Annotated in this window: 60 protein-coding genes and 1 riboswitch (2 of these 61 running past the window's edge); of the genes, 14 read left to right on the top strand and 46 right to left on the bottom strand. The window is 47.6% G+C overall.

Translation table 11 applies throughout. The features are described 5' to 3' along the window. From ffh to ODZ53_RS01385, 20 genes are all read right to left on the bottom strand, one after another. A protein-coding gene (ffh, locus tag ODZ53_RS01290) for a signal recognition particle protein (protein WP_015891890.1) crosses the window boundary here: on the bottom strand, positions 1 to 911 show its 5' portion. 502 nt of this gene lie to the left of the window's left edge; the window shows 911 of its 1,413 coding nt (coding positions 1-911); it begins with the start codon at positions 909 to 911; its stop codon lies beyond the left edge, outside the window. Between the two features lie 10 nt (positions 912 to 921). Beyond that, positions 922 to 1,260 (bottom strand): putative DNA-binding protein, encoded by a 339-nt coding sequence (locus ODZ53_RS01295; RefSeq protein ID WP_015891891.1) that lies wholly within the window; start codon positions 1,258 to 1,260, stop codon positions 922 to 924. A gap of 143 nt (positions 1,261 to 1,403) precedes the next feature. Continuing rightward, the gene (ftsY, locus tag ODZ53_RS01300; RefSeq protein WP_016743282.1) at positions 1,404 to 2,411 is read right to left on the bottom strand and encodes a signal recognition particle-docking protein FtsY; all 1,008 of its coding nucleotides are present in this window, start codon (positions 2,409 to 2,411) and stop codon (positions 1,404 to 1,406) included. A gap of 45 nt (positions 2,412 to 2,456) precedes the next feature. Then, positions 2,457 to 6,029, bottom strand: a complete 3,573-nt coding sequence (gene smc, locus ODZ53_RS01305; protein ID WP_372675655.1) for a chromosome segregation protein SMC — start codon at positions 6,027 to 6,029, stop codon at positions 2,457 to 2,459. A 260-nt stretch (positions 6,030 to 6,289) separates the two neighbouring features. Then, complete coding sequence (gene rnc, locus ODZ53_RS01310; protein WP_026043146.1) at positions 6,290 to 6,976, bottom strand: ribonuclease III; 687 nt, start codon at positions 6,974 to 6,976, stop codon at positions 6,290 to 6,292. Positions 6,977 to 7,030: 54 nt separating this feature from the next. Beyond that, on the bottom strand, positions 7,031 to 8,272 hold the full coding sequence (gene fabF / locus ODZ53_RS01315; protein ID WP_372675656.1) for a beta-ketoacyl-ACP synthase II: 1,242 nt from the start codon (positions 8,270 to 8,272) through the stop codon (positions 7,031 to 7,033). 136 nt (positions 8,273 to 8,408) lie between these two features. Continuing rightward, entirely contained in the window at positions 8,409 to 8,642 is a 234-nt protein-coding gene (acpP, locus tag ODZ53_RS01320; protein WP_005834336.1) for an acyl carrier protein, read from the bottom strand. 85 nt (positions 8,643 to 8,727) lie between these two features. Then, positions 8,728 to 9,468: a 3-oxoacyl-[acyl-carrier-protein] reductase gene (fabG, locus tag ODZ53_RS01325; protein ID WP_015891896.1), complete on the bottom strand. Its 741-nt coding sequence runs from the start codon at positions 9,466 to 9,468 to the stop codon at positions 8,728 to 8,730. After that, positions 9,462 to 10,412, bottom strand: a complete 951-nt coding sequence (gene fabD, locus ODZ53_RS01330; RefSeq protein ID WP_372675657.1) for an ACP S-malonyltransferase — start codon at positions 10,410 to 10,412, stop codon at positions 9,462 to 9,464. The genes fabG and fabD overlap by 7 nt, the downstream gene beginning before the upstream one ends. 2 nt (positions 10,413 to 10,414) lie before the next feature. Next, a complete protein-coding gene (locus tag ODZ53_RS01335; RefSeq protein WP_173604799.1) occupies positions 10,415 to 11,431 on the bottom strand; it encodes a beta-ketoacyl-ACP synthase III in 1,017 nt (338 codons plus the stop codon). A gap of 5 nt (positions 11,432 to 11,436) precedes the next feature. Further along, positions 11,437 to 12,444 (bottom strand): phosphate acyltransferase PlsX, encoded by a 1,008-nt coding sequence (gene plsX, locus ODZ53_RS01340; protein WP_015891899.1) that lies wholly within the window; start codon positions 12,442 to 12,444, stop codon positions 11,437 to 11,439. A 13-nt stretch (positions 12,445 to 12,457) separates the two neighbouring features. Further along, the gene (gene fapR / locus ODZ53_RS01345) at positions 12,458 to 13,048 is read right to left on the bottom strand and encodes a transcription factor FapR (RefSeq protein ID WP_016743276.1); all 591 of its coding nucleotides are present in this window, start codon (positions 13,046 to 13,048) and stop codon (positions 12,458 to 12,460) included. A gap of 127 nt (positions 13,049 to 13,175) precedes the next feature. Next, positions 13,176 to 14,144 (bottom strand): ABC transporter ATP-binding protein, encoded by a 969-nt coding sequence (locus tag ODZ53_RS01350; protein WP_372675658.1) that lies wholly within the window; start codon positions 14,142 to 14,144, stop codon positions 13,176 to 13,178. Positions 14,145 to 14,155: 11 nt separating this feature from the next. After that, entirely contained in the window at positions 14,156 to 14,944 is a 789-nt protein-coding gene (locus tag ODZ53_RS01355; protein ID WP_372675659.1) for an ABC transporter permease, read from the bottom strand. Between the two features lie 4 nt (positions 14,945 to 14,948). After that, complete coding sequence (locus ODZ53_RS01360; RefSeq protein ID WP_372675660.1) at positions 14,949 to 15,728, bottom strand: ABC transporter permease; 780 nt, start codon at positions 15,726 to 15,728, stop codon at positions 14,949 to 14,951. Between the two features lie 183 nt (positions 15,729 to 15,911). Continuing rightward, entirely contained in the window at positions 15,912 to 16,673 is a 762-nt protein-coding gene (locus ODZ53_RS01365; RefSeq protein ID WP_372675661.1) for a DeoR/GlpR family DNA-binding transcription regulator, read from the bottom strand. A gap of 151 nt (positions 16,674 to 16,824) precedes the next feature. Next, positions 16,825 to 16,995: a 50S ribosomal protein L32 gene (rpmF, locus tag ODZ53_RS01370; RefSeq protein WP_005834357.1), complete on the bottom strand. Its 171-nt coding sequence runs from the start codon at positions 16,993 to 16,995 to the stop codon at positions 16,825 to 16,827. A gap of 140 nt (positions 16,996 to 17,135) precedes the next feature. After that, a complete protein-coding gene (locus ODZ53_RS01375) occupies positions 17,136 to 17,654 on the bottom strand; it encodes a YceD family protein (protein ID WP_087346950.1) in 519 nt (172 codons plus the stop codon). Between the two features lie 84 nt (positions 17,655 to 17,738). After that, positions 17,739 to 18,806, bottom strand: coding sequence for a SepM family pheromone-processing serine protease (locus tag ODZ53_RS01380; protein ID WP_372675662.1), 1,068 nt, complete (start codon positions 18,804 to 18,806; stop codon positions 17,739 to 17,741). Then, entirely contained in the window at positions 18,803 to 19,597 is a 795-nt protein-coding gene (locus tag ODZ53_RS01385) for a patatin-like phospholipase family protein (RefSeq protein ID WP_015891907.1), read from the bottom strand. Before ODZ53_RS01385 ends, ODZ53_RS01380 begins: the two co-directional genes overlap by 4 nt. 147 nt (positions 19,598 to 19,744) lie before the next feature. Between ODZ53_RS01385 and ylbJ the strand changes: the two genes are divergently transcribed. Further along, positions 19,745 to 20,977 carry a sporulation integral membrane protein YlbJ gene (gene ylbJ, locus ODZ53_RS01390; protein WP_372675663.1) on the top strand — a complete coding sequence of 411 codons (1,233 nt, stop codon included), beginning with the start codon at positions 19,745 to 19,747 and terminating at the stop codon, positions 20,975 to 20,977. 1 nt (position 20,978) lies between these two features. Here the strand turns inward: ylbJ and coaD are convergent, their stop codons facing one another. Both coaD and rsmD read right to left on the bottom strand, forming a co-directional pair. Beyond that, positions 20,979 to 21,458, bottom strand: coding sequence for a pantetheine-phosphate adenylyltransferase (gene coaD / locus ODZ53_RS01395; protein ID WP_137028288.1), 480 nt, complete (start codon positions 21,456 to 21,458; stop codon positions 20,979 to 20,981). Between the two features lie 47 nt (positions 21,459 to 21,505). Beyond that, complete coding sequence (gene rsmD / locus ODZ53_RS01400; RefSeq protein WP_372675664.1) at positions 21,506 to 22,072, bottom strand: 16S rRNA (guanine(966)-N(2))-methyltransferase RsmD; 567 nt, start codon at positions 22,070 to 22,072, stop codon at positions 21,506 to 21,508. 444 nt (positions 22,073 to 22,516) lie between these two features. Between rsmD and ODZ53_RS01405 the strand changes: the two genes are divergently transcribed. Together ODZ53_RS01405 and ku are read left to right on the top strand one after the other, a co-directional pair. Then, positions 22,517 to 22,660 carry a hypothetical protein gene (locus ODZ53_RS01405; protein ID WP_016743266.1) on the top strand — a complete coding sequence of 48 codons (144 nt, stop codon included), beginning with the start codon at positions 22,517 to 22,519 and terminating at the stop codon, positions 22,658 to 22,660. A 124-nt stretch (positions 22,661 to 22,784) separates the two neighbouring features. Further along, positions 22,785 to 23,744: a non-homologous end joining protein Ku gene (gene ku / locus ODZ53_RS01410; protein ID WP_372675665.1), complete on the top strand. Its 960-nt coding sequence runs from the start codon at positions 22,785 to 22,787 to the stop codon at positions 23,742 to 23,744. Positions 23,745 to 23,803: 59 nt separating this feature from the next. On the opposite strand, the gene ODZ53_RS01415 is transcribed toward ku, so the two are convergent. Next, positions 23,804 to 24,685 carry a cation diffusion facilitator family transporter gene (locus ODZ53_RS01415; RefSeq protein ID WP_199929856.1) on the bottom strand — a complete coding sequence of 294 codons (882 nt, stop codon included), beginning with the start codon at positions 24,683 to 24,685 and terminating at the stop codon, positions 23,804 to 23,806. Positions 24,686 to 24,931: 246 nt separating this feature from the next. Next, positions 24,932 to 25,044: riboswitch (TPP riboswitch) on the top strand. Positions 25,045 to 25,191: 147 nt separating this feature from the next. Here ODZ53_RS01415 and thiC point away from each other — a divergent pair. Together thiC and ODZ53_RS01425 are read left to right on the top strand one after the other, a co-directional pair. Then, on the top strand, positions 25,192 to 26,946 hold the full coding sequence (gene thiC / locus ODZ53_RS01420; RefSeq protein WP_372675666.1) for a phosphomethylpyrimidine synthase ThiC: 1,755 nt from the start codon (positions 25,192 to 25,194) through the stop codon (positions 26,944 to 26,946). Between the two features lie 15 nt (positions 26,947 to 26,961). Further along, positions 26,962 to 27,132 carry a hypothetical protein gene (locus tag ODZ53_RS01425; RefSeq protein ID WP_173362204.1) on the top strand — a complete coding sequence of 57 codons (171 nt, stop codon included), beginning with the start codon at positions 26,962 to 26,964 and terminating at the stop codon, positions 27,130 to 27,132. 49 nt (positions 27,133 to 27,181) lie between these two features. On the opposite strand, the gene ODZ53_RS01430 is transcribed toward ODZ53_RS01425, so the two are convergent. After that, complete coding sequence (locus ODZ53_RS01430; protein ID WP_064200666.1) at positions 27,182 to 27,511, bottom strand: DUF1904 family protein; 330 nt, start codon at positions 27,509 to 27,511, stop codon at positions 27,182 to 27,184. Between the two features lie 442 nt (positions 27,512 to 27,953). Further along, entirely contained in the window at positions 27,954 to 28,889 is a 936-nt protein-coding gene (locus tag ODZ53_RS01435; RefSeq protein WP_372675667.1) for an ATP-dependent DNA ligase, read from the bottom strand. Positions 28,890 to 29,240: 351 nt separating this feature from the next. Between ODZ53_RS01435 and ODZ53_RS01440 the strand changes: the two genes are divergently transcribed. Continuing rightward, positions 29,241 to 30,125: a carboxylesterase gene (locus ODZ53_RS01440; protein ID WP_372675669.1), complete on the top strand. Its 885-nt coding sequence runs from the start codon at positions 29,241 to 29,243 to the stop codon at positions 30,123 to 30,125. Positions 30,126 to 30,257: 132 nt separating this feature from the next. Here the strand turns inward: ODZ53_RS01440 and ODZ53_RS01445 are convergent, their stop codons facing one another. From ODZ53_RS01445 to ODZ53_RS01460, 4 genes are read right to left on the bottom strand one after another with little or no spacing between them, the layout of a single operon-like run. Further along, positions 30,258 to 31,616, bottom strand: a complete 1,359-nt coding sequence (locus ODZ53_RS01445) for a GerAB/ArcD/ProY family transporter (RefSeq protein WP_015891926.1) — start codon at positions 31,614 to 31,616, stop codon at positions 30,258 to 30,260. A 12-nt stretch (positions 31,617 to 31,628) separates the two neighbouring features. Continuing rightward, on the bottom strand, positions 31,629 to 31,865 hold the full coding sequence (locus ODZ53_RS01450) for a hypothetical protein (RefSeq protein WP_041749510.1): 237 nt from the start codon (positions 31,863 to 31,865) through the stop codon (positions 31,629 to 31,631). After that, positions 31,858 to 33,024, bottom strand: coding sequence for a Ger(x)C family spore germination protein (locus ODZ53_RS01455; RefSeq protein ID WP_372675670.1), 1,167 nt, complete (start codon positions 33,022 to 33,024; stop codon positions 31,858 to 31,860). The genes ODZ53_RS01450 and ODZ53_RS01455 overlap by 8 nt, the downstream gene beginning before the upstream one ends. After that, on the bottom strand, positions 33,021 to 34,601 hold the full coding sequence (locus ODZ53_RS01460) for a spore germination protein (RefSeq protein WP_372675671.1): 1,581 nt from the start codon (positions 34,599 to 34,601) through the stop codon (positions 33,021 to 33,023). The genes ODZ53_RS01455 and ODZ53_RS01460 overlap by 4 nt, the downstream gene beginning before the upstream one ends. Before the next feature lie 169 nt (positions 34,602 to 34,770). On the opposite strand from ODZ53_RS01460, the gene ligD reads away from it, so the two are divergent. The 3 genes from ligD (at position 34,771) to ODZ53_RS01475 (ending at position 36,908) form a co-directional block, all read left to right on the top strand. After that, a complete protein-coding gene (gene ligD, locus ODZ53_RS01465; RefSeq protein ID WP_372675973.1) occupies positions 34,771 to 35,673 on the top strand; it encodes a non-homologous end-joining DNA ligase in 903 nt (300 codons plus the stop codon). 73 nt (positions 35,674 to 35,746) lie between these two features. Beyond that, entirely contained in the window at positions 35,747 to 36,544 is a 798-nt protein-coding gene (gene lgt, locus ODZ53_RS01470) for a prolipoprotein diacylglyceryl transferase (protein WP_199929864.1), read from the top strand. A gap of 124 nt (positions 36,545 to 36,668) precedes the next feature. Then, positions 36,669 to 36,908 (top strand): hypothetical protein, encoded by a 240-nt coding sequence (locus tag ODZ53_RS01475; protein ID WP_015891931.1) that lies wholly within the window; start codon positions 36,669 to 36,671, stop codon positions 36,906 to 36,908. A gap of 70 nt (positions 36,909 to 36,978) precedes the next feature. Here the strand turns inward: ODZ53_RS01475 and ODZ53_RS01480 are convergent, their stop codons facing one another. The 3 genes from ODZ53_RS01480 to ODZ53_RS01490 form a co-directional block, all read right to left on the bottom strand. Next, the gene (locus tag ODZ53_RS01480; protein WP_015891932.1) at positions 36,979 to 37,998 is read right to left on the bottom strand and encodes an inorganic phosphate transporter; all 1,020 of its coding nucleotides are present in this window, start codon (positions 37,996 to 37,998) and stop codon (positions 36,979 to 36,981) included. After that, positions 37,991 to 38,608: a DUF47 domain-containing protein gene (locus ODZ53_RS01485; protein ID WP_007728239.1), complete on the bottom strand. Its 618-nt coding sequence runs from the start codon at positions 38,606 to 38,608 to the stop codon at positions 37,991 to 37,993. The genes ODZ53_RS01480 and ODZ53_RS01485 overlap by 8 nt, the downstream gene beginning before the upstream one ends. Positions 38,609 to 38,767: 159 nt before the next feature. Further along, positions 38,768 to 39,454 (bottom strand): GGDEF domain-containing protein, encoded by a 687-nt coding sequence (locus tag ODZ53_RS01490; protein ID WP_372675672.1) that lies wholly within the window; start codon positions 39,452 to 39,454, stop codon positions 38,768 to 38,770. Positions 39,455 to 39,739: 285 nt separating this feature from the next. Here ODZ53_RS01490 and ODZ53_RS01495 point away from each other — a divergent pair, with 285 nt between their 5' ends. The 3 genes from ODZ53_RS01495 to ODZ53_RS01505 all read left to right on the top strand — a co-directional run bounded on the left by ODZ53_RS01495 (position 39,740) and on the right by ODZ53_RS01505 (position 41,775). After that, the gene (locus tag ODZ53_RS01495; RefSeq protein ID WP_372675673.1) at positions 39,740 to 40,804 is read left to right on the top strand and encodes a type III polyketide synthase; all 1,065 of its coding nucleotides are present in this window, start codon (positions 39,740 to 39,742) and stop codon (positions 40,802 to 40,804) included. Between the two features lie 2 nt (positions 40,805 to 40,806). After that, positions 40,807 to 41,334: an isoprenylcysteine carboxyl methyltransferase family protein gene (locus ODZ53_RS01500; RefSeq protein WP_372675674.1), complete on the top strand. Its 528-nt coding sequence runs from the start codon at positions 40,807 to 40,809 to the stop codon at positions 41,332 to 41,334. Between the two features lie 120 nt (positions 41,335 to 41,454). Next, positions 41,455 to 41,775: a hypothetical protein gene (locus tag ODZ53_RS01505; protein WP_199929868.1), complete on the top strand. Its 321-nt coding sequence runs from the start codon at positions 41,455 to 41,457 to the stop codon at positions 41,773 to 41,775. 16 nt (positions 41,776 to 41,791) lie between these two features. Here ODZ53_RS01505 and ODZ53_RS01510 read toward each other — a convergent pair whose 3' ends face one another. The 4 genes from ODZ53_RS01510 to ODZ53_RS01525 all read right to left on the bottom strand — a co-directional run bounded on the left by ODZ53_RS01510 (position 41,792) and on the right by ODZ53_RS01525 (position 44,332). Next, positions 41,792 to 42,907 (bottom strand): aminopeptidase, encoded by a 1,116-nt coding sequence (locus ODZ53_RS01510; RefSeq protein WP_372675675.1) that lies wholly within the window; start codon positions 42,905 to 42,907, stop codon positions 41,792 to 41,794. A 146-nt stretch (positions 42,908 to 43,053) separates the two neighbouring features. Further along, complete coding sequence (locus tag ODZ53_RS01515) at positions 43,054 to 43,236, bottom strand: YozQ family protein (RefSeq protein ID WP_064200654.1); 183 nt, start codon at positions 43,234 to 43,236, stop codon at positions 43,054 to 43,056. A 119-nt stretch (positions 43,237 to 43,355) separates the two neighbouring features. Next, positions 43,356 to 43,832 carry a hypothetical protein gene (locus ODZ53_RS01520; protein ID WP_372675676.1) on the bottom strand — a complete coding sequence of 159 codons (477 nt, stop codon included), beginning with the start codon at positions 43,830 to 43,832 and terminating at the stop codon, positions 43,356 to 43,358. A 74-nt stretch (positions 43,833 to 43,906) separates the two neighbouring features. Further along, entirely contained in the window at positions 43,907 to 44,332 is a 426-nt protein-coding gene (locus ODZ53_RS01525) for a MarR family winged helix-turn-helix transcriptional regulator (RefSeq protein ID WP_015891940.1), read from the bottom strand. A gap of 387 nt (positions 44,333 to 44,719) precedes the next feature. On the opposite strand from ODZ53_RS01525, the gene lepB reads away from it, so the two are divergent. Further along, positions 44,720 to 45,280 (top strand): signal peptidase I, encoded by a 561-nt coding sequence (gene lepB, locus ODZ53_RS01530; RefSeq protein WP_372675677.1) that lies wholly within the window; start codon positions 44,720 to 44,722, stop codon positions 45,278 to 45,280. A gap of 61 nt (positions 45,281 to 45,341) precedes the next feature. Here the strand turns inward: lepB and ODZ53_RS01535 are convergent, their stop codons facing one another. The 6 genes from ODZ53_RS01535 to ODZ53_RS01560 all read right to left on the bottom strand — a co-directional run bounded on the left by ODZ53_RS01535 (position 45,342) and on the right by ODZ53_RS01560 (position 51,895). Then, complete coding sequence (locus ODZ53_RS01535; protein WP_199929872.1) at positions 45,342 to 46,163, bottom strand: M15 family metallopeptidase; 822 nt, start codon at positions 46,161 to 46,163, stop codon at positions 45,342 to 45,344. Between the two features lie 82 nt (positions 46,164 to 46,245). Beyond that, positions 46,246 to 47,136 carry an NAD-dependent epimerase/dehydratase family protein gene (locus tag ODZ53_RS01540; protein ID WP_372675678.1) on the bottom strand — a complete coding sequence of 297 codons (891 nt, stop codon included), beginning with the start codon at positions 47,134 to 47,136 and terminating at the stop codon, positions 46,246 to 46,248. 5 nt (positions 47,137 to 47,141) lie between these two features. Continuing rightward, entirely contained in the window at positions 47,142 to 49,196 is a 2,055-nt protein-coding gene (ggt, locus tag ODZ53_RS01545; protein WP_372675679.1) for a gamma-glutamyltransferase, read from the bottom strand. 168 nt (positions 49,197 to 49,364) lie between these two features. Next, positions 49,365 to 50,444, bottom strand: a complete 1,080-nt coding sequence (locus ODZ53_RS01550) for a phosphodiester glycosidase family protein (protein ID WP_372675680.1) — start codon at positions 50,442 to 50,444, stop codon at positions 49,365 to 49,367. Next, positions 50,425 to 50,931 carry a hypothetical protein gene (locus ODZ53_RS01555; RefSeq protein WP_015891946.1) on the bottom strand — a complete coding sequence of 169 codons (507 nt, stop codon included), beginning with the start codon at positions 50,929 to 50,931 and terminating at the stop codon, positions 50,425 to 50,427. Before ODZ53_RS01555 ends, ODZ53_RS01550 begins: the two co-directional genes overlap by 20 nt. Before the next feature lie 139 nt (positions 50,932 to 51,070). Beyond that, complete coding sequence (locus tag ODZ53_RS01560) at positions 51,071 to 51,895, bottom strand: RDD family protein (RefSeq protein ID WP_372675681.1); 825 nt, start codon at positions 51,893 to 51,895, stop codon at positions 51,071 to 51,073. A 77-nt stretch (positions 51,896 to 51,972) separates the two neighbouring features. On the opposite strand from ODZ53_RS01560, the gene ODZ53_RS01565 reads away from it, so the two are divergent. Next, complete coding sequence (locus ODZ53_RS01565) at positions 51,973 to 52,953, top strand: stage II sporulation protein M (protein WP_015891948.1); 981 nt, start codon at positions 51,973 to 51,975, stop codon at positions 52,951 to 52,953. Here ODZ53_RS01565 and ODZ53_RS01570 read toward each other — a convergent pair. The 4 genes in view from ODZ53_RS01570 to ODZ53_RS01585 are tightly spaced (at most 8 nt apart) and all read right to left on the bottom strand, a layout consistent with a single transcriptional unit that may run on beyond the window. Continuing rightward, positions 52,920 to 54,290 (bottom strand): DUF58 domain-containing protein, encoded by a 1,371-nt coding sequence (locus ODZ53_RS01570; RefSeq protein ID WP_372675682.1) that lies wholly within the window; start codon positions 54,288 to 54,290, stop codon positions 52,920 to 52,922. The two genes, ODZ53_RS01565 and ODZ53_RS01570, sit on opposite strands and share 34 nt — an antisense overlap. Next, the gene (locus tag ODZ53_RS01575; protein ID WP_064200644.1) at positions 54,241 to 55,161 is read right to left on the bottom strand and encodes an AAA family ATPase; all 921 of its coding nucleotides are present in this window, start codon (positions 55,159 to 55,161) and stop codon (positions 54,241 to 54,243) included. Before ODZ53_RS01575 ends, ODZ53_RS01570 begins: the two co-directional genes overlap by 50 nt. 8 nt (positions 55,162 to 55,169) lie before the next feature. Further along, positions 55,170 to 56,294: a DUF4350 domain-containing protein gene (locus ODZ53_RS01580; protein WP_372675683.1), complete on the bottom strand. Its 1,125-nt coding sequence runs from the start codon at positions 56,292 to 56,294 to the stop codon at positions 55,170 to 55,172. After that, positions 56,287 to 56,586, bottom strand: the end of a protein-coding gene (locus ODZ53_RS01585; protein WP_372675684.1) for a DUF4129 domain-containing protein. Its footprint extends 327 nt past the window's final position; 300 of the gene's 627 nt are visible here — the last part of the coding sequence; the start codon falls outside the window, past its right edge; its stop codon occupies positions 56,287 to 56,289. Before ODZ53_RS01585 ends, ODZ53_RS01580 begins: the two co-directional genes overlap by 8 nt.

Raw genomic sequence — 56,586 nt, forward strand, 5'->3', positions numbered from 1 at the left:
ATCAGGCTGAGTACGTCCCCCATACCCAAAATACGGGAAGCCATACGATCCGGATGGAACGGTTCGAGCGCATCCAGCTTTTCACCCATTGCCGCGAATTTAATCGGCTTGCCAGTGACAGCTTTGACGGACAGTGCCGCACCGCCTCGGGTATCACCGTCGAGCTTTGTGAGAACCACACCAGTCAGTTCGAGCTGGCTATTAAAGCTCTCTGCTACATTGACGGCATCTTGACCTGTCATCGCGTCCACGACGAGCAAAATCTCATCGGGCTTGGTTACCTCGCGAATCTGTTTCAACTCGTCCATCAGCGCTTCGTCAATATGCAGGCGACCTGCCGTATCGATGAGGACTACGTCGAGATGATTCGTCTTCGCGTGTTCAATCGCTTGGCGAGCGATTTCGACAGGACTGACTTGATCACCGAGAGTGAAGACGGGAACATTGAGTTGCTCCCCTAAAACCTGAAGCTGCTTGATCGCAGCAGGACGGTAAATGTCTCCCGCTACCAGAAGCGGCTTGCGGTTTTGCTTTTGCAAATACTTGGCCAGCTTACCGGTTGTGGTTGTTTTACCTGCCCCTTGCAGACCTGCCATCATGATGACGGTCGGCGGGCGGTGCGCCATCGTGAGCTGAGCGACGTTGCCACCCATCAGAGCGACCAGCTCTTCGTTCACGATCTTGATCACCATTTGACCAGGTGTCAGGCTTTTCATAACTTCCTGACCGACTGCGCGCTCCTTGACACGAGCAACGAAGTCTTTTACTACTTTAAAGTTAACGTCTGCTTCCAGCAGAGCCAGACGAACTTCACGCATCGCTTCATTCACGATGGTCTCGTCTATTTTCCCTCTGCCGCGCAGTTTGTCAAACGCGTTTTGCAGCCGATTGGCTAAGCTCTCAAACGCCATGCGAGCCCTCCTAATCCATCTCTGACAGTTGGTGGAGCAAAGTGTTCAGCTCGTCTCTTGTCTCGCTCTCCGAAAGCTCATTTACAAGTTCGTTCATGCGATTCAACACGTCCATGCGGTTTTCATGACGTTCAGCGAGGCGAAGCTTCTGATCATATTCAAACAGTTGCTTCTCTGCCCGCTTGATATGATCATAAACAGCTTGGCGGCTGACCTCATGCATCTCGGCAATTTCTCCGAGCGATAAATCGTCCAGATAATACAGCTCAAGATATTCTCGCTGCTTGCCCTTGAGTAGCGGCGCGTAAAAGTCAAACAAGAGATTGACTTGATTGGTCTTTTCTAACATGAAACCAATCCTTTGCTATGAGGTACTCGTTTCAAACTGTAAAGACTTTTTCTTTACAGCACGTAGATTATAGTACCTAATTCCACACCTAGTGTCAAGGTTTTTTATTGACATCATTTTTTTATCTTTGAAACACTATGTTTTTACGCATTTTCCTGCTCTTCTGTTTCATCTTTTTGAATCAATCCAGCGAATAACGCATGAACAAATTGCTCAGGATCAAACTGCTGCAAGTCATCCATTCTTTCACCCAACCCTACGTATTTCACCGGAATGTTCAGCTCGTTGCGAATCGCAATGACGATACCGCCCTTTGCTGTACCATCCAGCTTGGTCAGGACTAAACCGGTTACTCCAGCAGACTGTCCAAACGTTTTTGCCTGCGAAAGCGCATTTTGCCCTGTGGTAGCGTCCAAAACTAGCAAAACCTCGTGCGGAGCTCCTGGCAATTCGCGTTGCAATACACGGTGTACCTTCGCCAGCTCTTCCATGAGATTGACTTTGTTTTGCAAGCGACCTGCGGTATCGCACAACAGCACATCGACCTGTCGGGATTTCGCTGCCTGAATCGCATCGTAGATCACGGCAGCCGGATCAGAGCCTTGTTGCTGCTTGATTACGTCAACTCCTACACGCTCTCCCCAAACCTCCAGCTGTTCAATCGCTGCTGCACGGAATGTGTCACCTGCTGCCAGCAGCACTTTTTTATTTTGCTGCTTGAACATATGCGCCATTTTACCGATTGTGGTTGTTTTCCCTACTCCATTGACCCCTACGAACAAAATGACGTTCAGACGACCGTCCTCTACGTTCAGAGTCGTATCCGCAGCATCATCATTTTTCAAAAGGGCAACCAATTTTTCTGAGAGAATCGGCTGCAGGTCGATCGCATTCTCGATTTTTTGCTTGCGCACCTCTGTCCGCAGGTCGTCTATGAGCTCCATTACGGTATTGACGCCCACATCAGATGTAATCAAAATTTCTTCTAATTCATCGAAAAAGTCATCGTCGATCTTTTTGTAACGACGTACCAGATCCTCAACTTTTTCTACTAGCAGGTCTCTCGTTTTCGCCAAACCATCCGTAAACTTCTGGGTGACCTCTTCGGATTTTTGGACAATAGCATCACGAAGGCGCTTGAAAAAACTCATGTTCATCTTCCTTTGCGGGTAGTATCAATTGAATGGCAAATTAGTTTAAGAGGCTGATTCGATAAATTTGTCACTGTCCTCCAGTTTCACGGAGACGAGTTTGGACACGCCGCCCTCCTGCATCGTGATACCGTATAGCACATCTGCGCTCTCCATTGTGCCTTTTCTGTGTGTGACGCAAATAAACTGCGTCTGGTTGCTGAAATGGTGCATGTACTCGGCGAAACGATTAACGTTTGCCTCATCCAAAGCGGCTTCTACCTCATCCAATACACAGAATGGCACTGGCTTCACACGCAGGATGGCAAATAGCAAGGCCATCGCAGTCAAAGCACGTTCGCCCCCGGATAAGAGCGCAAGATTTTGCAGCTTCTTGCCAGGTGGCTGCGCCACGATATCGATGCCTGTCTCTAGCAGATTATCTGGATTGGAGAGCACAAGATCTGCACGTCCTCCGCCAAACAGTTGGACAAACACATCGCGGAACTGCTCCGAGATCGCGTCAAATGTTTCTTTGAAGCGGCGCGACATCTCTGCGTCCATTTCTTGGATCACTTGATAGAGCATGTCTTTTGCTTCATTCAAATCAGCTTCCTGCGAGCTTAAGAACTGCTGACGCTCTGACAAGCGCTCATATTCCTCAATCGCCCCAAGATTCACTGTGCCAAGTGCCCCAATCTGCTTTTTCAGACGATTGACCACTTGTGTCTCTTCCTGAATCTCGCCACGTGCCGGATATTTTTGCTTCGCCAGGTCGTAGCTCATTTCGTATTCTTCGGAGAGTTTATTCAACAGATGATCGAGCTCTACCTCGTTACGATTGACTTTTACTTCTTCCTGATGAAGCTTTTCCTCGAGCGATTTGACCTCGCGGCGGATTTCCTTGACCTGCTGTTCCAGTTGCTCCTGTTTGTAAAAGAGGGTGGCCCGCTCACTTCGCCGCTCTTGAATCAAGCCGGCTACACGGTCTTTATCCTGACGCAATTCGCTAATGCGCTGATCCAGCTCAAGCCCGGACGATTCGTTCGTACGCTCCAGTTCATCAAGAGATGCCAAGTTCGCGTTTTGTTCTTCCCATTCGTGCTGCAATTGGGTTTTTTGCTCCAGCAAGCGTTCTGTTTGCTCCAAGCGTGATTGATACTCTTGCTTGACCTGCGCATTTAGCACTTTGAGACTTGTTATTTTTTGATTCATTTCTTCTTTGGATTCGAGCTGCTCTTGGCGTTTCGCCTCAGCTTCTGCGATCTGCTCACTGAGCTCTTTTTCCTCTTGCTCCATGGCAGTCAAAGAAGCTTGCAGCTGCTCTTGCTTGCGTTTGGCTTCTTCCATCTCGCGGCGATAGCTTTCAATATCTTGCTCAACTAGCTTTGCTCGCTCGCCCAAGGATCTGCCTTCCGATTCTTTTTGCTGCAAGAGCCCTTTTACTTCCTGTTCTTTCAATCGCAAACTTTCGCCCTCTGTCCGCAGAGCTTCTTGCTCTTGCTGCATTTGCGCCAGTTCTTTCGTCAGCTGCTCCATAAGGGTAGTATGCCCAGAAATTGCCTGGTCGATTTCTACCAGCTGTGCTTCCAGCTCTTCTGATTGACGGTTGCGTCCAAGCAGGTTCGTGCTGTTCTTTTTCAAGGCACCCCCTGTCATGGAACCGCCAGCATTCACGATATCGCCTTCCAGCGTCACGACGCGATAGCGGTAGCCAAGCGTACGGGCCACACGGTTTGCCTGCTCCAGCTTTTCCGTAATAATGACATTGCCCAATAGACTTTCGAGGATGGGTCGATACGCTTCCTCAAAGGTCACGAGCTCACTCGCGATTCCGACGACTCCACTCTCATCCTCCAGCTGGCGCTTATCGCTTGCCTGCAAGGTGCGCGGACGGATGACATCGAGCGGTAGAAATGTTGCCCTACCTGCATTATGTTGCTTCAAGTGAGCAATGGCTGCACGACCAGATGCTTCGTTGTCCACGACGACGTTTTGCAGTGCGCCACCCAATGCGACTTCCATCGCTGTCTCGTATTGCTGTGGCACAACAACGAGCTCAGCGACTGCCCCATGGATCCCTTTGAAGCCCCGCTCGCGTGCTTTCAAAATTTCTTTTACCCCTTGCTGAAACCCTGCGAACTCCGACTGCATTTCTTTTAACAGGTCAAAACGGGACTTCGCTGCTTCCCGCTTTTGTTCCCAGTGGCGCAGCTCTCGACGCGCTGTTTCAAGGCGGGCTTGTCCTTCTCGCATGCCCTCGACTAGCTCTTTGTATCTAACGCCGGTTTCTTGAATGGTAGAAACGATCTTCTCCAGCTGATCCTGGAGTTGGCTCAACTGATTTAGACGCTGCTCTTCTTCTACATCGAGCTGTTTTTTTCCAGACAATTGACGTTCGACTCTGGCCTCGCTTGTCTTGAGAAGCTGCTCTTGATGACGATTTTCGTTGCGCAGATTCGCCATTTCGTTGAGCTTTTCGAAGTAATCACTCTTCAAACGCTCTACGTCATCTGTCAGTGATTGAACCATAGAAAAAAATTGACCTTCTGCTTCTTGCAGCGAAGCGTGGGCTTCGGTCATGCGACGATCCGCTTCCTTGGCCCGCTCTTGTTCTTCTACCAGTTCGGCCTCAAGACCGTGCTGCTTCTCAGTAATCCGATGCATCTGCTCCATCGTCTGCTGGCGATTGGCATTGAGATTGCGCATACGCTCCCGCAATACCTCACGTTGTCCTTCGACTTTCTCGGTCTCTTCACTAACTGTCAAAAGCACTTGTTGCAGTTCTTCGATCGATTGGTCGATTTGGGTGACATGAAAACGCGCCTGCTCCAAATCAGCTTCTTGCTTGGATGCTTCGGTCGTTTGTCCGATCAACAGATGCTTGAGTTCCTCTACCCGTCCTGTGGCTGCTTCCCACTTCGTATGAGCTACTTCAATTTGCTGTACGTAAAGAGCTACTTCATGCTCAACCAGCTTGCGATGAAGCTCCTTGTACGTCTTGGCTGTTTCAGCTTGCTCTTGCAAAGGTCCGATTTGCTCCGTAATTTCACTGACGATATCGTGAATACGCACGAGATTTTGTTCGGTGTCATCGAGCTTTTTCTCTGCCTCGCGCTTGCGTGTTTTGTATTTGACGATTCCGGCTGCTTCTTCAAATATTCCACGGCGATCCTCGGACTTGGTACTGAGAATTTCCTCAATTTTACCTTGGCCGATAATCGAATACGCTTCTTTCCCTAGTCCGGTATCCATGAACATCTCCATAATGTCTTTTAGACGGCAGGATCTGTTGTTTATGTAGTACTCACTATCACCAGAACGATACACTCTGCGGGTAACGGATACCTCCGAATATTCCACATCGAGCGAACGATCTGTATTGTCCAAGGTGAGTGTCACTTCTGCGAAATTCACTGGCTTGCGCTTGTCACTGCCCGCGAAAATAATGTCTTCCATTTTCGCTCCACGCAACGACTTCGCGCTCTGTTCTCCCAGCACCCAGCGGATCGAATCTGAAACGTTACTTTTCCCACTTCCATTCGGTCCCACTACGGCTGTTACCCCTGGTACAAATTCCAATTCCGTGCGATCGGCAAAGGATTTGAATCCAGCCAGCTCCAGGCGTTTCAAATACATACGTACGGTCCTCCTTAAGAAACCATCCAAGACTGCCTGCCAAATGGACAGGCTTACAAACATGCAAGGATCGGATGGTACCCGAAAAGAAGCCCCTGCATCGAACAGGAGCTACCTACTACGAGCCTACATGGTCATCTGTAGGTAAGTGTATCATAGATAGCGGTCATCTCGCAGTATTTTCCCTCTGTTTCCCACCGGAAAGAAAAAAGCTGCACCATCTTGTAGCAGATGATGCAGCCCTTCTCGCTGACGAGTGATTATTTATCCCCCAGCTTGACCAATGCTCGTGCAGCAGCTTGCTGTTCCGCTTCTTTTTTGGAGCGGCCAGAGCCGATGCCAAGCGAACGATTGTTCAATAGCACCTCAGATACGAACTCTCGATTATGAGCTGGTCCTTTTTCTTCTACAATTCGGTAATGGATGTCTCCCAGATTGTCTTGTTGAACAAATTCCTGCAACTGGCTCTTGAAGTCGGTTACCTGGGCAAACTCTCCTTTGTCAATGCGCGGGTAGACGTATTTTTCCATAAAGGAAAAGACTGCGTCCAACCCCTGATCCAAGTAAAGCGCACCTACAAACGCCTCAAAAACGTCCGCTAGCAAGGCTGGTCGCTGACGTCCACCTGTCAGCTCTTCCCCTTTTCCCAGCAATACGAGATCGCCAAAATTCAACAGTTCAGCAAACTTGACGAGAGAAGGCTCACAGACAATGGCTGCACGCAGCTTTGTCATTTCCCCTTCACTCATCTTCGGAAAAGTTTTATACAAAAACTGGGAGACGGTCAACTCCAACACAGCATCCCCCAAAAACTCTAGCCGCTCATTGTCTGATATTCGTTTGCCGCGTTGCTCGTTCACGTAGGAAGAATGGGTGAATGCCTGCCGCAAAACACTTTCATCGCGAAAGCGAAAGCCTATCGTTTCTTGCAGCTGTGCAAAATTCATCACCCTCACCACCATTCCAGGAGACTGCCTACTTTTTCTATCAGTAGGGCTCATTTATGCTTCGTATCGCTTCAGGATTACCGTTGCGTTGTGACCGCCGAATCCAAATGTATTGGAAACAGCCACATTGACGGTCGCCTTACGCGCATGGTTCGGAACATAGTCCAGATCACATTCTGGATCCGGGTTTTCCAAGTTGATTGTTGGAGGCAGTATTTGATCACGCAGCGCATATGCCGTCGCGATTGCCTCGACGCCACCCGTAGCACCCAGCAAATGGCCAGTCATCGATTTGGTCGAGCTGACAGCCAATTTGTACGCGTGCTCGCCAAATACAGTCTTGATCGCTTGTGTTTCTGCGATATCTCCTTGGCCAGTAGAAGTACCATGTGCATTAATATATTGGACTTCTGTTGGGTCAACGCCAGCGTCTTTCAGTGCGCTTGCCATGCAACGCGCAGCTCCTTCGCCACCAGGAGATGGAGAAGTAATATGATGCGCATCTGCACTCATCCCGTAGCCAATGAGTTCCGCGATGATCGTTGCTCCACGTTTTTTCGCATGCTCGAGCTCTTCCAGAATCAGAACACCAGCACCTTCGCCCATTACAAAGCCATCACGATCCTTGTCAAACGGACGGCTTGCTTTTTGTGGCTCATCGTTTCTGGTGGACATCGCTTTCGCTGAGCAAAAGCCTGCAAATCCCATTGGACGCACGGTTGCTTCTGCTCCACCTGCGATCATGACATCTGCGTGATCGAACTGGATCAAACGCAGTGCTTCACCGATTGCATTTGTACCTGTCGCACAAGCGGTAATCGCACTGGAGGTTGGTCCTTTTGCACCGTATTGAATGGATACTGCACCAGACGCCATGTTCGCAATTAGCATCGGAATAAAGAATGGACTCACACGACGTGGTCCTTTTTCCAACAAGACGGAATGCTGTTCTTCCCATGTAGTCAGACCACCGATTCCGGACCCGATGTATACACCCACTCGTTCCGCATTTTCTGGCGTGATCTCCAGTTTTGCATCTTCTACAGCCATTTTGGCAGCAGCTAATCCAAACTGAACGAATCGGTCTGTACGTCGGATATCTTTCTTGTCCATATACTGCTCAGGATCGAAGTTTTTCACTTCGCCTGCAATTTGTGTTGGATAATCAGAAGCGTCAAAGGCAGCCACGCGGTCAATGCCTGATTTTCCTTCCAGCAAGCTGTTCCAAAAAGTCTGTGCGTCATTCCCTACTGGAGAAACGACACCAACGCCAGTAATTACCACTCTGCGTTTCATTGCAATCACCTCTATATGAAAGTCAGCAGTCAGCTTCTAACATTCACTGCATGCAAAACGTGTATTTATTTGGATTATGTACAGGTGGCTATTGAAGGAGAAGTCCCGTATGGTACGGGACTTCCAACAGATCAACCTACTTGTGAGATTCTATGTATTTAACAACCTCACCAACAGAAGTGATCTTTTCAGCATCTTCGTCGGAAATCTCTAAATCAAACTCATCTTCGAGTTCCATTACGAGTTCAACCACATCCAGGGAGTCAGCGCCCAGGTCTTCTTTGAAAGAAGCTTCCAAAGTAATTTTGGACTCATCTACACCCAGACGATCGACGATGATTTTCTTTACACGCTCCAAAGTATCTGCCATCTTGCTTCACCCCCTCTCCCGTATTATAGTGGATGAGCTTTCAAAAAACCAGTTCTCGTAAAAACGCTCGTTTGAGGTTTTCTTCCTACATGTACATTCCGCCGTCTACGTGCAGGGTCTGCCCTGTCATGTAGTTGGCTGCGTCGGATGCCAAGAACAGCACGACAGATGCGATATCATCTGTTTGTCCCAAACGGGCAAGCGGAATTTGGCTTGTGAGCCCTGCTTTGACATCCTCCGGCAATACAGCAGTCATTTCTGTATCGATAAATCCTGGCGCAACAGCATTCACCGTAATATTACGGCTAGCCAGCTCGCGAGCAGCCGTCTTCGTCAAGCCGATAACCCCAGCTTTTGCCGCCACGTAGTTTGCTTGTCCCGCGTTCCCCAAAACACCTACAACAGAAGTGATGTTGATGATTTTGCCTGAACGCTGCTTCATCATCGGGCGAGTCGCTGCTTTTACGCAGTTGAATACACCCTTCAGATTCGTCGCAATCACATCATCCCACTCGTCTTCTTTCATACGCATGATCAGGTTGTCGCGAGTAATTCCCGCATTGTTCACAAGAATATCGATCACACCAAAATGTTCCAAAGCAGCTTTGAACATCTCGTTGACATCTTCTGTAGAAGAAACGTTCGCGCGAATCATAATGGCATCGCGGCCCATTTCTTTAATAAGGGCAACAGTTTCACTCGCTGCCGCTTCACTACCTGCGTAATTGACAACTACATTCGCGCCAGCTTCTGCCAGCTTCAATGCAATCGCACGCCCGATACCACGGGAAGCCCCTGTGACCAGTGCTGTTTTTCCAGTTAACATAGTACCCCTCCGTTCAAAAGCTCAGTAAGTGAATCCATGTCCTGCACAGAGATAATCGTCGTATCCGCTGGTGCGATTTTCTTGATTAAACCGGCCAAAACTTTTCCTGGACCGATTTCTACAAAAGTGGTCACACCTGCTTCGACCATCCATTGTACAGAATCCTCCCACAAAACTGGAGCGGAAACTTGTTGAACCAATTGATCTACAATGATTGTAGCCTCAGATACTGGCCTAGCTGTTACGTTTGCCACGACAGGCACTGCCGCTTCTTGTACCGTAACGCCAGCCAAAACAGCTTGCAGTTTATCTGCTGCCGGTTGCATCAAGCTCGAGTGGAACGGCCCGCTTACATTCAATGGAAGGACGCGCTTTGCGCCCGCTTCCTTCGCTTTTTCACCGGCCAGCTTCACACCTTCAGCAGAACCGGAGATGACAATTTGGCCTGGGCAGTTCATGTTCGCTAATTGAACAGGATGTCCAGATGCCGTTACCTCTTCGCAAACCGCATGCAGTGCTGCGCGATCCATGTTTAAGACAGCAGCCATTGCACCTTGTCCCGCTGGCACTGCCTCTTCCATGAACTGACCACGAGCTCGCACAGTTTTGACTGCATCTGCAAAGGATAAGGCCCCAGCTGCAACCAAAGCGGAATACTCACCCAAGCTATGACCTGCTACGAACGCAGGCTTATAGTCAGGCAACTTTTCGTTCAATGCTGCCAAAACAGCGATACTTGCTGTCAAAATAGCTGGCTGTGTGTTTGCTGTCAGCTTCAATTCCTCTTCTGGTCCTGCAAAACACAGTCCCGACAAGGAAAAGCCGAGCGCTTCATCAGCCTGCTCAAATATGTGACGGGCCGCTTCCGATTGTTCGGAGAGCGCTTGCCCCATTCCTACAAATTGTGAACCTTGCCCTGGAAAAACAAAGGCTACCTTTCCCATTCCTACTTGCTCCCTTCTGCTGGGGTTGTGCACCACTTCAAGAGCGTCGCTCCCCAAGTCAAGCCGCCACCAAATCCAACCAGAATCAGGTTATCGCCTTCTTTTACACGACCAGCCTTTACTGCTTCATCCAGCGCTACTGGAATGGAAGCAGAAGACATGTTTCCATAGCGATCCAGGTTGATCGCAACTTTATCCTCAGACAGACCGAAACGCTGTACAGCAGAGTCGATAATGCGTTTGTTTGCCTGATGCGGCACTAACAGGTCGATCTCATCCTTCGATACGCCCGCTTTGGACAAGACAGCCTCTGTTGCAGAATTCATCACGCGAACAGCGAATTTGAAAACTTCTCCGCCTGCCATGTAGAGATAATGCAGTCCTTGTTCGACAGACTCAGCGGATGCAGGCGTTCTGGAGCCACCTGCCGGCATGCACAAGAGTGAACCGCCTGATCCATCTGCGCCGAGCTCAAAGGACTGGAAGCCGTAGCCCTCGGTAACTTCACCGATAACAGCCGCACCCGCACCGTCTCCAAACAACACACATGTATTTCGATCTTTGTAATTCGTAATTTTGGACAAGGTCTCAACGCCTACGACCAACACTTTTTTATACAAACCGTTTTGGATGAACTGAGTCGCTGTCGTAATTCCGTACAAAAAGCCTGTGCAAGCCGCGGAAAGATCCATCGCAGCCGCACGTGTAGCACCCAGCTTTTCTTGCAGCAAGCAAGCAGTAGACGGGAACGACATGTCAGGTGTTACGGTAGCGACAATGATCATATCCAGCTGTTCCGCACTGATGTTTGCTTTTTCGAGAGCAGCTTTGGCAGCCTCGTAAGCCAAGTCGGAAGAAGCTTGCTCCGGTGAGCTAATGCGGCGTTCTCTGATTCCAGTACGGGAAACAATCCACTCATCAGAGGTTTCCACCATTTTCTCTAGATCAAAGTTCGTCAATACCCGCTCCGGTGTATAAGAGCCTGTAGACAAAATCCCTACTGAACGCTTTGCACTCATCTGCTTCACTCGCTTTCTCCCAAAGTATTTTTCTGTAATGATTGCTGGATAACCTCGTTCACGTCCTGCTGAACAAACCGCGTAGCACTGACGATCGCGTTTTTCATTGCACGCTCATTTGAGGAACCGTGAGCCTTGATCACAGGGGATTTCAATCCCAGCAAGGGAGCTCCACCGTATTCCGCATAATCCATTTTCTTTTTAAAACGAACCAATCCAGGTTTCAGAATGGCCGCTCCTAGCTTATTAATCAGGCTGGAAGTAAACTCCTGCTTCAACTGCGAAAAGATTGTGGAGGCAGCACCCTCTACGGCTTTTAACAAAACATTTCCTACAAAGCCGTCGCATACGAGCACATCACAGGCTCCTTGCATAACATCGCGTGCTTCCACATTTCCTACAAAATTCAAGTCAGCTTCTTGAAGGAGAGGAAAAACAGCTTTCGTCAATTCGTTTCCTTTTCCTTCTTCCGTCCCGACATTGAGCAAGCCTACTGTCGGACGCTCAAAGCCCAACACTTTCTCAGCATACAAGCTCCCCATCACCGCGTATTGTACAAGCTGATGTGGCTTGGCATCCATATTGGCTCCGACGTCTAGCGTCAGTGTTACGCGGCCTTTTGAATTCGGGATATAGGCACAAAGCGCCGGGCGCTCGATTCCATCCATGCGTCCTGCGTAGAGCAAGCCCGCTGTCATTAAAGCGCCCGTATTTCCTGCCGAAATCATCGCGTCGACTTTTTTCTCGCGCGCCATCTCAACTGCTACGACCAGCGAAGAATTTTTCTTACGCCGAACAGCTCGAACCGGTTCATCATCTGGCAAAATCACTTCCGCTGCAGGAACGATTTCAATGTTTGCCGGAATATCCTGCGGCAAATGGTTCCGAATAGCCTGTTCATCTCCCACCAATACAACTGTAATGGCCGGGTTTTCCTTGATGGCAGCAAGCGCCCCTAATACGGTACTCTTCGGTGCGTGATCGCCGCCCATCGCATCCACTGCAATTCGCAACCGTGATTCCTCCTTACTCCTCATCCATGCTGTTATGGTAGCTCGACATTTCAACTACCCGGAAGGTTGCGGTAAAGACCAGTTCACCTTGGACCTTCGTCTCTACGCGCACCTTGCATTCGTCGCCGTTACGGCTTCTCACCACTGCTTTGGCAACCAGCTTTTCCCCTGTTCGTACAGGACGGACAAAGCGGATCCTCGCCGTAGCTGTCAACGCTACGTCTGCGTTAATTACTGCTACTGCCAACGAGTTGGCCTGAGCAAATATATAATGCCCTCTGGCAATTTGTGTTTTGGAGAAAACGTGTTCTTCTTTTATTTCCAATACGGAAATAGCCTGTGAATCAAGCTGTAAATCAACCATTTCACCTATGATTTCATCGATGCCCAATGATTTTACAGGATCAAGACTTTTCTCTGCGACTGTCTTGATACGCTCACGCAGCTCCGGTATTCCTAATTCCAGTCGGTCTAAACGTATGGTTTGAATACTGACATGAAATAACTCAGCCAGATCTTCGTCCGTCGCAAATGGGTTATCCGCCAGATACTGCACCAAGCGAGACTGGCGATCTTTTTTTGGCAAGCGGGCGATGCCGAACACCCCCTTAAGCAGGATTCAGTTGTACTATGTATGATTGCGATCTGTTTTTAATACCTGGTACCAAAACACAGTATAAGGGAGAAGATGTGGAATTACAAGTATGGATCGCGAAATTAGGTAGCCGTCCCTACCGATAAATGAGACGAATGATCTCCTCAATCCCCGGTTCTTTCATCTGGATGTCCAAAGGTTCACCCCACCCCGCCACTTCAGCAAGGATTCTCGGCGAAGAAATTTTTCCTTTGTCGAAGTAAATCGAGAGTACGTTCTCTGAAAGCTCCATCCGCTCGATTCCCTCTAGGTCGTAAAGCTTTTTGGGCGGTTGTCGAAATTCAATTCGTATGAGGCTTGGCAGCCCTATCTGTTGCCGCAATTCAGTCAAGCTCGTATCCATCATCTTTTTGCCATGATTAATCACGATAATCCGGTTACAGAGTTGTTCAATATCGTCCATATCATGAGTTGTCAATAGAATGGTCTTCTTCTGGGTCTGATTCACTTCCTTCAAAAAAGCTCTGATGCGCGTCTTCGCAACCACATCCAACCCAATCGTAGGCTCGTCTAAAAACAGGACAGGCGGATCATGCAGCAGTGCCGCCGCTAAATCAGCTCTCATCCTTTGACCCAACGACAACTTACGCACTGGCGTATCAAGGAATTCATGGAGGTCCAGCAGTTCCTGATACAGCTCCATCGATCGCTGATATGATTTGTCGTCAATCTTGTACATCGCTTGCAAAATTTCGAAGGAATCTCTGACTGGCAAATCCCACCACAGTTGTGTTCGCTGTCCGAACACCACTCCGATCTGTGAGGCTACTTGAATTCTTTCCCGCTGTGGACTATATCCGCCTATTCGTATTTCCCCCTGACTGGGATGAAGAATTCCTGCCAGCATTTTGATTGTCGTCGATTTTCCTGCGCCATTCGGCCCGATATATCCTACGAACTCGCCTCTGCCAATGGAAAAGGAGATATCATGGACGGCTTTGACTTCCCTTCGTTCACGAGAAAAGAGTGTTCGTAGAGAAGCAAAGCGCCCCTCTTTGGCTTGATTCAGGAAAAATGATTTTTCGATGTGCTTTGCTTCAATCATGTTACCCCTCCTTAGCTCCCTGTACTATGGTAGTGTCGAATCCCGACATTCCACAGCATACGAGCGAAATAAAAAGCAAACGCTGCGGCTACCGGGGTGAGTATTGGATAAAACCATTCGCCCCCTTTGCCCAAAAGCGTCAACATTGGCAAATAATTCATGTACGCGATCGGTATCGCTGAGAAAAACAGCCATTTGAGCCAGTTAGGATATAGCCCGACCGGATAATTGCAAGCATTGGCTGGCGCATAAATGGTGAAGGTCAGCATGTCTTTCATCTGATGCGTCCAAAAAGCGACCCCAGCCGTAGCAAGTCCAATCGAGAAATAAATCACGCCGCCAGACAAAATAGCAACCGGTGAGAATAGCACCAACCCTATGATCGATTTCCCGTCACCGGCAAGACCCGACAAGGAGATGACCAAAACAGACACCCCTTGTACCAACCCTCCCACTCTCGACAAATCAAGATTGCGTGTCAATAGCAGAAGCAAAGGCGAAACAGGACGGATGAGCAATTGATCGAGCTCCCCTTGTACGATGTACTTCTCAAAGTCGTTAATTTCCGGGGCAAACAGCCGATACAAGGAGACAGATGCCGAGGAAATCCCATAAAGCATCCCAACCTCGTAAATATTCCAGCCGACCACATCGTGAAATCGATACAAAATCGCAGAGAGAATAATAAAATCAAGCACCATAATCATTCCGGTCGTGGCAGCGCTCGTGACAAAATTTATCTTGTATTGCATTTGCGAGCGAATGCTGGCCGCAATCAGTTTGCGATAGAGGGCAAACATGTGGTTATCCTCCTTGAATTTCTAGCTTTCTTCTTGCCAAGTTCGTCACCAATAAAGCAACTGCCGTTAAAACGAGTGCCCAGCCGGCTTGTACAAGCATGCCATAAGGAGGTGCAAGCTCTAGCAAAGTCATGACCGGATAATAAATCATTGCCGAAAAGGGCAAATAAGGCGCTACCTTTCCAATGACCCCGGGCATCAAGTCTATCGGAATCATTTGTCCGCCTAACCCAAAGATCAATGACAAAAGGATGAGGTGTACCCAGCGAATTTCTGTCGTCCAGAAGGAAGAAATGCCCGCGAGATAGAAGAGCAGCATGCCTATGTACGTTCCTAGCAGAAGCGAGAGGATAAACCAGAAGTAAGTAAACGGCTGGGAGGGAAAAAAGAAGCCCACTGCTAATCCTAGCAGCAAGCCAATCGGAACACTTCGGTAACAAGCGTTGTACAGAAGTCGTCCAAACTCCTGGCTGAGCATGTACCAGAGATAGTGAACAGGCTTGATCATATCCAGACTGACAGCCCCGCTTCTAACCGCGATTTGCACATTCAGACCTGGGGACAAAAATGTTGTCATCCAGAGAACACTTTGACAAATCGCGATGTAAAACCCCATCGTTTTGACATCATAGGGGCCGTAAACTTGTTTTCCAGAAAGGACCCCCGTCCAAATGGCAATAAAAACAAGCCCAAAAATCGAGCTTGCGACATTGTTGACGACATGCGATAAACGATACTGAAGATTTCGACGATAACTCTTGCGAATAATCCGCCAATAAACCATAAAACCCTCCTCTTGGAAAAGTCAGGATTACCAGAATAGCAGGGGCCGTACACAAATGCAAGAAAAAAGAAAGAGCCCTTCCCATTTGAAGGACTCTCCCTGATAAATCCATATGCTGTCACGCTGGTCACCCATTCACGCCAGCCAAATGGAACTTATCCTCTTTTTTATGGATCAATAGCTTCATGTGGAAGCTACAATCACCTCTACATCGTTGGCGTGCAAAGCATCTGCTATTTCCTTTTCGGGCAGCTTATCGGTCACGATAATATCGATCTGGTCAAAACCTGCAACGCGATACAGCATGCTTTTTCCAAACTTGGTATGGTCAGTGAGTATGATCACCTGATCGGCCCGCTTGATCATTTCTTTAATCAGAAAGCCGTGATCCTCCTGCGTGGACATGAGCCCTTCCTTTGTAAGACCGCATGCACCAACCAGTACTTTATCGACATGAAAATCAGCGAGGTTTTGAATCACACGTGTACCGAGCACACATTGATCCTCTGCATGTACATCTCCGCCCAATAGCTTGACAAGAACGCCTTCTTTTCGGGACATACTGGCGGCAGTCGCTAATGAATTCGTAATGATGACATGGTCGCGGGTCTGTATCGATTCCACTGCGAGCTGAACAGTTGTGGAAGCATCGAGTAGCATGTAATCGCCGTCTTTGATCAGACGAGCAGCCGCTGTCGCAATACTGCGCTTTCCTGTCAAATCAAGCTGCATTCGTTCCTGATGGGAGTAGTTCTTTTTGTTGAGGCTGGGCAGTACCGCTCCTCCCCTGGTCCGCAGGATTTGCCCCTGCTCCTCCAGCTTGACAATATCACGCCTCGCTGTGTCACGGGAAACACCAAACTGCTCAACTACATCCTGCACACTGATACGCTGGTGCTCCTGCAAATACGCAAGAATTGCAGCGAGCCTCTCCTCTTGAAACACGAAGCCTCAACCCCATCCTTATCTTGCCTTCATTATAAGTCATTTAAGCAAAAGTTACAAGCGATAATAAGCATTTATAAGTAATCATAAGTAATAAGAAGGAACAAAAAAAGCAAGGCGATTTCTCACCTTGCTTTCTTAGCAGCGAATATTACTTCGCTACTTTCACGCCTTTGTAGTGACCGCAGCTTGGGCAAACACGATGCGCAAGCTTGTATTCGCTACAATTATCGCATTTGATCATGCCTGGAATCTCTAATTTGAAGTGCGTACGACGCATTCTTTTACGGGTTTTGGAAGTTCTCCGTTGAGGTACTGCCATCTTCCTTACACCTCCTTCAACTGACAAATGCTAAGAAGCTCTATTGGGTGGACAGTATAGGCAAAATGCTTATGCCATCCTTCAAAAATGAGACGCTGCCACGAATGGTCGGCGAATCATCTTGAATACAGTAAGAATACTTATTTGCTGTCTTTGAAAAAGTCAGCCAACCCAGCCAATCGCGGGTCAACACGCTCATTCTTGCAGCTGCATGCCACTTCATTACGATTCACACCGCAAGTCGGGCACAGACCTTTACAATCCTCCTCGCAAAGCGGGAAGGTCGGCATAGCCAGTAAGAAATCCTCTTGAAGCAGTGAGTCCAGCTCGATTTCATCGCCTTCCAGAGGAAGGATATCGCTGTCCTCGTCGTCTTGCAGGATCGGATCATCCGCAAGCGCAAATGTTTCAGAGAAATCTACTGTTGCCTGATCGACAAAAGGATTCAAGCATCTCGCGCAGACAAAATTCACATCTGCCTTCATGCTTCCTTTTACGTAATAGAGATTGCCCAGCTGTACAGCTTCACCACTCGCAGTCACAGGAGTAATCCCACGAATCTCATGATGGCGCTTCTTCAGCTCATCTGCATCCAGAGTTACCTGGAATGGCAACGGCTCTCCTTTTCGGTGCTCTAACTCTGCTAACTTAATGTTCATAGCATTTCACCTCATGCACAACAAAGATGATTATAGACCCTGCCCAAAGCTTTGTCAACCATTTTTGCTTGACAGCTAGTTTACTCAGGTAGATTTCGGTTTTTGACCATTCAAGTACGTAATCGCTTCTTCTACCGTCTTGATCGGAATCACTTTCATTGAAGTTCCAATCCGCTTGGCAGTTGCTAACGCCTCCTCGTAATTGGAGCTCGTATCTGGCGTATCCTGTGGAGCAAAGAAGATCTCTGCACCCGCTTTGTCCGCTGCGATTACCTTTAAATTAATGCCACCGATCCTGCCTACTTTTCCGTCTAACGAAATCGTGCCTGTTCCTGCAATTTTATAGCCTTTTGTCAAATCCGTCTCCGTATTTAACTGGTCATAAATCTCCAGCGTCATCATCAATCCCGCAGAAGGACCACCAATCCCTTGAGAGGCAATGGTTACTTCTTTTGGAATGATGATTTCCTGTTTGTTGTCAGGGCGTACACCAATTCCAACTGACTTGGATTCAGGTAGTGGTTCCAAGGTTAACATCGTTTTGGCCTCTTGTCCATCTCTTGTGTACGTAATTTCGACTTGATCGCCTGCTTTTTTTGCAGAGAGGGCTGTCAGCAAATCTTTTGCCTCAGATGTGCGAACCCCGTCTACATACGTAATGACATCTCCGATTTGCAGCGTTTTATGGGCAGGGAAGCCTTCCAAGGTACCCATCACCCACACGCCCTGCTTTTCGATTTTCACTTCGAAACCAGCAAGACGGAATGCGACTGCCTCCGCAATTTTTTGTGAATGGTCCATGACTGCTTGTTCTCGACGGATAAAATCTTCGCTGTCCTCGCCCTTGCTGACAACCAGTTCCTTGGGTAACAGCTCAACATCCTGCGCCATTTTTGCATACCAATACCACGGCAAATTCGCTTCGCCCATTCGAACTGTCGTTAGCATGAAGGAGCCAGTCTCGTCCTTCTTGCCGCCTTCCACTTGAATCATCGGCCCCAACTCAATCGCTGAACCCGGACGACTCACGTAATAATTCGTCGGTACAAAAAAAGAAATACCCAACAAGACAAAAACCAAGGCAAGTATCCAGCTAAAGCCTCTGGTTCCTGAAGATCTGCGTCTGTTGGCATAAAGCTGTTCCTCACTCATTCTTGTGCCTCCCAATTTGCAATTCGTTCCTGAATGCGTTCGATATGTTCAGTACCCGCACGTTCGCCTAGCTCGATTATTTCTTCGACACCCGTGTATGCGATACTGCTATAGTGTCCAACATCCGGCCTGATTACGATGTCTGCCGCAATGATTCGATGTCGCAGAATTTCCCTTTCCATGACATCAATGGTTTGGGCGATGACATCAAAAATACTTTTGACCTCCACCCGCGTATCGAATTGGGCGACATCTACCGCAATCACGATATCGGCACCCATTTCACGCAGTACTGTCACAGGTACACGATCAATGACTCCTCCGTCGACTAAAAGCCTCCCCCCTACTTTTTCAGGGACGAAGATGCCTGGAATGGATATGCTCGCTCTCACTGCTTGATCAATTGGGCCTTCCCGAAATACCACTCTCTCCCCTGTTTCAATATCCGTCGCCACAATAGCAAGCGGCTTGTTCAGCTCTTCCAAGCGCTTCCCGTGTGTTAACAGGCGAATCAATTGCTTGATCTTTTCCCCCGTAACAAAGCCCATGCTAGGTACAGTTAAATCGAGCCAATGCTTGCGTTTTAAATTCATGGCAAGCTTTCCCATCATGCTCGGTTCAATCCCGTTGGCATAGACGGCCCCAATCAGACTGCCCATACTGGAGCCAGCCAGCATGTCAATCTGGATACCATGTGCTTCTAACGCATTCAATACACCAATATGTGCAAAACCGCGAGCACCCCCAGAACCCAGGGCTACACCCACGATTGGTTTACGCTTTGTCTGCATGGAAAAACCCCTCCCTGTAACCAGCCTATGTGGTAAATCGCTGAACCTTTCACACTTGGGAGAGATTCGTCGACCAAGCTTACGCATAGTTCTCCCGCCTGCCACGTAGACATGTACTACTACTTTTCTTCGATTCAGGAGGAATCCATGTCACGCCACTCACCCGTACTTACCTTGTTGCTCGCCATCTCGACCGTTTTCATTGTTATTGCATTGATTGCTTACTCGCAGATATCTTTTGAAGCTGCCGTACGCGGTCTAAAGATATGGTGGGAGGTAGTTTTTCCCTCTACCCTCCCCTTTATTGTGCTGTCTGAGGTGTTGATGGGTCTGGGCGTCGTCCATTTCGTCGGCGTGTTACTGGAGCCATTGATGCGCCCACTGTTTAACGTTCCGGGTACTGGCGGGTTCGTACTGGCTATGGGCTTCTCGTCCGGCTATCCGGTAGCCGCAAAGCTGACTACACGCCTTCGTCTGCAAGGCAATGTGACGAAGGCTGAGGGTGAACGTCTCGTCTCTTTTACAACAACAGGAGACCCCTTATTCGTCATGGGAGCAGTGGCAATCGGCTTTTTCCACAGCGAGCAAATGGGCGTCATTTTAGCCCTGACTCATTATTTGTCAGCTATGCTCATGGGCGTAATCTATCGTTTTCATGCACCTTTTGCGATTACTTCAGCCCCATTGGAGAAAAATTCACTACCTCTTCCTTTACGAGCCTTGCAAGCGATGCATCGGGCACGTATCCGCGATCGTCGTCCGTTCGGAAAATTAATGGGAGAAGCCGTGCAATCCGCTCTGAATACACTGCTTATGATCGGTGGCTTCATCATTGTTTTCTCGGTATTAATCCAACTTTTCTCCACGATTCATCTGACGCAAATCATCAGTACACTTCTCTCGATTTTTCTTGGTCCCTTTGGTTTTCCACCAGCCTTCTCCCAAGCAATCGTGGCTGGATTGTTCGAAGTAACCCTTGGCGCACAGGCAGCGAGCATTGTGCCTAATGATGTTTCCTTGGTCTGGAAAGCGGCCATTGCCAGCGCGATATTGTCTTGGGGCGGTCTGAGTGTTCATGCACAGGTCGCAAGTATCTTGAGTGAAACGGATATTCGTGTCGCCCCTTACTTGATTGCCAGATCCCTGCATGCATTGCTAGCTGCAATTTTGACCTTTGTCCTTTGGGGGCCACTTGCCACAGTCAGTTCCTGGTTCGTGGAGAAAGCCGTCCCTGTATTTGTGCATGCGAAATCTGAGATTCCTGCGACGAGTTGGTGGGAGACCTTCCTATTATCAGGGGGACTCGCCATCGGCGTCGGTGCGATTCTGTTGTGTACCAGCCTAACTCTTTCGCACATGAACCGCAGCAAGACGCGATAATCTACTCGGCCATTTTTCGCTTCAGTGCCTCTTCTACGATCGGCGGCACTAAATCGGCGACACTCGCCTTGTACTTCGCAACTTCCTTTACAATACTTGAGCTCAAGTATGAATATTGATTGTTCGTCATCATGAAAAACGTTTCAATATTTTCGTCGAGCTTTTTATTAATCGAGGCGACTTGCATCTCATATTCAAAATCAGAAACAGCACGAAGGCCACGAATGATCACCTGTGCGCCCTTTTTGTTCATATAGTCAATTAACAAGCCGTCAAAAGAGTCCACTTCTACATTTTTCATGTCAGCCGTTGCCTGACGAAGCAATTCGACACGCTCTTCTACGCTGAACAATGAGTTTTTCTTTGAATTGATCAAGACGGCGACAATGACCTTATCAAAAACGTTGGCACCCCGCGCAATAATGTCGAGATGCCCATAAGTAACAGGGTCAAAGCTTCCTGAACATACGGCAATTGCCATAGCGGGTTATCCTCCCTTCGTGCTCTTTTCGCACCTTGATTTAAAAGTTAGACGTGTGGCTCCAAATCGTAATAATACAGGGTAACGGCCGTATCCCCATACTTTGCCGCTCGATCCTTCACACAATGACCAATCGCATCCGGAAAGGAGTCTGCGATATCATGCTCAGCCACGATCCACGCTCCGTCTGCCAACATTCCCAGCTCCTGCAACATCTCAATTTCTTCTACGATCTTTTGCTGGGCGTATGGCGGGTCCAAAAAGACGAGGTCAAATTTTTGATTGCGGGTACTCAGTGTGCGAATAGCTCGCTCCGCATCCATTCGATATAGCTCGGCATAATCGTCTAGCCTGCAAGTGCTGACGTTTTCCTTTACCACGGCAAATGCTTTTTGATCTCGCTCCACGAAAACAGCTCGATCCGCGCCCCTACTCAATGCCTCGATCCCGAGACCACCTGTTCCTGCGTATAGGTCCAATGCCCATCCGCCATCGAAATACGGGCCAATCATATTAAAAATCGATTCTTTGACTTTATCGGTTGTCGGTCTGGTTCCTTTTCCCGGAACTGCTGCCAACCGTCTTCCTCTGTGTTCTCCAGCGATGACTCGCATACTCATTTCACCTGTCTGCTTTCCTAATATGTATGTTTTAAGACGCGATTTTCTAAGACTGAGAATGATATCATACTATCACAACTGCATACACCCGTAAAATTAGCAACTGGAAAAATTTATCGCAAGAAAGGTATATAACCCCATTCAATTGGAAAAGATGTTGAATAGCGACGCAACGGTGTCGCTGACAACCGCGGAGAAGACTTACGTTTCCCCATAAGCTCTTCCTCCGGTTTCTCCTCTCCCATAATTGAAAGGCTGTTCACTTAGGCGCACGACGTGTCTGATAGGAGCATTTCGTGCCATCGCTCCCTTCACCGGGAGGAGTTGAACGGTCGCCCCTCGTCATTTGGCGATGGGGTATTTTTTTGTGTCCAGCACATACTACATATACCTGCAACACCTTCTTCATGTAGCTTGCCTGAAAGGAGTGAGTCATTCATGGCAGAAAAGCGACCGTCCGCACAAAAGCTGAAGGCGTCCAAAGCCCAGTCCATTGCAGACCGCACAGGCAAAGACGTCGAGCTGGCGCGTGACATGCAATCGCGTGCAGATCAATCGGACATCGTCAAACACGGACAGTAGCTGCATACAATAGCCAGCCGCATCGAATCGGCTGGCTTTTTACTTTTCCACCTTCAATTCCCTCGGCACTTCTTTTAAGCGGATACAGATACTATACAAAAATAACTGTGAAGGAGGTATCCGCATGCATACGGTGTGGAAGGGCTCAATCAGCTTCGGCCTCGTCAATATACCTGTTCGTATGTTTACTGCAACGGAAGAGCGCGATATTCGCTTTCGTCAACTGCATAAAGAGTGCAATACCCCGATCAAGTACACGAAAATGTGCCCGCACTGTCAACGCGAGGTCGATACGAGCGAAATCGTCCGTGGCTTCGAATACGAAAAAGGACATTTTGTCATGATCGACGATGACGATCTGGAAGCCATTACGCCAGAAACACGCAGAGCCATTGAAATTATCGACTTCGTAGACTTGTCGGAGGTCGATCCCGTTTATTTTCATAAGAGCTATTTCCTATCTCCACAGGACACTGGCGAAAAAGCATACGCCTTGCTGCGATCCGCTATGGAACAGACAGGAAAAATCGGCGTTGCACAGGTGACGATGCGCAATCGGCAAAGCCTGGCTGTTATCCGACTGTATGAACATTGCATCATGCTGGAGACGATCTTCTATCCAGATGAGGTGCGTCCCGTCAGTCAAGTACCTGCCTTGCCTGAAGCCACTGTACAGTTGGCCGAAAACGAACTGAAGATGGCAACTGAGCTCATTAGCAATATGACGATCCCTTTTGATCCGGCAAAATATACCGATGAATATCGATCCGACCTGCAAAAACTGATTGAGAAAAAATTGGAGGGTCAGGAGATCGCCACTGCACCTACCGTGGCAAGAACCAATGTTATCGATCTCATGCAGGCCCTAAAAGAAAGCTTGGAATCTACAGCTGGTCAAGCCACTATGCCTATAAAAATCGAGCCAGAACCAACCCCGTCAAAGCCTGCGCGAAAACGCACCACCGCTGCCTCCTCGTCCGAAAAAGAGCAGGCATCGAAAAAGGCGGCACCAGCCAGTCCGAAAAAGACTACGACTACTTCTACAACCAAAACACTCCGCAAAAAGAAGGCTACTTCTGGTTAGCTGCATACAAAAAAACCTGCCCACACTGGACAGGTTTTTTTGTATTCCCAGGACGGAATCTAGCTAGGCGCCATTTTTCTACACGGTTCAATATGGATATGAACGGCGTTAATGCGGTGAATCTTGCGCATCTGTTCTTCAATTTTTTCGGTGATGGTGTGACTCTCCACCACATTCAGACCTGGATCTACATGAATCACAACATCAACCAGCACGCTGCTTCCATGGTAGCGGGCTTTGATGTCACTGATATCCCTAACCCCTGAAATCGAGGAAATCGTAGCCCGCAGGTCCGCAAGCTCGCTCTCGTCAAACCCATCTGTCAAACGGTGGGTTGCTTCCCTGAAAATGTCCCACGCAGTCTTCAAAATGATGAGACCAACAACAAAAGCAGCTAACGGATCGAGCCAATGCAATTGAAACTGTGCGCCAGCCACCCCGATAAACGTCCCGATACTGACGAATGCGTCTGAACGGTTGTCAGCGGCTGCCGCATCTAGTGCTTGGCTGTTTGTTTTGATAGCAAGCTTTTTATTGTAGCGATAGACGAAAAGCATAATGACCGCAGTCGCAAGTGCTGTCCACCCTGCCAACAGGTCAGGAGCTGAATTTTTCGGGTCAAACAAGGATGGTACAGCATTCGTAATAACCTGAACTCCGACAAATAGCATAATAAATGATGCGACAAGTGCTGAAATCGTCTCGGCCCGGAAATGGCCATACGGGTGATCTTTATCAGGTGGTTTCCTTGCAATACGCAGCCCGATCAAAACAGCAATCGATGCGACAACATCTGTTGAGTTGTTAAGACCGTCGGCCATTAAAGCTTCTGACGCAGTGACATACGCAACTCCTATTTTTAATACAGAGCAGAAAATGTAGGCGAAAATACTCACCCACGCTCCACGTTCTCCTTGTTTTAGATCCGAATAAACATCCATACCTCATCACCTCAAAATACTTCTCCATCCTGCTTCGACAACGATGAATATCAAAGCGCTGGAAGCAGTTGCTTTTTTTCGAACTTCATCGTAACAGATCGGAATCATGTGGGTCTACAGAAACAGTTTTAGTCCGATTCACGAGAATAGGGGGGAGGAAAATGTGTTGCACACCTGCAATTTCCTTCTGGAAAATTTCCCTTGAATTTAAATGGACTTCCCGTTATCCTATTCTTGCAATCCAAAATAAAAAAGCACGGGAGCTTGGGATTCACCAGGCTGAGAGGATGGTACTGTGCCATCGACCGTTGAACCTGAACTGGGTAATGCCAGCGGAGGAATGTCATATACGACACGAAAAGTTACGCGTATCTTTAGGATACCCGTTTCTTCTCTACTCTCGCGTTGGCGTCGCATATTGTTTATGCGGCGCTTTTTCGCGGAAGTTTCTTTCGCCTCCCTAAACGGTTCTCACTTTCGTGCAACCAAAACAAGGAGGTTTTTTTATGTCATTGGTGTCATCTTTTCCAGGCAGTCGCAAAGTATACGAAACAGGTAGTCGTGCGGACATCCGTGTCCCGATGCGCGAGATTTCCCTTCATCCTACCGAAGGATTGTCTGGCTCCACACCCAATCCTCCTCTTCGCGTGTACGATACGAGTGGCGAGTATACCGCAACGGGTTACGTTCCTGACATTCAAGCCGGACTGCCCTCCATTCGCCATCAGTGGATCGATGAGCGAAATGATGCGGAAACGTATGTCGGTCGCGAACCACAACTAGTCGACGACGGAATCCGAAATGAAGAAAAGGCTGCCACCCTCCCCACTTTCCCTCGAGAGGACTACAAACCAAAACGGGCAAAGCCAGGCAAAAATGTTACCCAGCTTCATTATGCCCGAAAAAATATCATCACACCGGAAATGGAATACGTTGCCATTCGCGAGGGTGTCTCCCCTGAATTTGTACGGGCAGAAATCGCCGCTGGACGTGCGATCCTTCCTTCTAACGTCAATCACCCGGAAAGCGAGCCGATGATCATTGGCCGCAACTTTCATGTCAAAATCAATGCCAACATCGGAACGTCAGCCGTCAGCTCTTCGATGGAAGAAGAGGTCGAAAAAATGATTTGGTCTGTTCGTTGGGGTGCCGACACCATTATGGACCTCTCGACGGGAAAACATATACATACCACGCGGGAGTGGATTATCCGCAACAGCCCCGTTCCAATCGGAACTGTCCCGATTTATCAAGCACTTGAAAAAGTAAATGGGAAAGCCGAGGATTTGACATGGGAGGTTTACCGAGACACCTTGATTGAGCAGGCGGAACAAGGCGTCGATTACTTCACGATTCATGCTGGCGTTCTTTTGCGCTACATCCCCATGACAGCTAACCGTGTTACCGGCATCGTTTCACGCGGTGGGTCCATTTTGGCCGCATGGTGCCTGGCCCATCATGAGGAAAACTTTTTGTATACGCATTTCGCTGAAATTTGTGAAATTCTGAAGGCCTATGACATTTGTGTATCCCTCGGGGATGGACTGCGTCCTGGCTCTATCGCGGATGCGAATGACGAGGCACAGTTCGCGGAGCTTGAAACATTGGGAGAACTCACAAAAATTGCGTGGGAACACGACGTACAGGTCATGATTGAAGGCCCCGGTCACGTCCCGATACATCTTATTCGCGAAAATATGGATAAACAGTTATCTATTTGCCATGAAGCCCCTTTTTACACACTTGGACCACTCACGACAGACATTGCACCCGGCTATGACCACATTACTTCAGCGATTGGCGCTGCCATGATTGGATGGTTCGGAACAGCGATGCTCTGCTACGTAACGCCCAAGGAGCATCTCGGCCTTCCTAATAAGGAGGATGTCCGCAACGGTTTAATCGCATACAAAATCGCAGCGCATGCCGCTGATCTCGCAAAAGGACATCCGCGGGCAAAACAGCGAGACGACGCTTTATCCAAAGCTCGTTTTGATTTTCGCTGGAACGATCAATTCAATTTGTCCCTGGACCCAGAGCGCGCCCGCGAATATCACGATGAAACGTTGCCAGCAGAAGCCGCCAAATCCGCCCATTTTTGTTCCATGTGCGGGCCTAAATTTTGTAGCATGAAAATATCGCACGACATTCGTCACATTGCTAATGAACAAGGATCTGCCCAAGATCCCGCCATTCTTGAAGGGATGCAGGAAAAATCGCGTGAGTTCCGCGAACAAGGAAGCCGTTTGTACCAGTCGTAATTAAGGGGGATGCCTATGGAGGAAGCCAGTCGTTTACGCGAGAAGATCATTCGACTAGAGGCTGAGCTAGAGCAATTTAAACAACAATTGCGGCTCATTCAACAAGACTGTAGCCACGTCTATATCGAAACTCCACTTACGCGAACATGCTCCAAGTGTCTGCAATCCGAAAGCCTCTATTATTAATAGAAAAAGGTCGAAATCCTTTCTGGAGGATCTCGACCTTTTTTCTTGCTTATTTCGCTATCCCGACCTGCAACGGAAGTCCTTCCTTATAATAGAGAGTAGGCGATAGCAGGATGAAGAAAATATGGACATGCAAAAAGCCTTGCTTCTTCAAAATGCCGTGTACGGCGCTTGCAATCGCATCATGTTGCTTTTGTTCGCGGGGGAACATCATGATCTCTACAGACAAAGGACTGTTTGTTAGTTGCTCTACCTGAAGCAGCTCCAATTTCACCTTTTCCTGAGCGACTTCAGCATTTTTGGAAAACTCTTCTATAAGAATCTGAGAAATGGGCTCTATGTCTTGCTTCGCAAAGCCTTTAAACCGAAGAAACGGCAAGTCAATTCCTTCTTTCGTAAATGAGTTCGCACAGTCATTATAAACAAGTCTCTAATCGTATATCAATGAAAAAAGGATTAAAGAAAGTGAACAACTAACATTCCCACCTGGAGCAAGAGACGCAAAGAGGGCCATATCAGAGAGCAGCTCCCTTCCCATGAGGTGTGGTGGACGTACCACGGAAGGAGGAAACAGCTCAACCAGATACAGCCCAAATCCGCTAAACCGATCAGTTGCTTTATACAGAGTAGTATAGCTCGAATTCAATACTTAATCAATAAAAAAGTTTCGTAAAATTCCAACAAGAATCCATCCACTCACACCGAATGATCGCCAGGTGAATTTTCAACTTTCGCAATCAAAGGATAGTTTCACAGAAAAACATCCCACCATTTAAGATGAGGGATATTTTTTATGTTCCATTGTATTGCACCATGAGAATCTACTCCAAGACACAGTAATCAACAGGTATATCAACAACTGCTTGAATACTCGGTTGCCGTAACGTATAGCCTTCTGTCCATTCAGCAAATTGTACCTTAACCGTGACACTTGGTCTCAGCCACACAGCACCTTTGAACCTTGCTGGGGTATTTACAAAGGGCCTATCATTTTGTATCAAAGGTACAATCTTTTCCGTCAGAGTCATCCAGTCATTTCGAGTTAATTTACCAGTTCCTGCGTGGCCTATATAAAATAAGCGCCCTTCCGGATCATACAGCCCTAACAAGAGAGAATTCACAACATTATCACGCAGCGTAACTCCCCCAACGACAGCTATGGTGTCCCGATAGTATTTTTTCTTTTGCCACTGTTTCTCTTTCCCACCAATTACGTATTTGCTGTTTAGATTCTTCACAACAATGCCTTCCATACCATGCTGTTTGATGACCTCGTACATAGCGTTTCCATCATCATGACCGGTCACCAATTGTACATGGTCGTTTGGAATAATGATTTCTGATAGCAAGTTGAGACGCTCTCTCAATGTAAGATTGTTTATCCACTCATTATTTGTAAATAGGACATCAAATATCATGTAGGTAATGGGGACAGCCTTCTGTGCCTGGCTGACTTTCTCCAATCGTCTAATCCCATCCCGCCGCATCACTTCATGAAATGACGGTTTTCCGTCAGCTCCTAGTGCAATCACTTCTCCATCTAAGATCACCGAGCGAGCATTGCAATATGTCTGTATGTCAGCTAACTCTGGGTATTGGTGAGTCCGCTCATTTATTCTCCGATTGTATAGACGAGTCCCCTGACCATCAAAGTAAGTCAGGATTCGGACTCCATCCCATTTAACTTGAGCGATCCAGTCGGCCCCTTGGGGTATTTTCTCACAGCTAATTGGCTCCATAGGTATGAGTGGATTCATTTTTCACCTCTGAAAAGGGTGTAGTATTACTCTTATACTGCTCTTTATGGGAGTATTTGTTGTTCTTCATACCAAATTTGATTTCAGAAATTATCCCCATATGCAAAAACACCGGGTGGATTAGTCTCTGTAGTACCTGAAGTTACCACGAATTCATTTTTATCATCAGGGAAACAAATCTGTTATACTTCATTTTCAACACTGTATCAATCAATAAAACTCTTTATTTTATCGTATCATTGACACAAAAAAATAATCTGTACTATATTGAATGACATATTTGTATCACTAAAATAGATTTCCCTATTGTTTTTTCACATCAATATAAACAGGATTGGGAGGAAGCATTGTATGTCTAACCATGCATCGTTCATTTCACCACCAAATGACAGTGGCGTTCACTATTATCAAACCTATGAAGAAAGCCTTACTCTTTGGCCAGTTCCTTACGAATCATTTTATGTATCTACCCGTTTCGGACAAACGCATATCATTGCAAGTGGCCCAAAGGATGCACCACCACTCGTATTGCTACACGGAGCCTTGTTTAGTTCCACCATGTGGTATCCGAATATTGCTGATTGGAGCCGCAAATACCGGACATATGCCATTGATATCATGGGCGATAAGAACAAAAGTGTTCCTGAGGATTTAAACGGTACAAGAGCGGGTTACGCCGAATGGCTTCTCGATGTGTTTGACAATCTGGGTATCAAAAAGGCGAATATGGTTGGACTTTCGCTTGGTGGGCTTCATGTTATGAATTTTGCTTTACGTGCAGTCGAGAGAGTGGAAAAGGCTGTTTTACTTAGTCCTGCGGAAACATTCGTATCATTTCATCCGGATTTCTACAAATATGCACTTGGTCTTGCGCTGCCTAACGGCGTTGAGAATTTTATAAAGTGGATGATGGGCGATCGTTACGTGTTACACCCAAATTTTGCAAAGCAGTTTCATGCTGGAGTTATGTGGGAGGATGAATTACGAAATCCAAAACCAAAGGCTGATGGATTCCCTTATGTTTTCACTGACGACGAATTAAAATCAGTAAAAGTTCCGATTCTCTTATTGCTTAGCGAGCACGAAGTCATTTATGACCCTCAGTCCGCCTTACATCGTGCTTCGACTTTTGTTCCTGGTATAGAAGCGGAAATCGTAAAAAATGCTGGCCACGTTTTGTCGATGGAACAGCCAGAGTACGTTAATGGACGTGTATTGAGATTTTTAGATATATGAAAGACAGAATGTAAAGGTGGATGAAGGCTGGCGCGCTTTCACGGAGAGAATCCAGCCCCTTGTCCAACAGAAGATGCCTTTTGCTAATAAGCCACCACGCGCAGCCAATAGGGAACCCCTTGGCTTTCGACCTTATTGTCGAAACGTTCCTGCCTGCTTTGCTCTCCCCAGCCTTTGCTTGCCATGATTAAGAGCCTGCATTTCCCCGTAGCTCGTCAACAGCGCTATCAGTAAGAAGGCAATGTACAAAACAGCTGTGGCAACCCCACCTACCGCTGATTTATCCTTAAAAAAGTCCCCAATCAATATCACGATCACACAACCGCTTAAACAGACTGTCGTGGTCCACACCATCGACCGGTAAAATCGATAAAGCTTCGTTCCTTCGGGAATGAGGCTTTGCTCTCTTCCTTTATTCTTTCTCCTCACATGAATAAGCAAAAAGAGCGCCAGCGGCAATTGAAACGCGAGCACGATCAACGGCAAGCTATAACTAATAAATTGATCGATATCTGCTATATTTGGAAACGCGAATATGGAGGATACAACGATAAACCATCCACACGGTGCATTGAGTGTATTGTAATGCCGCTGTCCCCCAAACGATCCAACCCCCACTAAAAATGCCAAGTAAGCGACAATGACTTTAATTGTGAAAGCGGGGAACCAAACACTAAAGAGGATCATTTCAACCCTGTCCAAAAAATCTGTGACGTGGATTTGCTGGACGAGAATATAGATGGGGAAATTCAGTCGACCGGCGATAATGAAGCCCATCACCCCGAGCAAGACGAGCAGCATAATCGTCGTTCCAAAGCCAACGATGATGATCCCGTGCTTCATCGCAGCATAAAATAGCCGCGGCTCCACAACAGCATGCAAGAATGCCCCAATGAGAAAAACATCACCATATACTCCCACTGGTAGAAAGTTGCTGACCACGATCCGATCCAATCTACTGGTTAAGATTGGTTCCAATCGCTCTACGTTGTATTCATTCATCAGCAGGAAATATAACGAAATGCACATGATGAAATAAACAGGAAAATAAAACTCATTTACCCGTGCTGCCACCTCAAGACTCGTTTTACCATAGTACATCATCAACAGGACGAAGACGAGTAAGATGATCTCCAATGGCGTGGTAGGCAATAAAGAGATATGCAAAAAATCAGCAGCCCCTTTAATATCGATCGCCAGGATGATCCAAATGTAGAACAAAATGAGTAGATTGACAGCACCACCAATCCACTTCCCACCGATAATAAACAAGATTTCAAAGATATTCTTCCCTGGGTAAGCCTCAACGAGCTCACTCAAAACGTACGCGATAAAAATCGCATAAAAAATGGGGAAAATTTGAGAGAACCAAGCATCCATCCTTGCTACTTGAACAACAGACCTCAAGAAACTGATCATCATTCCTGTCATCAAGACACTGCCGACGAGCCAGGCAATTTGTCGATGATTGACAACCTGCTTGTGAATCATACTTGGGCCTCCTTATACGAACTGATCCAGCCACCTCTTCACATGGGGAGAGAAAATGTTCATAATGCTACTCGTTGGAAGCATTTGATAATACTGGAATTGCAAGGCGATTAAACAAACAATAGTTAGGGTGTAGAAAATAACAATAACTCCCCGCTGTCTTCCATCCATGCCTTTTCGCTTCAGGATAAATTCCCCAATGGAAAGTATCAGCATGAAGATAAAAAAGACCAGAAATATTCTATTCATGATCATCTTCACCTTTGGTTATATTCTTCGTTGTCTGTCCGAAATTGGATATGCTCACTTTGGATCGGATTTCATATGTGATTTTCGGAAGTTCCTCATTCCACCTGTTCCGATATCGGTCTCGCCACTCTCGCGGATAATTCCTTGACAATGCAATTCCTAACCCAATGAAGTCTGATTGTTTCTTTTGGATCGTTTGCATCATATGGTTCACGCCGTTATTGATTTGCTCGACGAGCTTCGCTTGCAGCATTCTAATATTTTTCTCTTCCTCGAGATCGAGGTTTGACAGATTCTCCACCACAACGGCAGAAGCGTATAGGTCAATTTTGAAATGGATGTGGCCTTTCCTAATAACGGGCTTGATTTTCGCCCTTCCTTTCGACAGAGTTATCGTAAGCCGTTCGTGCTTGGTAAGGGGCAGCACAACAGAAAACGGTGTAAAATCGCGTTGGAACAATCGCAAGCCAAGCAATTCTTTGGGCTTCGCTATGGTTACGAGCTTGTCGTGTCGAAATAAACCTACCCCCGTGGCCTGTATTTCCTTTGACTTTCCTTTCGGATGGGACTCCACTGCTGCCAGAACGGGTAAGATGGCATCAACCCCTGGTGTACCGAGCATCTGGGCCACATCCTTCAACGTTACCTTAATGCCCCCCATCTTGACCAACTCACGCATCGCTTCTCCTGAAAAACGTTCAAATTGCGGCTGTGCGGTTAGTAATTCGATTGCTTTGCCTTTTGTCATGACAATGTAAGCCGTCAGTCTGTTTTCCGGAAAGCGCGCGACAATATCAAGAACATCCGACATTCCGTCCTTCGCCAGTTCTTCGCCAATGACGATCATCCGGTGATGGGAGTAATAAATTTCTCGAGACATTCTTGACTGGATCAATCCATTCGCTTCCCGGATTGTCCTGCCTACTGCGGAATCAACGTAATAACTCTTATCACCACTCGTCCCCCCACCTCCTCCAGACTGTGCACCCAGACTGCTGACGAGGGGAACCTGAATGGATAACCGATACCTACCGTCTGGTTCCTTATCCATCGCCATTGCTATGACAATAGCCATATCATTTACTTCACGCCGATCCCAACAACCAGAAACCAGGAACATACAGACCGCCACAATCAACAAGCGGGTCACAGTCTTCACGATTCGCCCTCCTCGTTTGGATGACGGTTGCCTGTCACCCCTGATTGCCCTCCTCTTTGCTGAATAGAATTAGCAAAACCATCATTCATACGCCTTGCATTTTGTACACCCAAAAAGCTCGGGCGTTTTTCCATCATCGACCATGGAGCTCTTATCAGTACGTCTTTAAGATCGCCGATCGACATCGGTCCTAGCGGCGATAAATAAGGGACACCAAAAGAGCGCAGGTTGGCCATATGCCCGAGGATTAGCAATAACAATACCAGCATTCCATAGATGCCGAGGATTGAAGCGGCTATCATGATCGGAAAGCGCAGCATTCTGAGTGAAATCGATGCATTAAAATGCGGAACGGTAAATGAGGCTATCCCTGTGAGCGATACGACGATAACCATGGGGGCAGAAACAATCCCTGCCTGCACAGCTGCCTGACCAACGACCAACGCACCTAAAATACTGACGGCTTGCCCAACCGTTTTCGGGAGGCGAATCCCCGCTTCTCGCAAAGCCTCAAAAGAAACTTCCATGATTAAAGCCTCTACAATAGCCGGAAAAGGAATAGACTCGCGTGCCGCCGCAATACTTAAAAGGAGTGTGGTTGGTAGCATCTGTTGGTGATAGGTCGTAATGGCCACGTATAAAGCAGGGGTAATGAGCGAAATGATGAGAAAAACATAACGCAGCAGTCGAACAAGGGTAGCCATTTGAAATCGCTCGTAGTAATCCTCGCTGGCCTGCATCATCATCCAAAACGTAACGGGCACGATTAAAACCATCGGTGTCCCATCCACAAATATCGCGACACGTCCCTCCAGCAATGCCGCAGCAACCGTGTCTGGGCGCTCCGTATACATAACCTGAGGGAAAGGCGAGTATGTGTTATCCTGGATCATCTCTTCGATATATCCGCTTTCCAGCACAGCATCTAAATTGATCTTACTGATTCGAACAGTAACCTCCTGTACGATCTCTGGATCAGCTATCCCATCCAGAAAGGCAACCACCAGATTGGTGTTTGTCTCACGTCCAACTACCAAAGACTTCATTTTCAATCGAGGTGTTCGCAATTTGCGCCGCAGCATCGACGTGTTCGTGCGAATATTTTCGATAAAACCCTCACGCGGCCCCCGTACGACGGCTTCTCCTTCTGGTTCATTAACCGAGCGCTTTTCTGCTCCACGAATGCCGAGCGTAAGCGCTTCTGTATTTCCCTCTACAAGAATACCTGTATCACCTGAAAGCACAGCCTGTAGCAGCTTTTTATAATCGTCTACTCTTCCCATCTGGGAAACAGGCAAAAGTGACTCTTCTATCACTTTTATATCTTTATCGCCATCTTCAAGCACCATTAACGATTTCAGTGCGGAATTGACCTCTTTGGTATCAATGAGCCCATCAACGAAGACAGCAATCGCACGGACACTGTTTTTTTGGCAGAAATCTCGTATGACAAAATCGGAGCAATCAGCGAACATTTTTTTCAATAGCTCAATGTTCTCTTCCAATTTAGGAGAAATTGGTATACCCTCCAGCTCAATCAAGCTGCAGGCATTCATTGTCTCAATCAGTTCCTTCATTTTATCTTTCTTCTTGAATTCCATTTTCATCACCAACCGTTGGAAAGCTACCCGTATTATGGTTGATTGGCAGGAAATATATGCAAAGAGCTATTCCCATCACATAGAGAATCGTGGATGGGAGATAGTAGGAACACCTATACCGTTTCAAAAGAAGGTGAACATGTCATTGTGTCCTGCAACAAAAGAGTACGAGCTGACGATCGACAATCACACATTGTCCATCACAAACCCTGACAAGCCTCTTTGGCCAGAGGCCGAGGTAACCAAGCTAGATTACTTGCGCTATTTGCTGATTGTTGCAGCACCACTACTCCGGTATAGCAAGGATCGGCTCTTAACCGTCATTCGCTACCCTCACGGAATCGGTGACAAGCACTTCTATCAAAAGAACGCCCCGGACTATGCACCCGACTGGATACAAACGCATATGTGGGAAAACGTACGTTACGTACTGTGCAATGACCGGGCGACACTCGTATGGATGGCGAATCAAGCGGCATTGGAGTGGCACGTCTCCTTTCACCTCGCCAAGGATGAGACTCCGACAGAGCTCGTGTTTGACCTCGACCCTTCCACAGATGACTTTGCTGTTGTGATAGAGTCTGCCCTCTTATTGAAACAGCTGCTCGATGAATTACAGCTGCCTTCATGGGTCAAGACATCTGGTTCCAGCGGCTTGCAAATCTATGTTCCGATCGAGCTCCGCTATACGTTTGAACAGACGCGCCAAGTCGGACATTTCATCGCATCCTATTTAGTCAGCAAGCATCCCTCCCTTTTAACCATCGAGCGCTTAGTGAAGAATCGGGGAGATAAGCTGTACATTGACTATTTGCAGCACTGGCGAGGAAAGACATTACCAGCCCCTTATTCAACCCGTGCAAAAGAACAGGCTACCGTCTCAACGCCACTCGTGTGGGAGGAAGTTCCCGATTGTCATCCCACAGATTTCACCGTTTATACGGTACCCAAACGACTGGAAACATTTGGGGATTTATTCTCCTCCATATCTGCCCCGACAAAACGGGCCTCTCTTGATGCCATCCTCGGCTTTTTGCAGTCTCAGTAAGCCGTTAGTTGGAATCATGCTGCCTATTTGTGCTATACTTGGCACAGATGTTTTGAGGCAAGGAGGCACATTCATGATTGATCCGATCGCAATTGCAATCGGCCCCTTAAAGATTCACTGGTATGGCATTATAATGGGGCTGGCGTTTTTCTTGGGTACTTATCTCGCTCGCTACAATTCCAAACGTTCTGGCATTGATCCCGATCACGTCTTGAACATGGTGGTTCTGATCATTCCAGCAGCCATCGTTTGTGCAAGATTGTATTATGTTACGTTTGAATGGCAGCAGTACAAAGACAACCCACTGGACATCTTCGCAGTTTGGCAAGGCGGCTTGGCTATTCACGGTGGTTTAATCGGTGGTGTTCTGGCAGGAGCCTGGTATATTCGAAAACATAAACTACCGTTCCTTCGTTTGGCTGACATTTTTATGCCGAGTGTTATTTTGGGTCAAGCCATCGGACGTTGGGGAAACTTTATCAACCAGGAAGCACATGGTGGTCCCGTCTCTGCTGAGTTTATGGAAAAGTTCCCTGCGTTCATCCGCGAACAAATGTTTATCGGCGGACAATATTACCACCCTACATTCTTGTATGAATCGATGTGGAACCTTGTTGTTTTCGCCATTCTGCTGCTCATGCTGTACCGATTCAAAAAATTCGATGGACAGGTCTTGTTTAGCTACATGATCCTGTATTCGATTGGACGCTTCTTCATTGAGGGCATGCGTACAGACAGTTTGTTGATAGCCGATACCCTGCGTGTCGCTCAATTAGTCAGTCTGTGCTTAGTTGCTGCCGGTGTCATCTTGATGCTCGTGTTTGCACGGAAAAGCAAGCAGGCCGGACATTCCCAAAACTCGATCGAATAACGTCAATATGCCATATCTATTGCCACTCAGGTCAGTCCGACCGGGTGGTTTTTTCTTTGCCTCGTCTGAATTGTCGCAATGCAGGCAATAACTAGGAGAAAGAATGAAAAAGGAGGGAAATAGGATGGATGACGGAATTTTGGAAGAGTATCTTGATCGCTACGTACGTATTCATTTTGCTCCTGATAGGATCGGCCAAGGATTATCCGCGTATGCAGAAGGCAAATTGTATGATTACAGCCCAAATGGCATATTAATTGAAGAACGAGATGGCTCGCTTGACTATATCCCATTCTCTGCCGTACGCCTCGTGCAAATTAAACCCAAGCCGGGCTTATGGGAGCGTTTAACGGGATCAAGTTAATGAAAAAGACACCTTCCCGCGTACTTTACAACGGAAAGGTGTCTGTTGTCTGTTGGATAAAGATGTAGCTCTACAGGAAAACGTCAAACACGACGTAGCATGCAGCAGCCAAAAGTCCGGTAATCGGAAGGGTAATGACCCATGTGACCAATATTCGGCCAGCCAGGCCCCATTTTACAGCGTTCAGCTTTTGCGATGCCCCAACCCCCAAGATGGCGGATGTGATCACATGCGTTGTGCTCACTGGCAGTTTCAAAGCTGTAAAGATTGTGATAATCAAGGCAGAAGACAGGTCTGCTGAAAAACCGGAAATTGGCTTGATTTTCATAATCTTACCACCCAAGGTCTTGATGATCCGCCATCCACCAAAGGCTGTTCCTAATGCCATTGCAAGAGCAGCTGAAAGTTTTACCCACAGTGGAATAACGAATTCGCCCGGTGCTTGTACCAAGAATCCTCCAGAAATCAGAGCAAGGGTGATTACGCCCATTGTTTTTTGCGCATCGTTGGCTCCATGGCTGAAAGCCTGCCAAGAAGCAGACAATACTTGCATCGAACGGAAACCTTTATTGGTTTTGTGATACGCAGAGTTACGAACAAACCAAGACACAAGCTTGATCACCACAAAACCAATAGCAAAGGCAACAAGCGGTGATATGATCAACGCCTGAATAATGCTAATGAAACCTGACCAGTTAATGGCGCCACTTCCTGCGGCACCAAAAGCGGCACCTGCAACGCCTCCGATAATCGCGTGCGAGGACGAGCTAGGAATTCCGAACCACCAGGTGATTAGGTTCCACAAAATCGCAGATGTCAACGCCGCCAAAACGACGACCAATCCATTTTCTAGCTTGAATGGATCGGTAATGCTTCCCCCGATTGTCTTCGCTACCCCCGTATACGAGAGTGCACCAATCAAGTTACACAGGGATGCAATAATAATCGCGGTTTTCGGACTTAATGCGCGTGTCGAAACAGAAGTAGCAATCGCGTTCGCCGTATCATGAAAACCATTGATAAAGTCAAATGCTAACGCCATGATGACGACGAGTACGAGAATAATCACCTCTGGCGAAAGATCAGGCATTCTTTAACACGATCCCTTCTACCAGGTTGGAGACGTCCTCAGCGAAGTCAGCACAGTCTTCGAGCTTATCGTAAATCTCTTTGAGTTTGATCGCTTCCATTGGGTTGGTATCAGGAGAATTCAACAAATCAGATACCATTTTGCGGTAGTTGGAGTCAGATTCATGCTCCAAATCTTTGATTTCCCCAGCGATTTGTGTAACGACTTTATGATCCAGCTTGCGCAGTGTGCGAATCAGCTCGATCAGCTTAGCCGAGCATTTCACCAAAATATTGGCTTGTGCCAATACACGTGGATCTGGTTGAGTGACTTGGTACAGATACATACGATCAGCGACACCGTCAATGTAGTCGATCATCGAGTCCATCGTATGAGCGAGTTGGTGAATGTCTTCACGCTCAAGCGGAGTGATAAAAGTAGAGTTCAACTCGTTCATGATGCGACGAACGATTTCGTCTCCTTCTTTCTCGACAGCCTTGATTGCCTTGACCTTTGTTTCTAGATCTTGATAGTTTCCTATCATTTCATAGAAAAGATGAGTTCCTTTGTGTACCGTGGCAATCTGCTGTTCGAACAGATCAAAGAAGATATACTTGTTTGATTTCAACATACGGGACTTCTTCACTCCTTTGAATAAATGGCACCTACAAGATTATATCGAATGTTATTGTTTCCGTAAATTTAAAATCAAGGTCAAATGTGTATATTTTTCTTTAAGGAATTATTAAGTTTTTGTAAATGCTCTTTACAATAGAAAAAAACACTCGTGTCAAGAGAGAGGACGAGTGTTAGCCTTGCCAATATTTATCATTTCATTCGAAGCGACCATCATGCAATCTTTCCTTTTTTTCGCTTCATACATAAGCATATCTGCTTTTTTCGCTAACTCTTCCGCTGTTGCGGCATGGTGTGGATACGAGGCTACTCCGATGCTGACAGTGACCCCTGAAAGTGCGTCTCGCACTTGATTTTGAATTCGTTCTCCGATTCCCAGTGCTCTTCTTGTGTCTGTCTGCGTTAACAAAACGACGAATTCTTCCCCGCCCCACCTTCCAACAATGTCTTGTTTCCGTACACTTGCTTGCAAGATTCTTGCAAATTGGCAAAGGAGTCTGTCGCCTTCCATATGGCCAAATGAATCATTGAATATTTTGAAATTATCCAAATCAATAAACAATAAGGTAACAGATTGATGATTGCTTTTTGCCAACTCTACTTCTGCGACCAACTTGTCCAGAAATCTGCGATTGACGAGAACGCCTGTGAGTGAATCGTGATAAGCCATCTGCCGCAGCTGATCTATATATTTCCCTATACGATAGGCAGCAAGCGTCTGAATGACAGCCACAAGAAAAAGAAAGATAACCATACTCTCATCCGTCGGCAATCCGTATCCGATCAGCCAAACCGTGATGATTCCACAGGACACACCCAAGCTAATCCAGCGTGAGCCCAAAGTACACTACCCCCGATCTATCCGATGTTCCCCTCTTTTCATTCATACATTAGACCTATCTATCAAAATCTAAAGTAGGTCTTTTTTCATATAATCAGGAATATTTTACCTATCTTTTTTTATAAGTTCAACCAAATCCACGAAACTGCCACTTATTCATTCAAACGAATCATGGAAAAATGCTGACAATCAACCTGCGCCTTCGCACATGGTGCTGCATGAATTGGAACCAATTGGAAGGGATAAGCTAAGGGCTAATCAAAATAGACGGGAGTGAATGAATGGATGCCCCGTATAGAAGCAGTAGCTACAGCAGTACCTTCCCATGAGATTACACAAGAGGATTCCATGAAGCTGGCACGCCTATTTTTTCAAGATGCTTTTCCCGATATAAACCGTTTGTTACACGTATTTGCACATAGTCACATTCAGAAGCGATATTTTAGTATGCCAATGGATTGGTTTTTGGAAGACCGCCCGTTTGCGGAGAAAAATCAATTGTATATCGAGCATGCGGAAGCCTTGGCAGAGGAAGCAGCTCGAAAGTGTTTGACAAAAGCTGGGGTCGAGCCGTCATCCATCGATTGTCTGATGTTTGTATCAAGCACTGGCATTGCGACCCCAAGCCTTGATTCCCGCTTGCTCCATCGTTTAGGACTCCGTTCCCAAGCAACCCGTGTCCCGTTGTGGGGCCTTGGCTGTGCTGGTGGAGCGATGGGATTGTCGCGTGCATGCGAGTACACCCAGGCTTATCCCTCCCGGCGAGTATTGCTTGTGAGCGTAGAACTGTGTGGCTTGACCTTCATCCGACAAGATTTGTCCAAAAGCAATTTGGTCGCAACCTGCCTCTTTGGAGATGGAGCCGCAGCCGTATTAATAGAAGGAGATCAAGTCTCGTCCTCTTCGGACACACCTAAAGTTCAATTCTGTGATGCGCGAACGACAACATGGCCGGACACGGTAGATATTATGGGATGGGAATTGACCGATCCAGGGTTAAAAGTCATTTTCTCTCGTGACATCCCTACTCTCATTCGTTCTTCCATGCGAGAAAACGTGGAGAGCTTTTTGTCACCGCATGGGATGTCTATTGACCATCTACGCCATTTCATTTTCCATCCAGGTGGCGCCAAGGTACTAACGGCTTATCAGCGGTCCCTGGGTATTGACACAAAAGCCACTCGGTTTTCTGAAGATGTCTTAACCAATTTTGGAAACATGTCGTCCCCTACGGTTCTGTTCGTCCTGGAAAAAAGCATGGAGAAGGCGTGGGAGCCAGGAGATCGCGGATTGGTCGCTGCGCTTGGACCTGGGTTTAGCTCCGAGCTCTTACTTCTGGAGGCGAGATAGTCATGTTGCTCTTTTTTGGATTTGTCATGGCTGGAGTCGTGTTACAACGGCTGGTAGAGCTTCTCATTGCCATGAGGAATGCTCGCTATATCCGCTCGAAAGGGGGCTACGAAGTTGGGGCGAGTCATTACAAATACATCGTCCTTCTTCATTTTCTCTTTTTTCTCTCGCTCCTTTTCGAAGTGGTGGGAAAAGGCAGCGCAATGGTTCTGCCCTCTTGGTGGGCCATTCCGTTCTGCCTGTTTTTAATCGCGCAAGGACTTCGCTATTGGTGTATTCGAAGCTTGGGCAAACGGTGGAATACCCGCATCTTCATCCTCCCGGGCGAGGCTCCAATCAAGCAAGGTCCTTATCGGTTCATTCGTCACCCCAACTACTTGGTCGTATCGCTTGAGCTGCTGCTACTCCCGCTGACATTTTCCGCTGTGGCAACTGCCCTGGCGTTTTCTCTCTTAAATGCCTGGTTACTCCTGCGCATACGGATACCCATGGAAGAAACAAGCATCTACGATGGTCATCGTGAGTCATAAAAACGAAAAGTCTTTGGCACACGCACATGCCAAAGACTTTTTATCAGACAAAAGGTTTATCACTTATCATTCAACGGGTAAAGAAAAGAAGCTGTTACTCTTTCCCGTGAGGTGGATCAAGTGAATCGTACAACCATAGTGGAGCCTCAGGAGACAAAGCGGATCATCATCCGAGACTTTTTCGCTTTGATTGAAGCGGTACCGAACAAGGATGACCAGGCTAGTATTCAAACATTTCTCCGCTATTTGCAAAGCCTGCTAAGAATCAAGCAAGTCGTTCCACCGGTTGTGGAAATCATGACGGTCGTCAAACAAAACAAGCCACTTCTCTACCACGCGGCACGCAGAATTACTCTTCCTTCAAGCAATCTGCACATGCTATTTCAGCTAGAAATGGATATTATGCTTGCGCACGAAAGGCTCCGACAGTACGACAAATGATGGGGTAGGCTATACCTTACCCTTTCAAGTTTTCTGGATTCAGACATTCAAGCTCTGCAATGACAAAACGACCATCTTTGCGAATCAGGACGTCATCAAACCAGATTTCCCCTCCGCCCCAATCCGGACGCTGGATGGAAACCATGTCCCAGTGCACAGACGATTTGTTGCCATTGTAAGCTTCGTCATAGCATTGACCAGGCGTGAAGTGGAAGCTTCCGTCTATTTTTTCGTCAAACAAGATATCTTTCATCGGGTTGCGAATGTAAGGATTCACACCGATGGCGAATTCTCCAATGAAGCGCGCTCCCTCGTCTGTATCCAAAATTTGATTCAAGCGTTCGGTATCGTTCGCTGTTGCTTCGACAATTTTGCCGTCCTTGAAGGTCAGGCGAACATTTTCGAATGTGAAGCCGTGGTATGGTGTTGGCGCATTATGAGTGATAACACCATTTACAGAATTCTTCACAGGTGCTGTATACACTTCACCATCTGGAATATTGCGCAGGCCAGCACATTTCACAGCAGGGATGTCCTTGATTGAGAAGCTGAGATCTGTTTCAGGTCCTACCAAGCGTACCTTGTCTGTGCGATTCATCAAGTCAACCAGACTGTCCATTGCTTTGTCCATTTTCGCGTAATCCAGGTTACATACCTGGAAGTAAAAATCTTCAAAAGCTGCTGTAGACATGTTCGCAAGCTGCGCCATGGAAGGATTCGGATAACGAAGAACAACCCACTTCGTTTTTGGCACGCGCACGTTCATCACTGGCAGCTCATACAGGCGAGAATAGATACTCAGCTTGTCACTTGGAACATCAGCCATCTCATTGATGTTGCTCGCTGCACGAATCCCGATATAACCTTGCATTTTCTCCATGAGTTCACCTTCATGTTGAGCCATGGTCTTCAACTGCTCTTCCTTACAATTCATTGCGATTTCTCGGCTTACGGCGGGATCAATCAATTGAACATAAGGACTGCCGCCTGCTTTGTAAATCTCACGCACGAGGGCTTGCACCAAATCCGGTGTGTCCCCTTTCGCGTTGATCAAAATGTTTTCCCCTGGCTGTACTCGTACAGAATAGTTAACCAGATTGTACGCTAATTGATCTAATCGTGAGTCTCTCATTCGTGGCACACCCTTTTTAAATTTTCTGATTCCTCTTGTATTCTTACCGATACAATCTACTAAGTCAATAAAAAATTTTTTATCAATGGAATAAAAAGCGGCCAGCCTCCTTGTATCCGGGCTGGCCTTGCTCTTTTCCTGTGCTTTTACATCGTCTGTTCTCTGTCCTCAATAGTTCCCATCTTGTACATGTCACTGACCTGCTCCTGCGTCGTAGCCAGACCAGCCGTATGTTCGTCTGCCTCTTGATAGTAGACGGCTGTGCCAGCATCTTCAGCCCCCAACTCTCTCGCCCTGGACTGAGCCTGATCCTTATCATAACCTGCCATTTTCGTTCCTCCTTCCATTTGATTTCTATCCGCTTTAGTTTGTACGGGAATCTCCAAATTTAGCAAAAAAAGACGCCTTGCCCAATCGAGGGACAAAGCGCCTTTATATTCAGCTATGCTTATTTTTCGTTATCAGATTCTGGAGCGATCATTGCCCAACCAGCTGCTGGAGCACTCACAGGAGTTACGCCACCAGTGATAACATATTGATCTGCTCCTGGCATCATTGCCCAGCCAGCTACGTTAGAGATGACTGGAACATATTGACCACTCACCCATACATACTCATCTTTACCTGGCATGATGACCCAGCCACCTTGTTGATTCAAACCTTGAATTGGAGTAACGGTTTGTGGAGTCACAGGTTTTACTTCAGGTTTAGTTGCTGGTGCAGTTGTTGTAGCATCAGTTGCCGGCTTTTCTTCAGTAGCTGGCTTTTCATCTGTTGCAGCTTTGTCTTCTGTTGCCGTTGTTGTTGCTTCTTTTGCAGGAGTCGTTTCAGTAGCTTTTACTGCCTCTTCAGCAAATGCAGCTTGTGTGAAGAGAGCTGCTCCTAAGATACAAGAACTCATGATCAGTGTGCTTTTCTTTTTCATATGTGTACACTCCCATTCCGCGGTACACACTTTTGTCTTACACGAATGTCCCCAAACCCGAACTTGAAGGCATGCTATATGCACTGCTGCATTTTCCTGAGAAAATACGTAAACTGCTCTAACTCGTCGTCAGTCAGATTCTCCAGCAGCTTTCCTACTAGTGCTCTCCTGTGGCACAAAAGTCCTTCCAGAGTTGGAACGGCTTGTTGTGACAAAGTGACCCACACGACACGTCGATCCTGTTCATCTCGAACCCGGTCAATAAAACCGGCCTTGACCAACCGATTGAGTGCGATCGTGGTGGCACTATTGGATAACTTCAAAATAGTCGCCAGCTCAGAAACTGTGCTTCGTCCTTTTTGATGTAGCACACGTAGCAAGATAAACTGCTTCGGACTGATTGACTCTTCCTCTAGCCAATTGTTAATAAAGAAACGAGCAATCTCGACAAAAACTCGATCCAGTTCCTCAAGTTTACTGGCACGGGACATATTGCTCACGACATCACCTATTTTCGGAAAATTAATAATATAAGTACTTTTACTATAAAACTATATAGCCTAAGTACCGGAAGATCAATAGGACTCCCGAAATTATTTCTTTTCACGAAAGATATGTATGAGCCAGACAAAGTGTTTACCACTTAATATTTTTATTGTAAAACTTATTTCAAGAACATCTTAACTCAAACAGGAAAAACTGACAATAGGTAAGCTAGCAAAATAATATTTCGACTTTTTCCAGCTTCATCCACCAACCAATTATTTCCTTGAATCATCTTTCGTATCTATTCGTATAGCATGTATAATGGGAAGACAGCCTTACACACACGAGGCAATTGAACCAGGCATATTTGCCACAGAAATCACATACATAGGAGAATTTCAATGGAACAAACCAACCCTACACCAAAATGGAAAGTGGAATTGCTTGATTGGTTAAAATCGTTTGTCTTGATTGGTGGATTGACAGCCTTCATCTACGTATTTGTCATGGCTCCCTACGTCGTCCAAGGGCGCTCCATGGAAAGTACGTTGCATGACCGCGAGCGCGTCATCGTAAACAAAGCGATTTACTACCTTAAAGAACCGCAGCCTGGTGATATCGTCATCATTCATCCAGATGCTACTGGCGACAACTGGATCAAGCGCGTGGTCGCAGTTGCTGGTGACACCGTTGAAGCCAAAAATGATCAAGTGTACGTCAATGGCAAACCGCTCAGCGAAGAGTATTTGGTCGAAAACAAGCTAAAAACCTCTGCGGCAGGTGTGACGTTAACCGAAGATTTTGATCCTGTGAAGATTCCTGAGGGCAGTGTGTTTGTCATGGGGGATAATCGCAACAACAGTATGGACAGCCGCGTCATTGGCCCTGTTGAACTGGATCATGTAGTAGGACGTGCAGAAGCTGTATACTGGCCGCTGTCCCAGATTCGCCTTCCACATTAACATGGATCCAGGCAGAGAAAAGCCGCTCCTTATCGGGGCGGCTCTTTTCGTTTTGATGACGTTATTTGTGGGCAATTGCCGCTTCAGAAAAATAATCCTCCAAAGTAAGGCCACCTGCCATAATTTCTTTTGCCATTTCCTTCCCTACATAACGCAAATGCCAAGGCTCATACGCATATCCAGTCGTATCTTCCTTCCCCTTCAAATAACGAATGACGAACCCAGAATCTGCACAGTTGGCTGCCAACCATAGTCCTTCAGGTGTCTCACCAAACGATTCTTCCAGGCGTGTACTAGCATCATGTCCGGACACATCCATAGCCAAGCCAGTCTGATGCTCGCTCTTTCCAGGCACGGCACTGTAGGCAGCGGCATGTTCTGCACCTTGCGTCCTTACATACGTTTCGTACAGCGATTTTTGAGTCTTATATGAGCGATAGCCAGAAACGGCATACAGTTCAATACCTTCTGTCTTTGCTTTGGCAAACAGTTCTTCTAAAGCTTGTGCGGCTTCTGCTCGCAGCAATCGCTTCTCCACTTTTTCATCAAAGGGAAACGGAACATTCGGCTCTACCAAATCCGGTGGAATATAATCGCCAGGCAATGCCCGCTGTTTATTTACGACAACTGAGAGATCTGTTGCATTCGTAACGGTTGGCACTCCATCCACATCTTTTATCGTCTCTGCAAGCGTTGCCCGTTGGGGACGTGTCGTCTCCTCTTTATTCGGCTCACCTGTCGTTGCTTGCGTGCCCTCACCTGCGGGCTGTCCATTCGACTCGCTGGATAGCATTCCGCTTAATGAGGGAGGTTCACATCCACTGAGTAGTGCTACTGATAGCGCTGCGATGATCGCAAGGCTGCTGGTGCGATTTTTGTTCATGATCGATCCTCCTGGTTCCTTACAGACACATACGTTCTGCTCTACCTTACCACGGAGTAGTACGAAAAAAAAGGTAGATAGGTCACGCTTTTTCAGCGGTATATTTCTCGTTTAGGTGTTTGACAAGCGCTGGTAACCATTCATTTAGCACCCAAAATGGGAAGCCCGCAGCCTTAGCCTTTCCGTTATCCATGTACAAGGATGCTAAAAATCCAAAGGGAGACGCGTCAGAAGCATCTGTCGTTTGTTCGATCCGGGCAGGTTTTCCGACTATTTGCGCAATGGTCTCCATTAGCTTAGCAAGCGAAACAGTCCCATCCGAGCACGCATTCACTGGCCCTGTGATGGACGTTGTCGTCAGCCATGTCAAAAATTGAGCTGCTTCCTGTGCATGTATGAAGCCCATCTGTGCAGCGGGATTCGTGATACCAATCGGCCGCTCCTCTTGGACATGCTCAATATGAAACCATAGCCGCTGTGTGTAATCGTCTTCCGCCAGTACGATTGGAAAACGAACGGCTACGACAGGAAAGGCCTTTTCTTGAAAAAAGACGGCTTCTGCTTGACGCTTTCCCTCTTGATAGGTTGTCTCGTCTCTCGTTTTCAAGTTGATTGCATACCTGTATGGATCAAATGCTCCTTCCTGTAGTGGTTCCTCGGCATAATCGTAGACGGACAAGGTAGAGGTCAAAACGTACTTCCCCACTTTCCCCCGAAAAACCTTACACGCATCCAGTGCATTTTGAGAGGAATAGCAGATGTTATCGTACACCACGTCCCACTGCTGTTCCCCTGCAGCCGCTAGCGAGTGGACGTTATCTCGGTCAAGCGTCATTCTTTTGACAGCGGCAGGCAACTCCACTTGGGTAAGCCCCCTCGTTGCCACGGTAACGTCTGCCCCCGCTTCAACGAGAAGCTGGACCAATCGCTTTCCAAAAAATCGCGTTCCGCCGAGTACAAGTACTTTCTTCATTTTTGCTACATCCTTTCCTTGATCAGCCTACTTTTGTTATTCAACTCGATGGACCGCTCTCCTTCCTTCCACATGACCGTATAGCCCAGCTTCTCGCCAACTTTTTTGACAGGCAAGTAAGGAATTCCCTTCACCATGACCACATCAGACTGGAAGGACGTCACTTTTTGTCCCAGCCCTAACAGCAACTTGTTGGCGTGAACATACGCTACTCCATCTATCATCACTTTTTGATCGGCCGTGTATGGATAGACATTGCCGTTTACTCGTAAATGAAAGGGCCCATCTTTTTCTTTTGGGGACTGGATTGGCTGAGCAGCCGTATACGCAATGGCATCGACCCCGAGTACAGTACCCTCGCGTGTGTTATCTGCTCCGCCGTACATTTTTCCCGTTTCAAAATCGTACACAATCGCTTGGACGTTGCCAATGTTTGTCGGTTCCTCAGCAAAGACGTGACCTTTTGCCATCAATTGCAAGATGACATCTTGATCAATGCCTGCTTCCCACGTCACATTCGGATAGCTGCTAGAAAAGATCCGTGGTGCACGGATGGCATCCTCAATTTCCATTCCATGATCGATCACATTAAGAATCGTCTGCGATACAGAGGCGATAATGGTTGAGCCACCAGGGGAGCCAATTGCTAAAAAAGGCTTCCCGTCTTTTAGCACCATGGTTGGCGTCATGCTCGAACGTGGACGTTTGCCGGGCTCGACCTGATTGACTCCGCCAGGAATCGCGTCAAAATCTGTCAGCTCATTATTGAGCATGAAGCCATAACCAGGAACCATCACACCGCTGCCAAAAATATCTTCGATCGTGGTCGTATACGCAACGATATTCCCCCATTTGTCCATCACAGAGAAATGCGTGGTCTGCTTGACCGGAGATTGATCTCTCAGTTTCATGGACACCACTGGCTTTTTGCCAGGATCGTATTTCCAAGGATCTCCTGCCACTACATTGGCATTCGCTGTCTCTTCACGAATGAGCTGGAGCCGCTCCTTGATGTATTCGTCCGCAATCAGCCCCTTTTTCGGTACTGGATAAACATCCGCGTCCGCCATAAACGCCGCCCGGTCTGCGTAGGCAAGGTGATTAGCTTCGATCAGATGATGCAAATAGGCTACCGACCCAATTCCGTCCTTTTGGTTATCGTAGCCTTCCATCAGCTTCAAAATCTGAATGAGTGTCAAGCCACCAGAACTGGGGGGTGCCATCGAAATCACTTCATATCCGCGATACATGCCGTGGACAGGTTCACGCTCTTTTACTTGATACGCCTGCAAATCATCGAGAGTCATAGAGCCTCCCGTCCTTTGTACCTCCTCGACGAGTGCCTTGCCAATTTCCCCTTCATACAAGGCATCAGAGCCTTTGTCGCGGATGATCTTCAACGTTTTCGCCAATTGGGGCTGAACCAGCACCTCGCCTTCTTTGAGTGGAACGCCGTTTGGCGCAAACACCTGTGCAGCAGCCCCGTGCTTTTTCAGCTTTTCCATGGAATTGGCAATAAATTGAGCGGACACCCAGTTGACGCGAACTCCTTTTTCCGCCAATTCAATCGACGGTTCTATCACTTTTCCCAAGTCCCATGTCCCATACGATTCCAACGCCTGCTCTACGCCCAGCAATGTGCCTGGGACACCTACGGCCTGACCACTCGTATGTCTCTCCTCAAATGGGATCGGCGTACCATCTGCCTGTAAAAACATATCGGGAGTCACCTTGGAAGGAGCCACTTCTCGACTATCTATCACCGTCACTTTGTTTTGATCCTTCACATAAATCATCATAAAACCACCGCCGCCGATACCGGACATATACGGTTCTGCTACATTTAGCGCAAATTGGATCCCAGCCGCAGCGTCAATCGCATTGCCGCCTCTTGCCAAGATATCTCTACCGACCTGTGCCGCTGCTGGATGAGAGACCGCGACAATTCCTTTTGTAGCTCCTTGCACGCCTGCTGGCACACCCGGGACTTTCCCCACAGCCAAATGAGGAAACGAAAGCACGGTAACAATCGAGAGGGTAACCATCATCCCTTTTTTCATGCGATCCCTCCTATTCCATTTCATTAACTCCTTCTATTATTATAATTTTCAGCAATTTTCAAGGTCAACCCACATTCACAGTTGCCTAGGCAAACTTTTCTCTACAGAAAAAAACACTCTTCTGCAGCAAGACTTGTCGTCTTCGCAGAAGAGTGTTGCGATTTTTGCTTACGGCATGATGACCAAATTGCTCACCACGCGTCGTTCTTTGCCGCCAGAAGGCTTGTTCAACAGCTTGCCGTTGTAATAAAACGCACTGGAGCCGCCGCCGTCGAGATTATACGCATCCATGACATGCCACTCTTGCAGCTTTCTTTGCGCTTCCTCCAGCGTAACACCATTACTCCAGCCATCTCGTCTTCCATCAATGACAATCAGCAGCAAATCGCCGTTGTCGAAATGTCCGATCAGTGTCCGTGGTTGACGCGCATTCGCCCATTCACGCGGAATAGGCAATCGTTTTCCACCCTGCAAAAGACGAGGCAAGAAGCTCGCTCCCTGCAATATCCCTTGTTGCGTAATTTGCGCCTGCGTCTTGATGCTTGTTCCGACCAGATGACCTTTGTTATTGAAACCGACAAAGCTCAGCTTCGCATTATTGGAAAAGGTTCGAATCTTGCCGTCAACAACCGTAATGCCTAACGGAGTCAGATTGCCCTGCTTGTCCGACATAAAGCCGCCTGCATTGATCGCAAGAATGGAGCCTGTACGCTTACCAGCTTGACTTGTTGTTTCTCCCTTACTTTTCACAGAGTTGTTGGCCAGCACCATTTTCAGCGCGTTTGGATCATTGAGGCGAACTTTTGCCATATAGCCGCGGTATCCGCCTTCTTGCAGGGAATATACTTTCACTGTCGAGTTTTTCCCAAAGTGTTGACCGATCGGCTTGCCAAGCATGTTGGACAAAATCGTGTCCAATACATCCGCAGATTTTTGTGTCTGGGATTTGCTCGCTTCAAGTGCGCTGCTGATCTTCTTGTTTTGTTGCTCGTATTCTTTCTGTTCCTTTTTCGAGCGATCCCGGATGTCTTCGATGACGATTTCTACGTTTCGAAGCTGCACCTTGGTATCGTTGAGCCGTTCCCCCAGCTCATCTGCTTGGCTCTTCGCTACGGCAGAAGAAAGCTTCAGTCCTTCTGTCTGGACCCTGTCCACTGGATTGTCCAGCGCAAAAGCGACCAAAAAACCGAGAGCAGGCGCCAACAGAAAGAGAAAGAAACGGTTTATCTTACCAAGCACGGGCAGCATCCTCCAATTTTTTCAGAGATGCTTTCAAATCAACCAGCTGTTTGTTGAGTTGGTCAACCCGATCCTGCAGGGCTTCTTTGGTCTTGTTGGTGCCACCAATGGTTTCACCCGTCAAAGCCAAATCTTCTTCCAGATTTCCTAGACCCTTCTGGACATTTTGCATTTCTTCCTGCACGAGAGTCAATTGATCTCCCAATGCCTTCATCTGCTTTTGATTATTTTCCTGAATTTGATCAATTCGTTGGTTTACAAATTGTTGCTGCTTGTCCAACGTATAAACAGCAAAGGCATATCCAGCATAGGCAAGTCCTACCCAGACCAGAACGGCCAAAACGATCGGTAGTAAAGGGCGCTTACCTTCTGTCTGGGAGGGAATCAATGCCTGAAAAAGACTGCCTCTTCTGCGTCTTCCTTTCTGCTTCCCGTTTGCCGGGAGTGGCAGTGTGGGTGACGAAGTCGATGACGCTCCCATGTATTTGTCGTCCATCGGCTCCCTCCTCCTTTCTGTGGCATAGAGTGAGGTTTCATTATAACATAGAAAGTTTTTGAAGCAGCATTTTGCTGAATAATGGGAAAATACGTCGAGAAAAGAAAATACCGCCACTATTTTTTGGCGGTACTTCGCTTTATTTTCGGAGTTGAAATTCGTTTTGTAGCTGATTGTGCAGCCTTTGCAAAAACAGGATCGGGTCTTCCTTGTTGGTCTGTTCGTCAACAAGCTCTAATTTTTTGCGCAGGATGCTGGCTATTTGATTCCCCAGTTCATATTTTTTCGCTTGAGATAAAGAAGATAATCTGCTAATGAAGGAGGAAAGCAGCTGCCAATCCTCTCGGGTAATCGCCTGTTTTTGACGCTCATCTAGCACGAGTAGCGCATGATTCAAATCAAAGCCGTTTGGCTGTTTGTCTTTCTTTTTCTGAAAAAGAGTCGATCGCTGTCCTGACTCCACTACGACAATTGTGCCCGCTACCATATCGCCAATTCGCTTATCACGGGGGTGAAAAAAGCAGACGAGCGCCCCGAGAAAATAACCAGTCGGCATTGCGTCAATGATGCGAAACAGATTCCGGATCGTCGAGGAAACAAACGTCGCAGGCTGTCCGTTATCACGGATGACCCGGATTCCCACCAGCCTTTTGCCAACGGTCTGTCCACCCCAGAATGCTTCCTGTAACCAATAGTAGCCAAAATTTATTACGAAAGTCACCAGGAGAACGATGGCCAACGTGTAATTGTCAGAATCCGGGAAAAAATCATCTCCATTTCCAAATAAAACTATACCAAACAATATAAATACAGTAAGATTAACCAGGAATAAAATTCCTGTATCAATCAGCATCGCAGTGGCGCGACTGCCTAGACCTGCCGTCTGAAATCGCAGCATAACATGCTCGGGTGTCACGACAGACGCTTCTCGATTTGACCCACTGACGTATGTCGGTTCATTCATGATGTTTTTCTTCCCCCCTCGAAACTATGAGTTTTTTTCGAGTGATTACACACACGCTAATGAAGGAGGCATTATACATGGATATTACCTCGTTTTGGCACAAGCATAAGGCCTCTTGGGCCGAACTGGAACAATTAGTGGAGCGTTTTACCCGACAACCTCGGCACATCAGTGCTACCGATATTGATCGACTGACACAGCTATACAAAAAGACGTCTGCTCATTTGGCCTATGTACGCTCCTACCATCCTGCGGACGAGATTACCCTCTACTTAAACCAACTTGTCTTACGTGCACACAATTTGGCTTACAAGCAGCGAATAGGCAGCTGGCAGCAGCTCAAGCATTTCTTTGGTAGCTACTTGATGGGTCTCGTACATAAGCGAATGAGCTTCATTGGTGTGGCAGCGCTTCTTTTCATCATCGGTGGCATTTCTGGTTTTGCCGCCGTCATGGTCGATCCACTCAACCTGTATTATGTATTGCCACAAGGGATGGCTGAGCAGATCGATCCATCCAGGCTGGGAGAAGGGCACGAATCACTCGACAGTCCGGTCATCTCCACCATGATTATGACCAACAACATCAAAGTCGCGATGCTGGCCTTTGTCAGTGGAATTACGTTTGGAATCGTTCCCATCTACCTTCTCTTATTCAATGGCCTTCTGGTTGGAGCTTTGGCAGCCGTCTACTATCAGGCAGATAGCAGCTATGCGTTTTGGGCCTACATTTTGCCACACGGCGTGATTGAGCTGACTGCCATCTTCATTGCGGGCGGAGCAGGGCTTCACATGGGATACCGCCTGCTTGTGCCCGGTCGTTATGCACGAAGACATCAATTTTTGGAGGCGGCAAAAGAGTCTGCGCATCTGCTGTTGGCTACCATCCCGCTTTTGTTCATCGCGGGAATCATCGAGGGCTATATTACTCCCTCGAGTCTCTCCCTCGAAGCCAAGTACATCGTAGCTGTTGGCACATTGCTTTTGCTGATTGCCTGGTACCTCCTCGGATACAAGTCCGATTCTCACAAAGCTTCTCTTGATTTGATGTCCAAATAAGTATTGATAACCGTCAGCGTCAATTGATCGGCCGGAACGTCCAGTACCTGGATACCCGCGCCGATCATTTTTTGTTGAAACGCCCTGCGATCGAGCTGGAACCGTTGAGCTACCGCCTTCGTAAACGCCAAGCTACTGTTGCTCGTGTCTATATGACTCCATTCATGCAGCAGCGGATCTGCCAAAGACAGCAACAGGAGCAAATGCGAACGGCGCATCCGCCACAAGTAATTGCTCAACTGATCTTCGACGAGGTAGTTTTCCATATCTGAAAAAAGAACGACCAAGCTCCTTCTCTTTTGCTGGCGATTCAAAAATTCAAGCGCCTTCGCCGGATCAGCCTCTACAAAATCACTCGTCAGGTTATAGGTCGCCTCCAAAAGGGTGTGCAAGTGGCGCAGTCCTCTGCCTGGAGGTATGTACGTCTTGATTTCATGCGAATAGGCTAGTAGCGCTACCTGATCTCCTTGACGCAATGCTACTGCCGCTAACGTGAGAGCAGACTCCAGCGATCGATCCAGCCTCGTCTGATTATCCAGCTCGACTCCCATCAGCCTGCCGGAATCGATCAGAATGGTAATCACCTTGCCATGCTCTGGTCGATATTGGTTCGTCATCAAACGTCGGGAGCGTGCAGAAGCGGACCAGTTAATCATCCGAGGATCATCGTCTGGCACGTAATCGCGGATCGCATGGAATTCCGTACCCGCTTTCTCCCTGCGCATGATTTTTTTCCCGTCGACGATCAAGCTCTCCTGCAATGAAGCCAAATAGCCACGAACGGCTGAAAGGTCGGGGTATACCTTGATCGTTTGTTCACACGCAAAGCGGCTTTGGCGATACCACAAGCCGAGCTTGCCATGCCAGCGCATATACAGCCAGCGGAACACGTACTCTCCGCGTTCTTTTCCTCTTGTTTCAAAACGGATGTTGGTTAAGGGTTGCTCCATCACGCCTGTGATTGGTCCGGTTTCTTCAAAAGTCAGCGGAAGATCTTCCACGATGGAGTACGAAACGGATTGCCCGCTATGATTGGCAAGCTCAAGCTCGATCGAAAACGATTGTCCGATATCCGTCTGCTCAGGCAAGATACGCCGGATCGACAAGTCTCGGCGTTTGGGGATGGTAACCCAATCCAAGATGCTAGCGATCAGGAGTAAACCGTTGTACAAAAAGAATGTCGAATAGCCAATCTCCAGCAAAAAACCGACGATCGCGATGGGCGTCCCTAGCAAAACTGCCACGAGTAGTCGCCTGGATGGCAAGACAAAACGGTCTGCCAAAAAATCAGCGAGGAACTGGAATAGCCGCCAGCGTCTCTTCGATGATGTGGTCACTGGTACCCCCCTCCAATTCTACCTGCGGTGACAGAATGAGTCGGTGCCGCAAAGCAGGGCGGGCTACCATCTTCACGTCATCAGGCGTCACGAACTTGCGATTGTCCAAAAGGGCCCAGGCCTTGCTCGCCATCAACACGGCGATTCCAGCACGAGAGCTGGCACCTAAGAGCAATCGTTTCGTTTCACGTGTATTGCGAATCAGTGTCGTAATGTACTCCAGAATCGAATCATCCACAACCACTTCTTCTAATTGGCGTCGCTTCTCCAAAATCGCCTCCCATGTAAAGAGCGGCTCTTGATTACGCTCGTGGCTGCGCTTGTTGGGAATATGTTTGGCAAGGATTTGCTTTTCATTTTCATGGGAAGGATACGACATCGTTAGCTTGAACAAAAAGCGATCGAGCTGTGCCTCCGGCAACACATACGTTCCTTCATACTCCACCGGGTTTTGCGTAGCGACGACAAAAAACGGATCAGGCAAAGGATAGGTGACACCATGAATCGTCACTTGCCCCTCCTCCATTGCTTCTAAAAGGGCCGCTTGGGTTTTCGGCGGAGTCCGGTTAATCTCATCCGCCAGCAATAAGTTAGCGAAAACAGGACCTTTGATTGTCTCAAACTGATTTTGCTGCATATTGAACACCACATGACCAATAATGTCCGATGGCATCATGTCAGGCGTAAACTGGACGCGCTTACTCTCGCCCCCCATCAACTCCGATAAGGTCTTTACCATTTTTGTCTTTCCGATACCGGGTACACCTTCTAGCAAAACGTGTCCGCCAGCAACCAAAGCGGTTAGCAGCAGCCGAATATTTTGTCGTTGACCAACCAGCTCTTTTTCCATTTGTTGCAACAATTGCTCCACCGTAGTTGTCACTCCTTCTCCAGACGCTTCGTAATCTCATCCAACAAGAGACTGTCTGCAAGCAAGCCCTTGGGCGAGTATCGCCCTTCGTTTTTTGCCTGCTCCAATCGTTCCAGTAGATGAGCGAATTTCTCTACCTCTTGATTTGTCCATCTTGTTTTGGCATATCGCACGATTTCTACACGATCAGCTCGTTGGTGCACTCCCCACCGATCGTACAACAGTTGCCGCATGTATGCTTCTCGATGTCGCAGCGCATCCTTTGCCAGCCCTCTTCGCTCATACCAGCTAGATACGGCGAGCAACGTCTCATCACCACGTCGTACCGTCCATTCCCTAAGCGTATAGACTGGTCCGAAACGTTTTCCTCTCCACCACACATACAGCAAAAGCAGGATACCGAGTTGCATGCAAGCGGCTATGAGCCATCCTGGATAGATCGCCAAAAAACCTGGTTTTTCTTGCAAGCCATGATGGTACTCGTCTACCCAAAGAACGGACCAATCTCCTTGTACATACGGCCAGATCGCTTCAAAGTGAGACAGTCGATCAATTTTTTGATTGGTTAGCCATTCCGGTACAAGAAAAAACGTGACACTGCCATCTCCTACCTCTGTTCTTCCCCCGAGTATCCCCTGGTCGTCATAGAGAAGTGGCTCCACGTCGTCATCTTCTAAAAATCGCATTGGGGTCTCTGCTTTGCCCATGAACCTGCCTAAAATGAGAGGTCCCTGAATGTTTCGCTCCTGATTTTCTTTACCCCGGATGTACTCCGTCTGAAAGGGAAGGTCTTCCCACTCTGGTCTCGATTGAAAGAGAATCAAGTCATTGCCTTCACTGACCCAATCCAGAATGTCTATCTGTTCCTCTGGAAGCAGTCTTTCTGGCTCTACTACAAGCATGGCCTGCCCTGTTGCTGTTGGTAAAAAACGCATAGGCTGCCGCCATTCCTTTACCTGCTTGCCTTTTTCCTCCAGTAGTACGAGCACAGCCTTGATTCCGCTCGACTGTGCAGATGAAGCCAGATACGGCGGGAGAGGTTCAGTTGTAGGCTTGACGATCAACCAGCCCACGATGACGAGCAACAAGCTAGCCACAACGATTCCGACACGATAGGTGCGCAAACTATCCATGCTGTCCCTCCTCGCGCCAGATGCCTTCCAGTTCGTTCACACGCTGCCAGAACGACCCTTCATCAACAAGCGCCTGCCCGTACCAAACAGCGTCGAATTCTCGTGCGAAGCTACCAAACACATCGCGTAAGCTCGGCTGATTTGCCTCAATTTCTTCTGCGTATTCCCAATTCGTTTTCCATTTCTCCACACGAACCCATGACTTCATTTGCAAATAAACCAACAACGCCAAAAACAACGAGCGTTCTCCTTCCCGCCATTCTCCTCGCGCTGCTTTTTCTTTCGCATCACG

This window comes from Brevibacillus sp. BD137 (genome assembly GCF_041644655.1).
Taxonomy (GTDB): domain Bacteria; phylum Bacillota; class Bacilli; order Brevibacillales; family Brevibacillaceae; genus Brevibacillus; species Brevibacillus brevis_D.

Coding starts and splice junctions, on each gene's coding strand:
- ODZ53_RS01295 (WP_015891891.1), bottom strand. CDS start 1,260: ATGTTAGAAAAGACCAATCAAGTCAATCTCTTGTTTGACTTTTACGCG.
- ftsY (WP_016743282.1), bottom strand. CDS start 2,411: ATGAGTTTTTTCAAGCGCCTTCGTGATGCTATTGTCCAAAAATCCGAA.
- smc (WP_372675655.1), bottom strand. CDS start 6,029: ATGTATTTGAAACGCCTGGAGCTGGCTGGATTCAAATCCTTTGCCGAT.
- rnc (WP_026043146.1), bottom strand. CDS start 6,976: ATGAATTTTGCACAGCTGCAAGAAACGATAGGCTTTCGCTTTCGCGAT.
- fabF (WP_372675656.1), bottom strand. CDS start 8,272: ATGAAACGCAGAGTGGTAATTACTGGCGTTGGTGTCGTTTCTCCAGTA.
- acpP (WP_005834336.1), bottom strand. CDS start 8,642: ATGGCAGATACTTTGGAGCGTGTAAAGAAAATCATCGTCGATCGTCTG.
- fabG (WP_015891896.1), bottom strand. CDS start 9,468: ATGTTAACTGGAAAAACAGCACTGGTCACAGGGGCTTCCCGTGGTATC.
- fabD (WP_372675657.1), bottom strand. CDS start 10,412: ATGGGAAAGGTAGCCTTTGTTTTTCCAGGGCAAGGTTCACAATTTGTA.
- ODZ53_RS01335 (WP_173604799.1), bottom strand. CDS start 11,431: ATGAGTGCAAAGCGTTCAGTAGGGATTTTGTCTACAGGCTCTTATACA.
- ODZ53_RS01350 (WP_372675658.1), bottom strand. CDS start 14,144: ATGATTGAAGCAAAGCACATCGAAAAATCATTTTTCCTGAATCAAGCC.
- ODZ53_RS01355 (WP_372675659.1), bottom strand. CDS start 14,944: ATGTTTGCCCTCTATCGCAAACTGATTGCGGCCAGCATTCGCTCGCAA.
- ODZ53_RS01360 (WP_372675660.1), bottom strand. CDS start 15,728: ATGGTTTATTGGCGGATTATTCGCAAGAGTTATCGTCGAAATCTTCAG.
- rpmF (WP_005834357.1), bottom strand. CDS start 16,995: ATGGCAGTACCTCAACGGAGAACTTCCAAAACCCGTAAAAGAATGCGT.
- ODZ53_RS01375 (WP_087346950.1), bottom strand. CDS start 17,654: ATGAACATTAAGTTAGCAGAGTTAGAGCACCGAAAAGGAGAGCCGTTG.
- ODZ53_RS01380 (WP_372675662.1), bottom strand. CDS start 18,806: ATGAGTGAGGAACAGCTTTATGCCAACAGACGCAGATCTTCAGGAACC.
- ODZ53_RS01385 (WP_015891907.1), bottom strand. CDS start 19,597: ATGCAGACAAAGCGTAAACCAATCGTGGGTGTAGCCCTGGGTTCTGGG.
- ylbJ (WP_372675663.1), top strand. CDS start 19,745: ATGTCACGCCACTCACCCGTACTTACCTTGTTGCTCGCCATCTCGACC.
- coaD (WP_137028288.1), bottom strand. CDS start 21,458: ATGGCAATTGCCGTATGTTCAGGAAGCTTTGACCCTGTTACTTATGGG.
- rsmD (WP_372675664.1), bottom strand. CDS start 22,072: ATGCGAGTCATCGCTGGAGAACACAGAGGAAGACGGTTGGCAGCAGTT.
- ODZ53_RS01405 (WP_016743266.1), top strand. CDS start 22,517: ATGGCAGAAAAGCGACCGTCCGCACAAAAGCTGAAGGCGTCCAAAGCC.
- ku (WP_372675665.1), top strand. CDS start 22,785: ATGCATACGGTGTGGAAGGGCTCAATCAGCTTCGGCCTCGTCAATATA.
- ODZ53_RS01415 (WP_199929856.1), bottom strand. CDS start 24,685: ATGGATGTTTATTCGGATCTAAAACAAGGAGAACGTGGAGCGTGGGTG.
- thiC (WP_372675666.1), top strand. CDS start 25,192: ATGTCATTGGTGTCATCTTTTCCAGGCAGTCGCAAAGTATACGAAACA.
- ODZ53_RS01425 (WP_173362204.1), top strand. CDS start 26,962: ATGGAGGAAGCCAGTCGTTTACGCGAGAAGATCATTCGACTAGAGGCT.
- ODZ53_RS01435 (WP_372675667.1), bottom strand. CDS start 28,889: ATGAATCCACTCATACCTATGGAGCCAATTAGCTGTGAGAAAATACCC.
- ODZ53_RS01440 (WP_372675669.1), top strand. CDS start 29,241: ATGTCTAACCATGCATCGTTCATTTCACCACCAAATGACAGTGGCGTT.
- ODZ53_RS01445 (WP_015891926.1), bottom strand. CDS start 31,616: ATGATTCACAAGCAGGTTGTCAATCATCGACAAATTGCCTGGCTCGTC.
- ODZ53_RS01450 (WP_041749510.1), bottom strand. CDS start 31,865: ATGAATAGAATATTTCTGGTCTTTTTTATCTTCATGCTGATACTTTCC.
- ODZ53_RS01460 (WP_372675671.1), bottom strand. CDS start 34,601: ATGAAGGAACTGATTGAGACAATGAATGCCTGCAGCTTGATTGAGCTG.
- lgt (WP_199929864.1), top strand. CDS start 35,747: ATGATTGATCCGATCGCAATTGCAATCGGCCCCTTAAAGATTCACTGG.
- ODZ53_RS01475 (WP_015891931.1), top strand. CDS start 36,669: ATGGATGACGGAATTTTGGAAGAGTATCTTGATCGCTACGTACGTATT.
- ODZ53_RS01480 (WP_015891932.1), bottom strand. CDS start 37,998: ATGCCTGATCTTTCGCCAGAGGTGATTATTCTCGTACTCGTCGTCATC.
- ODZ53_RS01485 (WP_007728239.1), bottom strand. CDS start 38,608: ATGTTGAAATCAAACAAGTATATCTTCTTTGATCTGTTCGAACAGCAG.
- ODZ53_RS01495 (WP_372675673.1), top strand. CDS start 39,740: ATGCCCCGTATAGAAGCAGTAGCTACAGCAGTACCTTCCCATGAGATT.
- ODZ53_RS01500 (WP_372675674.1), top strand. CDS start 40,807: ATGTTGCTCTTTTTTGGATTTGTCATGGCTGGAGTCGTGTTACAACGG.
- ODZ53_RS01510 (WP_372675675.1), bottom strand. CDS start 42,907: ATGAGAGACTCACGATTAGATCAATTAGCGTACAATCTGGTTAACTAT.
- ODZ53_RS01515 (WP_064200654.1), bottom strand. CDS start 43,236: ATGGCAGGTTATGATAAGGATCAGGCTCAGTCCAGGGCGAGAGAGTTG.
- ODZ53_RS01520 (WP_372675676.1), bottom strand. CDS start 43,832: ATGAAAAAGAAAAGCACACTGATCATGAGTTCTTGTATCTTAGGAGCA.
- lepB (WP_372675677.1), top strand. CDS start 44,720: ATGGAACAAACCAACCCTACACCAAAATGGAAAGTGGAATTGCTTGAT.
- ODZ53_RS01535 (WP_199929872.1), bottom strand. CDS start 46,163: ATGAACAAAAATCGCACCAGCAGCCTTGCGATCATCGCAGCGCTATCA.
- ODZ53_RS01540 (WP_372675678.1), bottom strand. CDS start 47,136: ATGAAGAAAGTACTTGTACTCGGCGGAACGCGATTTTTTGGAAAGCGA.
- ggt (WP_372675679.1), bottom strand. CDS start 49,196: ATGAAAAAAGGGATGATGGTTACCCTCTCGATTGTTACCGTGCTTTCG.
- ODZ53_RS01550 (WP_372675680.1), bottom strand. CDS start 50,444: ATGCTGCCCGTGCTTGGTAAGATAAACCGTTTCTTTCTCTTTCTGTTG.
- ODZ53_RS01555 (WP_015891946.1), bottom strand. CDS start 50,931: ATGGACGACAAATACATGGGAGCGTCATCGACTTCGTCACCCACACTG.
- ODZ53_RS01560 (WP_372675681.1), bottom strand. CDS start 51,895: ATGAATGAACCGACATACGTCAGTGGGTCAAATCGAGAAGCGTCTGTC.
- ODZ53_RS01565 (WP_015891948.1), top strand. CDS start 51,973: ATGGATATTACCTCGTTTTGGCACAAGCATAAGGCCTCTTGGGCCGAA.
- ODZ53_RS01580 (WP_372675683.1), bottom strand. CDS start 56,294: ATGGATAGTTTGCGCACCTATCGTGTCGGAATCGTTGTGGCTAGCTTG.